This is a genomic window from Pseudomonas sp. 6D_7.1_Bac1, assembly GCF_025465945.1.
Taxonomy (GTDB): Bacteria; Pseudomonadota; Gammaproteobacteria; order Pseudomonadales; family Pseudomonadaceae; genus Aquipseudomonas.
This window is the reverse complement of sequence record NZ_JANLNW010000044.1, coordinates 56,330-112,908: the sequence shown is the minus strand read 5'-3', so window position 1 is coordinate 112,908 and position 56,579 is coordinate 56,330. Positions and strand designations below refer to the sequence as shown.

Genomic DNA, 56,579 nt, shown 5'->3' with positions numbered 1-56,579 from the left:
GGCATCCGATCGCGGTGCTGTGCATCAACCTGAATATTTCACTGTTTGAAAACGCCAAGGCGGCGCTGGATCTGTTTCTCTCACCGAGCAAGCTGATCCCGCAACCCGATGCGCTGTTTCGCGACGACTGGCAGGAGCGCATCAACACCTTCCTGCATAACTGGCTGCGGGAGCGGCAACTGGGCCTGAATGTGCTGACCCGTGAGCACAAACGCGAGCTGGTGCTCGCGCTGCACGCCGAAGGCGCCTTCAAAGGCAAGAGCGCCTCCAACTATGTGGCCAACGTGCTGAATATGGGGCGGGCGACGGTGTACAAGCATTTGAAAGAGCTCAAAGGCTGAATCCTGAGAGGTGTATTGGCTGACAGGACCTCATCGCGAGCAGGCTCGCTCCCACAATGGTCCTGTGTCCGCTGGACTATGTGGGAGCGAGCCTGCTCGCGATGGCGATCGATCAATCGCCGTAGATATCCGACTTGAAGTACTTGGCTTCAATCTTCTGGTATTCGCCGCTGGCGCGAATGCCATCAATGGCATTGTTCAGCTCGGCAACCAACTCGGTGTTGCCCTTGCGCACCGCAATCCCGGCGCCTTCACCGACGTATTTCGGGTCCTTGAGCTCTGGGCCGACGAAGGCATAACCGGCGCCACGCGGCATCGACAGGAAGTCATTCAGCGGAATGGTATCGGCGAAAATGCCATCCAGACGCCCGGCGGCCAGGTCCATGTAGATCTCTTCATTGTTGCCGTAACGCATCACCTTGATGCCCTTGGGCTCGAAGACTTCCGTGGCGTAACGGTCCGTGGTGGTTGCCCGTTGCACACCAATGGTCTTGCCCTTGAGGCTTGCGTATTGGTCATCAACCACCGCGCCGTCCTTCATCACCAGCCGCGATGAGGTGAAGTAATACTTATGGGTGAAGTCCACCGACTTTTTGCGATCTTCGTTAATGGTCATGGACGACAGCGCGGCGTCGATTTTCTTCACCTTAAGGGAAGGAATCAGACCGTCGAACTCGCCCTCGACCCATTCGCACTTGACCTTCATCTGCGCGCACAACGCATTGCCGATGTCATAGTCAAAACCGGTGATTTTTCCATCCGAGGTCTTGGAGGCAAACGGCGGATACGCCGCTTCGATACCGATGCGCAGGGTTTTCTCGGCGGCAAACAGACTGCTGCACGCCAACAGGCTCAGGGCCAGACCACCGATCAGGGGGAGCTTCTTCATGTTCGTTTTCTCGCGGGTTGTTGTTGGTTTGGCAAGACAGAAGAAAGTGAAACGGGAAACGCTTTTTTGTACTTATAATTCCATACTGGACTTTTATGTATTTACCGTCAATCGGGCGCGCGCAGTTCTTTCAGCCTCTGGTCGGGAGGTGAATCTGGAGGAAATTTGGTGTGGTCGATGGCCCTATCGCGAGCAGGCTCGCTCCCACAGTTGATCTCCATCAGACACAAACTTTGTGTACGACGAAGATTCACTGTGGGAGCGAGCCTGCTCGCGATGGCGTACTCAAGGGCGCTAGAGAAATTACTTCTTCCAGCGATCCGCCGCCGCGTGATCACTGTCACGCCCTTCCACCCAACGCGGGCCGTCGCGGGTGTTTTCCTTCTTCCAGAACGGTGCGCGAGTTTTCAGGTAGTCCATGACAAAAGCACAGGCGTCGAATGCCGCCTGACGGTGGGCACTCGCGGCACCGACGAAAACGATCGGCTCGCCGGGCTCCAGAGCGCCGATGCGGTGCAGCACTTCCAGCTTGAGCAGCGGCCAGCGCTGCTCAGCCTCAATGGCGATTTTGCCGAGGGCTTTTTCGGTCATGCCCGGGTAGTGTTCAAGAAACATCCCGGCCACATCGAGCCCGTCATTGAAGTCGCGCACATACCCGACAAAACTCACCACCGCGCCAACGCCGACATTCGCCGCATGCATCGCATTGACTTCAGCACCCGGATCGAACGCCGTGGACTGCACGCGAATCGCCATGGATCAGCCTCCGGTCACTGTCGGGAAAAACGCCACTTCATCGCCATCAACGAGCGGTTCGTCGAGCTGGCACAAATCTTCATTGCGCGCGCACATCAGGTTCTGTTCGCTCAGCACCTCGGCGCCCTCGCGTTGCGCCAACAGCAAACGCACATCGTCGACCGTGGCGAAATCGCCTTCGACGCTTAACGAATCAACGCCCAGCGCCTCGCGGTAACGGGCAAAAAACCTCACCGTCAGTTTCATTGATCGGCCACCTGATAATGCCCGCTCTTGCCGCCAAGTTTCTCCAGCAGGCGCACGGTTTCGATGACCATGCCACGGTCCACGGCCTTGCACATGTCGTAGATCGTCAACGCGGCAACACTGGCCGCAGTCAGCGCTTCCATTTCGACGCCGGTCTGTCCGGACAGTTTGCAGCGGGCGACGATGCGCACCGCATCGAGGCCTTCGGCACTGAGCTCGACCTTGACGCTGGTGAGCATCAGCGGATGGCACAGCGGGATCAAATCGGAGGTTTTCTTTGCCGCTTGAATGCCGGCGATGCGCGCCACGGCAAATACATCACCCTTGGGATGGCCCCCGCTGACGATCATCTGCAGGGTTTCAGGGAGCATGCGCACAAGCGCTTCGGCCGTGGCTTCACGGAACGTCACGGCTTTTTCAGTGACGTCGACCATATTGGCGCGACCTTGGGAATCGAGATGAGTCAGCACAGCCTTACTCCTGATCAGGAGCGTCGATTGTAAACCCGCAGGTCAATTTTTCGCGAGTTTGATTATGAGATCACCACAACCTTGTGGGAGCGAGCCTGCTCGCGATAGCGGTCTGGCATTCAGCATGCCATTGACTGACACACCGTCATCGCGAGCAGGCTCGCTCCCACAGAGGGTTATGTTTCGGGCATAAAAAACCGGGTGACCTGGAGGCCACCCGGTTTGGGTGAAGGTTACAGATGCGATTCGGCGTATTCGGCCAGGATCGAACGTGGCACCCCTTGCAGGGTGATGTGTACACCGTTCGGGAAATCCTTGAAGCGTTCAGTCAGGTAGGTCAGCCCGGAGCTGGTCGCGGACAGGTAAGGGGTGTCGATCTGTGCCAGGTTGCCCAGGCACACCACTTTGGAACCTGCGCCGGCACGGGTGATGATGGTTTTCATCTGGTGCGGGGTGAGGTTCTGGCATTCGTCGATCAGGATCAGGCTCTGCTGGAAGCTGCGGCCCCGGATGTAGTTGAGGGATTTGAACTGCAACGGCACTTTGCTGAGGATGTAGTCGACGCTGCCATGGGTGCTTTCGTCATCCATGTGCAAGGCTTCGAGGTTGTCGGTGATGGCGCCCAGCCAAGGCTCCATTTTTTCCGCCTCGGTACCCGGCAGGAAACCGATCTCCTGGTCCAGGCCCTGCACGCTACGGGTCGCGATAATGCGCCGATAGCGCTTGCTGACCATGGTCTGCTCGATTGCCGCCGCCAGTGCCAGAATGGTTTTACCCGAGCCCGCAGCACCCGACAGGTTGACCAGGTGAATGTCCGGATCGAGCAAGGCGAACAGCGCCAGGCTCTGATAGATGTCACGCGGTTTCAGGCCCCAGGCTTCCTGGTGCAACAGGGGCTCCTGATGCAGGTCGAGGATCAACAGTTTGTCGACATGGATCTCCTTGATCCAGCCAACAAACCCCTGTTCGTCGATGATGAACTCGTTGATATGTACAGCCGGCAGGTTGTCGATCAACTGCACCTGGTGCCAGGTGCGGCCGTGGTCCTGACGGGTTTCGACCTTGCTGACACGGTCCCAGAACGAGCCGGTCATGTTGTGATAACCGTTGGGCAGCAACGACACGTCGTCAACCAACTGGTCAGTGCTGTAGTCCTCGGCCGCGATCCCGCAAGCCCGGGCCTTGAGGCGCATGTTGATGTCTTTGGTCACCAGCACCACACGCAGATCCTTGTCATGCGTGTGCAGGTCGATCAACTGGTTGATGATGATGTTGTCGTTCAGGTGTTCGGGCAGAATGATGTTCGGCTCGGTGCGCTTGCTCATCAGAATCGACAGCAAACCCTTGGGCCCGCTCTTTCCGCGCTGGATCGGTACACCCAGCTCAACGTCTTCGGGAGAGGCGTCGCCCAGCGTCTTGTCGATCAGGCGAATGGCCTGACGGCATTCGGCCGCAACACTGTGAGGGCCGCTCTTGAGCTTGTCCAACTCCTCAAGGACGGTCATCGGGATGGCAACGTGGTGTTCTTCGAAGTTCAGAAGCGCGTTTGGATCGTGGATCAATACGTTGGTATCGAGTACATAAAGGATTGGCTGGTTGGAGGGGCTACGTCCGTGATCATCCATACTCGGTCACCTGTGTGGGAGCCAGTCGACGCAATACCATGACAGTGTTGCGCCTCGAAGTGGCCACCGAATTCACCTGCCGTACTCAGAACTGCACGACTCAGGTGAACTGCACACAAACGGGGTCTTGGAAGACGCCACCTGTGTTGCAGGTTTCGGCGGTCTGTCTTCGTAATACTCCAAAACCTGTGACAGAAAAAAGCACTTTGACGCTTTTTTGAAGTTTATTTTTCAGAGTGACGAAAAGCCCTTGGCGCGCCGCCCCGGCACCGTTAAAGTCGGAAGTCCGCCTGCATCGAAATCCCTCGTCAAATCACCCCTGCCCCAATGTTTACGGCTTTTTTTTGGGGAAAGGACGCGTTTTCAGCGAAAAGCGTCCTGACAATCTTCCCAGCCGATCCCGCTTTGCGCGGTTTGCGTCAACAGCCAGGGCATTGCCGTTTTAACCGCGTCCTGTTTGACGTTGAAGTTGATCACCCCGTGGCGCCACAACAGCATCAATGTCAGCACCCGCTGCGCGCTCTGCTCGGCCGTGAGCTGGCGACTGCTGTCCGCAGGGTCGATGTCCCACAGCGCAACCTGCAACCCCTGAGTCTTGAAGAAGCTTGCGGCATCAGCACGACGCTGGCCATTGGGCGGGCGGAACAACGGCACGAAGCTCGAAGGCAGTTTGTTCTTCACCAGTTCGACACTGCGCGTGACTGAATACTGCCAATCCTGCCAATGGCTGTGGGAGCGGAACTCCCAGCCCTGCACGCCAATGCATTGCTTTGAGTACAACGCTTGCAACTCGGCCACCGAATGTTGTGCCAGACGGTTCTGAATGTCGCTGCCCAACACAAAGAAGGTCCCGCTCAGGTTCGACTTGCGCAGGTACTCGGTCAGCCACGCGGTGTGGTCCGGTGCGACGTTGGCTGCACTGTCGAAGCTCAGCACAAACAGCCGATCGCTCAGCTCATCGCCGTTGCGCTCGTAGTCACCGAACAGTTCGACTTCGCTGCTGGTCTGCGGAAACAGCGCGGCCTTGCGCAGTTGTTCGTTCAGATAGCGCTCGTGAAAACGCCGGCTCGGCTCGGCCCAGCGGGTGTAATACGAGTCTTCGCCGAGCTCGAACTTGGCGGCCTGCTGGCGCAGGGTGTCCATGTCCTCGACCAGAAAACAGAAGGACGCATCCTGATCACAGCTCTGCTGGGCGAAGTTGTAGTTGGTGAGCAGGCGCTGCCACATGCGCGCGCGCAGTGTGTTGATCGAATCGAGGTTGATCATGCGCAAGCCCAGGCGCTGCTTTAAAGCACCTTCGTCCAGCGATTCACTGGCGAGCAAGGCTCGGGCGAAGGTGAGGATTTCCGCGCGTGAAGCGACATCGAACAGCGTCGGGCTGCCGAGTTGTTCTGGCCAGGTGCTGCGATCCAGCGTGGCGAGGTCGTTGGACGCGGCAAAAGCCCCAACGCTGAACAACCAGGCACAAAACAGTAAAGCGATACGCAAAGGGATGTCTCCATAACAAAACCCGCGCGGCACTATAGCTGATCTGATGGCCCTTCCTGCTCAATGTGGCGAGGGAGCTTGCTCCCGCTGGGGTGCGAAGCAGCCCTAAACCTGCAACCGCGTTCTTCCAGGTAATGCACATACGCCCGCCTGGCGACCGCTTCGCGCTCGAGCGGGAGCAAGCTCCCTCGCCACAAAGACCTCTTCCTGCCGCAAGATCCAGTTCCGCCGTCGATCACCTATGACCTTGATAGGTGGAGTCAAACCGTCCGACCCCCTAGAATCCCCGCACGATTAAAGGAGACGACTTCATGCTGATGGTGATTTCCCCCGCCAAGACCCTCGATTACGAAACACCGCCGGCCACCCAGCGCTTCACCCAACCGCAGTACCTGGACCACTCCCAGGAGCTGATCCTGCAACTGCGCGAGTTGAGCCCGGCACAGATCAGCGAGTTGATGCACGTTTCCGACAAGATCGGCGGCCTCAATGCCGCGCGCTTTGGCAGCTGGACCCCGGCGTTCACGCAAGCCAACGCCAAGCAGGCGCTGCTGGCGTTCAAGGGTGACGTGTACACCGGCATGAATGCCCAGACCTTCAGCGAAGCCGATTTCGACTACGCCCAGCAACACTTGCGCATGCTCTCGGGCCTCTACGGCCTGCTGCGCCCGCTGGACCTGATGCAACCGTATCGGCTGGAGATGGGCACCAAACTGGCCAACGCCCGTGGCAAGGACCTGTACGCCTTCTGGGGCACGCAAATCAGCGAATGGCTGAACGAAGCCCTGGCCGAGCAAGGCGATGACGTGCTGCTCAACCTGGCTTCCAACGAGTACTTCTCGGCGGTCAAACGCAGCGCCTTGAACGCCCGGATCATCAACACCGAGTTCAAGGACCTGAAGAACGGCCAGTACAAGATCATCAGCTTCTACGCGAAGAAAGCCCGCGGGATGATGAGCCGTTTCGTGATCCAGGAACGCATCAACGACCCGGCTGCGCTCAAGCAGTTTGACGTGCAGGGTTACCGCTACAGCGCCGAACAGTCGAAACCCGACAACCTGGTTTTCCTGCGTGACCACGCCCCCGAATAAAGCATCACGATGGCGCGCGGCATTGATCAATGGCCTTGAGAACATCGTGGTGGTTGAAACCAGGGACGCCATGATGATCGCCAAACCAAGAAGCCTCCGTCCAGCCGGCTGCGCCCCCTATCCGCAGTGGGTTGGGTGGGGGCTTTTTTAGCTGGATCTGCTTCTTCTGCGCACCGGCACTATAGGGGCATCGGCGGCAGCGCTTGACTGTTCATTTGCAGCAAATCCAACAGCCAGTAAGCGCATCGCCAGAGCACTCGGTTGGCGCGACGAAGAGTCCGAAGTGTCAAACATCGGCACTTGAGCAGGCGCTGAAGGACGCAGTGTCAATCGATCAACGATGGGTGCAGGCGGACCTTCAACCACCGCAACCCTTATGTGGGTCAGTTGCTGGTACTGCATTTGCGTCTGGGCCTCTGACACCCTCATCAGCCGCGCATAAGTCACGGCTACACTGCCTACTGCACTCAGGGCCGGGTTTCGAGAATATGAAGCCATTCTGCCGCCTATCTGTATCACGTAGGCCACCCCCTGCCGTCGAGCAGCAAGCACCTCTGGCGACCCGACCGGACTATTGAAGGCCTCCGACATCGGCCCCATGATGAGACTGGTCACGCCCTCTCCCACCGAATAGTTCAACAAACCCGACATCGCCTCGCCCGTGTGATACAACACCCCACCGGAAGGTGGATTGGTATCTGTTCGAGCCGCAGCAAACACATGGGCCTGGTGGGTGTTGGTAAAGGCTCTGTTGCCTCCAGCCCCCAACTGTTCAAGCGCAATTGGGATTTCACTCCGGTAAGCCAGCGTCGCTGGGTCCGGGCTGTCTGCGAAATAATTACGGATCGGCTGCATCCCGTATGCTTGAAGGTAGTGAACGACGCCGACTTCGGCAAGGTCGTAATAAACCGAATCTTCGCTGTTTTGATTCGGACTGGTCTCCAGCCCATCAACATCACGATAAAACAACGGATTGTTGCGCATGGCCCGGTATCGGTTCGGGCCGTCGATGGCGCCCCCCGGGTCAGGGTTGATCCAGCGCTGCAACCACCCGGCGTAATACCTTAATCCGTAATAGTGGAGCCCGGTCGCATCGCGCTCCTTGCCCGAATAGCGAAGGGTTTTATAGCTGTCTACATCCTCACTCCAGGCCGTCTCACCATAGGAATAAAAGACTTCCTGGCTGATCACGCTGCCGTCGTCGGCAAGCTCAACGGTGCAGGAATCCTGATGGTCGACAAGGCTGTAGCGGTATTGATCGTTGGCAATGCCGCCCGGCGGTACTGACACCCAATGCAGTACCCGCACGGTATTGAGTCCGGTCTGGAGGGTCATGACCTCCAGCGTTTCTCCAGTCCCCTGGTTGATGCGCGATTCCAGTCCTGGTAGATAGCGCACCTCGTAAACGACGGTGCGGGCATTGGTGTGCAGCGAGCGAACCTTGCGAACACGCTGACCGTGTCCGTCGTAGACATAGACCTCGCAATCACGCTCGACGGGGAACACGGACTGCAACTGATTGCGCCAGTCCCATGTCATGCCTGCGGCGGCACTTAACTCAAGCAAGTTCCCATTGGCATCAAAGGCTGCCGCAATCTGTTCCTGCGTCGGTGGTTGGCCGTTCGGACGAAAAGGCAGACAACGGTTGCTGTACAGCGCAGCCGTCATCTCCAGCCCAGGGCTTCGGGCACCGACATGAGTGCGCTTGAGCAGGTTACCGCCAGCATCGTATTCGTACCTCTGCTGATAATTGCCTACCGCTGCGGGATCATTCTGCGCAGGTACGAGCGGTCCTTTGTTGGGTGCACTCACCTCCCAGCCGAATGCCTGTATCAGTTGATAAAGACTGTCATACCCATACCGCCGGACGGGGTCGATGCGCTGATTGGCAAAGTAACGCACCGGCATTGCCGCATCGGTAATGCTCAACACATTGCCCATCCGGTCATAGTCATGGATCAACCATTGCAGCAGCTTGCCGTTGCGATCCTTGCGCTCCATCAGTCGACCGTCTTCGGGTCGATAGCGCAGGGTCGTGATCACGTCATTACCGGCCACCTGCCGCTCGATGTTGCCGGCAGCGTTGTACTCGATAGCACTGACAACGGTGTGCCACTCGCTTTCGCCGTTCAGTTTCAAACAGCTTTCGCGCACGCGACCGTCAAGGGTGTAACGGTGCTGTTGACGATTGCCTTTGGCATCGCGTTGCTCGCGCCAATCGTCAAGGGAGTCGAAACGCCACAGGGTTTCATAGGACTGCGACTCCAACAGCGGCTCACGGTCCTCAGGCAGTAATGGCCAGTCAGGTTGAACCGGATCAACCGCAAAACGTCGGGCCTGCCGGATGCAGTGACCGCGAATATCGAACTCAGTGGAAAAAAGCGTTCCGGCCGGGTCGTCGTGACGGATCAATTGACCGCACTGATTGCGCTCAATATTCGCGTCATCCGCTCCAGCGTATTCGAAGCGCTCAGCACACGTGTCTTGTTCAAGCACGGCCAACGGTCGCAACAGACGATCGTATAGAGTCTCCTGCCGAGTGCCGCGACCGTCCCAGCTCCGCAACAACTCATCAGCCAGACCGAACAGCTGTAAACGCATCCCGGCGTCGACACTGACCGTTTTCAATGCCTTGGCAGAAAGCGAGTAAACCGTCGTGAGATTGGCCGGTGTCCGGGGATCATCCTTGTGCAGGGCCCAGAGCCGCGGATCCCACTGTTCGATGGCGCGCCCAGCCGTATCGAACACGCTACGACTGATCCGCGCTTGCGCCGTTGCAGTGTCTTCACCACGATAATAATCCACCGTGCGTACAGACAAACCTCGCGGATCACTGACCACGAGCCGGGGCGTCTTGTAATGCATGCCGATTGTCCGAGCCTGCATGGCGCAACCTCATCCTAGTTTGTCCACAGGGTGTAACCCATTCCCGGCAATAACAGCTACTGTCAGAAGTTACAGTGCCGATCAACGGTATCCATTGCATTGCGCCGATGTCCAGAAGTGCAGGCCTTCGGTAGGATGGTAACCATGCACTCTCGGAGGGTTTGAAGCATGTTCATCGGCGTCCTGCTGGTCATCACCTGGCTGATCCTGTTGCTGCGCTATCCGGCCAAAGCCTTGCCGGTATCGCTGGCGGCGGCCATCGGGCTGGGGCTGGTGGCCACGTGGGTCATGTGGCTGGACAACCGCGAGATCAAGCAACTGGCGCGGCTGGAGTTACGCATCACCTACGCACCGGAACACTGCCCGGCCGATCGCCCGCTGCTACTGAAGCTCAATAACGGCAATGATGTACCGCTGACCGAATTACGCTGGCGGATCGCGGCCTATGCGCCGGGCGATACCGTCAACCTGGCGGACAATCAATACGCCGCGCCGCGCTACCGAGGCCCCGGCGAATTGCAGGCCGGCGCCGATTGGGAAGACTGCTTGCCGATGCCACCGCTGCGTCCTGGCTATCGCCCACAAACCCTGGAGTTTCGCGCCGAGCGTTTGCAGGGTAGTTTCTCTGACTGATCCTTCACTTCCCCCCTCTTCTTGCACAAGGACCGCGCCATGCCCATCGCGTTGATCACCGGTTGTTCCAGCGGTATCGGCCGCGCCCTGGCCGACGCTTTCAAAGGCGCCGGTTTCGAGGTCTGGGCCACGGCGCGCAAGGCTGAGGATGTGGCGATACTCGCGGCGGCCGGGTTCACCGCGGTGCAACTGGACGTCAATGACGGGCCGGCGCTGGAACACTTGGGCGAGCGGATCAACCAGCAGCACGGCGGTCTCGACGTACTGATCAACAACGCCGGTTACGGTGCCATGGGGCCGCTGCTCGACGGCGGTGTAGAAGCCATGCAACGCCAGTTCGAAACCAACGTGTTCGCCATCGTCGGCGTCACCCGTGCGATGTTTGCGGTATTGCGTCGCAGCAAAGGCCTGGTGGTGAACATCGGCAGCGTCTCCGGTGTGTTGGTCACGCCGTTCGCCGGTGCCTATTGCGCCTCGAAAGCCGCGGTGCATGCCTTGAGCGACGCGTTGCGCATGGAACTGGCGCCGTTTGGTATTCGGGTGATGGAAGTCCAGCCCGGCGCCATCGCCTCCAGTTTCGCCAGGAACGCCGGCGTTGAAGCCGAACTGCTGATCACCGAGCAGTCGCCCTGGTGGCCGCTGCGCGAAGGCATTCGCGCCCGGGCCAAGGCCTCTCAGGACAACCCGACCCCGGCGAGCCAGTTTGCCGGCGATCTGCTCAAGGCCGTGCAGCACAGCAAACCGCCGCGCTTGCTGCGTCTGGGCAATGGCAGCCGGGCGTTACCGCTGCTGGCGGGGTTGCTGCCCAAGGGCTTGCTGGAAAGCGGGTTGATGAAGCGGTTTGGCCTGACTGGCCACCTTTAAACATTCAGCACAACGGCACTTCTGCCACGCGTCCATTTCAAGGAATGAACATGACCGATTACACCCCCTACTTCAACGAAGTAACCCAGACCCTCATCGACATCGAGCAATGGTTTTCCGGCACCGCCGACAGAGACGTACTGACACAGTTACTGGCGCGCTTCTCGCCGCAGATTTCGATGATCGTACCCAACGGCAATGCGCTGGATTTTCCGGCGTTGAGTGAGCTGTTCGACAAACTCGGTGGCGCTCGTCCAGGATTACGAATCAGCCTGAGCGAACTGCGTGGGATCGACCAACACGCAGGCGGCGCCACCGTCAGCTATCGCGAACTGCAATCCGATGCGAGCGGCGTGTTGAACGATCGGCGTGCGACGGCGGTGATTGAAAAGCTGCCGTCTGGTGCGTTGCAGTGGCGGCATTTGCATGAGACGTATTGCCAAGGTTGAATGAGATCGCTCCCACTCAAGAGTGGGAGCGATCAAAAGGACGTTTATGTCGCGTAGGTTTTTGAAGGACAATGGCCCGCGCTTCTGAGGACGGTTCCGACACGTTTTGACGGTTGCGCTGGGGGATGGGGGACGGATAACCTTTTCGGGTCGCTGCCAATTCAGCGATCGGGTGTGGTAGCCCGGATTTCTCATAGACCCAGAACGCCTCAGGGCGTTTTTTTATGCTGGCTGCTTTATGGCGGCTGTGCATGGGAGGCTTCGGCCTGCCGGGTTCCTATGACCGGTCTACCACCCTGTGTACAGTCGCCTCCTTAATTTGCGTGGTAGCTAATGAGGAGGGACTTCACCCATAGGAGCATGACCATGTTCAAAGCCACTCCAAATCCCCCTGATACCGAAAGCACTTCCCCCTACGCCTCTCTCGACTCGAAAGAACTCCACGCCGCCGCGCACCGTGCGCTCGACCATTACCTGGTACTGCCCGAGACCAAGGCAATGTTGGCCGACCGACGTCCCGGCTGCATTTTCGTCATTGCCCCCGACGTCGACAGCGAAACCCTGCTGGCGCACGCCTGCGAGACGCTCGCCTCGGTGAATGTCATGGCCAGCGATCTGGCGTTTGAGCTTGAAGGGCCCAAGCGCAATACCGCGCTGGGGATTCAGCAGATGATCTCGCTGGCCGAGTTGGCGGTGAATCGGGCGCTGGATCACCTTGATCCACCGGATTCTGCGCAGTAACCAATCCGGCGTCAGTCATTGTGGCGAGGGGGCTTGCCCTAATGCCTGTCAGTCAAGCGCAATCCATGTGGGAGCGAGCCTGCTCGCGATAGCGGAGGATCAGTCAATGTTGATGTTGAATGTGATGCCGTCATCGCGAGCAGGCTCGCTCCCACAGTTGACCTCCTTCGTGCACATATCGTGTGTTCGCTGAAGATCTAGTGTGGGAGCGAGCTTGCTCGCGAAGCAGGCGACTCGGTCTAGCAGTTACTCCCCGCCCGCCTGCTTCACCACCACCGTGCACGTAATCCCCGCCGCCAGCAGCACACCGTCCGGCACTTCATCAATGTGAATCCGCACCGGCACCCGTTGGGCCAAACGCACCCAGTTGAAGGTCGGATTCACGTCGGCGATCAGCTCGCGGCTTTCCGGGTTGTCGCGGTCGTAGATGCCGCGCGAAATACTTTCAACATGCCCCTTGAGCACTTCACCGCTCATCAATTGCATGTCGGCCTTATCGCCGACCTTCACATGAGGCAGTTTGGTTTCTTCGAAGAAGCCGTAGACCCAGAACGAGTTCAGGTCGACCACGGCCATTTTCGCTTCGCCGATGCGCGCATAGTCGCCGCGATGGACGTTGAGGTTGGTGACATAACCGTCCACCGCCGCCAGCACTTTGGTGCGTTTGAGGTTCAACTCTGCCGCTTCCAGCTGAGCCTGGGCGTGTTGGTAATCGGCCAGTGCCGAGTCGGCGATGTTGCTGGCGTCGTCGCGGTTTTCCTTGGAGATCACCAGGTTGTCGAGATCGGCGCGGCGATGCGCGTTGACCTTGCGCATCTCCCAGGTGGCCTTGCGTGACGCCACCAGTGACTGCGCCTGTTTCACCGCGATCTGGTAGTGCTCGGGATCGATCTGCATCAGCAGGTCGCCCTTTTTCACCAACTGGTTGTCACGCACCGGGACGTCGATCACTTCGCCGGTGACGTCGGCGGCGACGTTGATGATGTCGGCGCGCACCCGGCCATCGCGAGTCCACGGGGTGTCCATGTAATGCACCCAGAGGGTCCGGCCGATCCACAGCGCGAGGGCCAGTACCAACAAGGTCGCGAGCAGACTGAAGAGCTTTTTCATCGAATCGGTCTCAAGGGTAAACAGTCAGCGCGAGGGCGCCGAACAAACAGGTAAAGAGGCTCAGGCGCAGCAGTGCCGGGTGCCAGAAGAAGCGGTACAGATCGAACCCGGAGAGAAACCGGTCCAGCGCCCAGGCCACTGCCGCAGCGATGAAAAACATCAGGGTCATGGTCGGCATGTACACGCCGTGGAAGGCGATTTCACGAGGCATGGTCAGGTCCTTGAGGGGCAGCGAGCGCCGCCAGCGGCGATTGCGGGTCGAGCAACGATGTGCGGATGAAATGCAGGTAGCTCTTCACCCGACGCAAGGCCGAGGTGTCGAAGTGCGGGGCGAACGGTTCGTCGGTGGCCTGGACGCGGCTGATGGCGTGGTCGACGGCGACCAGACTGCGCTCCAGATTGCTCTGGCTCGGTTGCAGAAACAGCCGCACCAGCGAGCGCCCCATGACCCGGATTGCCTGGCGCCACGGTTGGGTTTCGGCATAGGCGGGATGTACCGGAAGGATCGCCTGTTCCTTACGCAACTCGATGATCGCGTGGCCGACTTCCAGCACCACGAACATCCAGCGCAGCAGATCGCGTTGCACCTGCGGTTGCCCGGCGGCCAGGCCATACGCCTGATGCACCAGATCGCGGGTGCTGCTTTCAAAACTTGAAGCCAACCCCTTGAGTTTGCCGCTGATGGCGAACACCACTTGCCCGCGCAAGTCCTGCTCCAGACGTCGCCATAACCAGCGGCTGTTGGGCGGCAAGATGATCGCCCCGGCCGCCGCACAGACCAGCATGCCCATGACCATGGCGATGTAGTCATTGATGAAGGTGTAAGGGTTGTAGACGGTCAGGTTGTCCGGCACGGAACCGGTGCTGAAAAAAATCAACAAGCCCAGGCCGACACCGGCGTAATGCGGCCGTGACGTGAGGAACGAACCGAGCACGATTACCGGTGCGAGCATCACGCAAAGCAACGGGAAACCGTCGATCCACGGGAAGATGAAAAACATCTCGACGAAACCGATCAGCGCCCCGAGCAACGTCCCGCAGGCCATCTGGAACGCCATGCGTTTGGGGTTCGGGGTGGCCGCCGACAGGCCGACCGTGGCGGCAGCGATCAAGGTCATGGTCGCACCGCTTGGCCACGCGGTGGCGACCCAATAACTGCCCAGCACGATCAGAATGAACGACGCCCGAATGCCCGCAGCGGCCGAGGCCAGCCAGTTGGTTTTCGGGGTGTAGGGTTCATCCCATTGCTCACGTTCGTGACGGTGCTCGGCCAGTGAAGCGTGGGTCTGTGCATAACTGTGCAGCTCGTCGACGAAGCGATAGAGCAACTCGTACGCGGTGTGAAAATCCAGTTGCTCGGCGTCGCTCGGCTCGCCCTCCTGAAAGATCGCCCGCAAGCTGCGCACACGTGCTGGCAGCCCTTCTTTATAGGCCGCCAATTGCGCCGCCAGACGCGCCGCATCGGCATGGGTCAGCGCACGCCCCGAGAAGCCATCAAGCAATTCGGCCAGGTCCTGCAACCCCGGTTTGATCGCCGCCACCACATGATCGGCGCCACTGCTGCGCAAGCGTTCGAGCAATTGGTGCAAGGCATTGAAACGGGTGGTGATACCCATGAACTCGCTGTTCAGCCGACTGAGCCGACCGTTGCGTCGACGCATGTGCGGGTCTTCGAACACAGTGACGCTGCGCAAGCCCTCGAGGCCGACAGCTTCGGCGATGAAACGTACGTTGCCGGCTTCGAAAGCGTCGCGTTGGCTGCGCCCGCGCAGGCCGTCGGTGACGAACAGCGCGAACACTCCGAAGCGTTGATACAAGGCGTTGCGCATCGCCGCGCTGGCGGTTTGCGGGAGGATCGCGGCGCTGACCAGGGTCGAGCAGAGAATCCCCAGGGAGATTTCCAGCACCCGCCAGACCGCCGCCATGAAGGCGCCGTCCGCGTGTGCCAGCGCCGGCAAACCGACCATCGCGGCGGTGTAACCGGCGAGCACAAAACCATAGGCGCGAAAGTTACGATAACGCGCTGCGCCCGCCGTGCAGATGCCGACCCAGATCGCCAGCGAGCCGAGGAACAGCTCGGTGTTCTGCGCGAACAAGGCAATCAGCGCGACCATCACCGCCGAGCCAGCCAACGTGCCAAGGAAGCGATAGAAACTCTTGGCGAACACTTGACCGCTCTGCGGTTGCATGACGATGAACACGGTGATCATTGCCGTGCGTGGTTGCGGCAGTTCCAGGCGCATGGCCAGCCAGAGGGTCAGGAACGCGGCGATCAATACCTTGAAGATGTAGACCCAGGTCACGCCGTCACTGCGTGCCCAGTCGAAAAAACCCCGGCGCCACTCAAGGGAATACAGCCAGCGCAGCGGTGCAGGCAAGGGAGTCATGAAATCCTGCTCAGTGAAATTCAGTCAAGTCTCGGAACTTGTGGGAGCGAGCCTGCTCGCGAAGGCAGTGTGTCAGGCGACATGGATGCTGACTGATACTCCCTCTTCGCGAGCAAGCTCGCTCCCACAGGGTTTGCGTTCAATTCACGATGCTCTTCAGAAGGGCCGGGGTTTTCGGCGCTTCAGTCTGTTGGGCATTCGGCACGTCGTTACCCGCGCCAAGCCCGCCACCGAGGGCGGTGACCAGTTCGGCATGGGCACTCAAGCGTGCAGCCTGAACCTGTTGTTGCACTTGCTGCTGCTTGAACAACAGGCTCTGGGCGTTGAGCACGTTGAGGTAGTCGGTGAGTCCGCGCTGGTAGGCGATCATCGCGATGTCGTAGGTTTTCTGCGCTGCGGCCACCGACTCGGCGGCGAAGGTTTGCTGCTTGTCCATAGACTCGCGGCGGATCAACTGGTCGGAGATACTTTTGAGCGCATTGACCAGGGTCTGGTTGTACTTGGCCACGGCGATGTCATAGCCGGCCGAGGCTTCACCCAGCTCCGAGCGCAAACGCCCACCGTCGAAGATCGGCAAGGAGATCGCCGGTCCGACGTTGTAGTTGAGCTTCTTGCCGGTGAGGAACTCCAGCGCTCCACCGCCGGTGGCCATGTAACCGAGGCTGCCGACCAGATCGACGTTGGGGTAGAACCCGGCGTACGCCACCTCGATACCGCGCGCCTGGGCTGCCACTTGCCAGCGACTGGCGACCACATCCGGCCGTTGGCCGAGCAACTGCGCGGGCAACGCCGAAGGCAGTTTCAGTGCGGCGCCCAAAGACAGCGTCGGGCGCTGCAAACGTGCGCCCTCCCCCGGCCCCTTGCCGGCCAGTGCGGCGAGTTGGTTGCGGCTCAGGGCGATTTCTTCGTCCAGCGCGTCCAGTTGCCGGTGGGTTTCCGGTAACGGGGTTTGTGCCTGGCTGACTTCGAAATGGGTGCCGATGCCACCGTCCAGACGCTTTTGCGCGAGGTCGAGAATCTGCTGTTGCTGCTTGAGGGTCGCGGTCACGATGTCCCGCTGCGCGTAATGCAGCGACAACTGGATGTAGGCGCGGACCACGTTGTTCTGCAGTTCGAGCTGCGCCATGCGCGCTTCGGCGGCGCTCATGTGGGCCATGTCGACGGCGCGCTCGGTGGCGTTGCTTTCACGGCCCCAAAGGTCGAGGGCATAGCTGAAACCGAGGGCGGCGTTGTTGTCCCAGGTGGTGGTGTTGGCCAGCTCCCCAGGACCGTAGAACTGATCGGTGGGCCAGTTGTGGCGCTTGAGGGTGGATTGGCCATTGACCTGCAATGACTCGGCGGACTCGGCAACACCGGCCATGGCTCGGGCCTGGCGCACACGGGCGGCAGCCATGGCCATGCTCGGGCTGCCTTGCACGGCGAGGTCGATCCAGTGATTGAGTTGCGGGTCACCATAGGCCTGCCACCACTGCGCGGTGGGCCAATAAGCGTCCTTGGCGGCGCTTTGAATGGCCTCGTCGGTGGCCAATGTGTTGGCGTCGAATGCCTTGCCCTGTGGGGCAATACCTCCGGTTCCGATGCAGCCGCTGATTGCTAACGATAAAGCCCAAACACTGAGAGTCTTCAACTCTCTGCTGATGCGACGCGGCACTGCTGCAAATTCCTGGAATAGGGGGAGATACGAGATTCTGTGGACACTGACTTATCTGTGGGAGCGAGCCTGCTCGCGATGCAAACAACTCGGTGCGTCAGGTACACCGCGCCGATACCATCGCGAGCAGGCTCGCTCCCACACACCAGTAACGGCGCAATTCTAGGGGCGGCCCTGTGCGGCGATAAGCCGGGATTCCTGTGAATCTTTGTTACCGTTGGCGAGATAATCCCTTGGTCGGGGTCACAGCGTTCCGCAACTTCGTGTCACAATTTGTCATCGCACCCGAGAGCACCCCATGGACACTTTGCAAAACATGCGCGCCTTCAGCTGTGTCGCCGAAGCCGGCAGTTTCACTGCCGCTGCCGTGCAGCTGGATACCACGACGGCCAACGTCTCGCGCGCGGTCTCCAACCTGGAAGCCCATCTGCAAACCCGTTTGCTCAACCGCACCACCCGTCGCATCGCCCTGACCGAGGCCGGCAAACGTTATTTGCTGCGCTGCGAGCAGATCCTCGCCTATGTCGAGGAAGCCGAAGCCGAGGCCAGCGACGCCCATGCGCGCCCGGCCGGGCAACTGAAGGTGCACACCATGACCGGGATCGGTCAGCACTTCGTGATCGATGCCATCGCCCGCTATCGCAAATTCCATCCGGACGTGACCTTCGACCTGACCATGGCCAACCGTGTGCCGGACTTGCTGGACGAGGGCTACGACGTGTCCATCGTGCTCGCCAGCGAATTGCCGGATTCGGGTTTCGTCTCGCAACGGCTGGGCATCACCTACAGCATCGTCTGCGCGTCGCCCGCTTACGTGAAAGCCAACGGCTGCGCGCAGAAGCCCAGCGACCTGCTGAACCACGCCTGCCTGCGCCTCGTCAGCCCGGTGATTCCGCTGGAGAAATGGCTGTTCGACGGCCCGGAAGGCCAGGAAATGGTCACCATCAACAGTTCACCGTTTCTGGTGAACTCCGCCGACGCCATGAAAACCGCGATCACCAGCGGCATGGGTGTCGGCGTGCTGCCGGTCTACGCCGCCATCGAAGGCCTGCGCAACGGCAGCCTGGTGCGGGTCATGCCCAACTACCGCTCGCAAGAGCTGAACCTGTACGCCATCTACCCGTCACGCCAGTACCTGGATGCGAAGATCAAGACCTGGGTCGAATATTTGCGCGGGTCGCTGCCGGAGATATTGGCGGCGCATCAGGCGGAACTGACAGCGTATGAATTGAGTGGGAGTCTGGGTGGGGTGGGGTTGGCGAATTGATTGTAAGGATTGACGCGATCCAGTGTGGCGAGGGAGCTTGCTCCCGCTCGAGTGCGCAGCGCTCGCAATCGCGTCAATGAGCTAGAAGGCAGACGACTGCTTCGCAGCCGAGCGGGAGCAAGCTCCCTCGCCACAGGATTTGTGTTCGCCCAAAACTTGGTGGTCCTCGCAAAACCCTAACCGAGAATGTTAGCGTGCCTGGCATTCTCCTCCGCCTGACGAGCCTTCCTGCGATGAAAAAGACCGTACTTGCCTTCAGCCGTGTCTCGCCCGAAATGGTCGAATCCCTGCAACACGACTTCGATGTGATCGTGCCCAATCCCAAGCAGGGCGACATCAATGCGCAGTTCAACGAAGCCCTGCCCCACGTCCACGGTTTGATTGGCGTCGGTCGCAAGCTCGGTCGGGCCCAATTGGAGAACGCCAGCAAACTGGAAGTGGTGTCCAGCGTCTCGGTCGGCTACGACAACTACGACCTTGCCTATTTCAACGAACGCGGGATCATGCTCACCAACACCCCGGACGTGCTGACCGAAAGCACCGCCGACCTGGCCTTTGCCTTGCTGATGAGCAGCGCCCGACGCGTCGCCGAGCTGGATGCCTGGACCAAGGCCGGGCAATGGCAGGCCACTGTCGGCGCGCCGCTGTTTGGTTGCGATGTGCATGGTAAAACCCTGGGCATCGTCGGCATGGGCAACATCGGTGCGGCCATCGCCCGTCGTGGTCGTCTGGGTTTCAACATGCCGATTCTGTACAGCGGCAACAGCCGCAAGGCCCACCTTGAACAGGAGCTCGGCGCACAGTTTCGCAGCCTTGATCAGTTGCTGGCCGAAGCCGATTTCGTCTGCCTTGTAGTGCCGCTCAGCGACAAGACCCGCCACCTGATCAGCCATCGCGAACTGGCGTTGATGAAACCGAGCGCGATTCTGGTGAATATTTCCCGTGGCCCGGTGATCGATGAACCGGCGTTGGTCGACGCCTTGCAGAACCAGCGGATTCGCGGAGCGGGGCTGGACGTCTACGAGAAGGAACCCCTGGCCGAGTCGCCGCTGTTCCAGCTCAAGAACGCCGTGACCTTGCCGCACATCGGTTCGGCCACCCATGAAACCCGCGAAGCCATGGCCTACCGCGCCTTGGCCAACTTGCGCAGCGCCCTGTTGGGTGAGCGGCCGCAGGATCTGGTCAATCCACAGGTGTGGAAAGGCTGATCGAATGAGCAGGCACTCCACCGGGGTGTGCCTGCTCCTTTCCTGTCCTCATAAGTAAAACAAGCCACTCCTGATATTTTTTATCTAAACATTCAACACCCGCAAACAGCACGCCATTTATATAAACAACAAACCTCGCAATACAATTCGCAATGCAGTCTCCAGCCCCGTGCAACTTCCACGCTATAAACTCGAACGCACACACTGCCCTCGGCAGACAATGGAACTGGAGAACACGCAACATGACTCATTTCACCACGGCTTCGCTGATAAGGCGCAGCAAGCTTTGCATGGTTTTAATGGCCGGAATATTCGGCCTGCTGGTTGTATTCAGCAATGTGACCGACTACTCATCCAACTATGAATTCGTCGGACACATCCTGAGCATGGACACGACCAGGCCCAACAACGAACTGCACTATCGCGCCATCACTTCACCCATGCTGCACCATCGCATCTATTGGATGATCATTACGCTTGAAACAACTTACACCGCCTGTTGCTTATTGGGCGCCTTTCAGCTTTATAAAAAACTGAATGCCCCCCGCAAGGAGTTTCACGAAGCCAAGAAATACGCGATTGTCGGTTTGACGATGGGGATATTCGTTTATTACTTCTGCCTACAAGTGGTGGGCAATGAATGGTTTGACATGGATACCTCCACGCAGTGGAATGCCATGACCTGGACCCGAAACGTTATCGATTACATGATGACGGCGCTGATCTTTCTGGTCCTTAAAATCGACCATTGATCAACGCCATACGCTTGAACCTGATCACGCCAGCTTGCCACTTCCTGCCGCCACCAGCGCCTTGGGTTTGCGAAACACCAACACGTTACCCAGCATCACCAGCACCAGCCCGGCCAACGCGGGCGCGGTCCATTGGTAGCCTTCGGCGAAGGCCGACACGTTCAATGCCACCACCGGGAACAGCACGGTGCAATACGCCGCGCGTTCAGGGCCCATGCGCCCGACCAGGGTCAGGTAAGCGGTGAAACCAATGACCGAGCCGGGAATCGCCAGATACAACAACGAGCCGATGTAACGGGTGTTCCATTCAACGTCGAAAGGAATGCCTTTGACCAGACAGTACGTCGACAGCATCGCAGCGCCATAGGCCATGCCCCAGGCGTTGGTGGTCAGCGGCTTGAGGCCGGCTTTCTGTTGCAGACTCGAGAGCATGTTACCGGCCGAGAAACACAGCGTGCCAAGCAGCGCCAGACCAAGGCCCAGCAAGGTTTTCGGGCTGGCGGTATGGCCCACCAGTTCCGGCCAGAACAACAAGCCCAGCCCGCACAGGCCCAGCGCGCCGCCCATCAGCACATTGCGCGCAATTTTCTGGCCGAAGAACACCCGCGAGTTCAACGCATTCCACAGCGTGGCGGTGGAGAACACCACCGCGACCAGACCGCTGGGGATCCACTGACTGGCGCTGAGAAAGCACATGAAATTGATGCTGAACAGGCACAACCCCTGGGCCAGGCAGATCAGGTGCCCGCGCCGGTTCATTACTTGCAGGCGGCGGCTGAGCAACAGCATGACAAACAGCACCACGGCCGCCAGGCCAAAGCGATAGACGATCGACACCGGAATCGCCACCACCCCCAGTTGCAGTTTCAAGGCGATCCAGGTGGTGCCCCAGATCAGCACGGTCAGCACGTATAACGAGAGGTTCATAGCGGCAACTCCTGAAGATGGCTTTCAGTCTGTGCCCGAGGGCCACCTGTGCGCTTGCATAAACTTGCGCTTTTGTCGGCCCATGGGCTGGCAGCGTCGAGGCGACGGAGTAGGATGCAAGGCGTTGGAGAGAACCGATCATGCCCGCACTGGAAACCCTGCAAGTCTTTCAAGCCCTCAACCGCTCGCCCAATGCTCGACTGGAGCATAGCGCCGAGCTCGGTGACGGCATGGCTGCAGCCCTGTGGAGCAATCATCACGACGCCCAGAATTATGAAGCGCCGAGCCATCACACCCTGTCCTGCTATATCGCAGGCGGTACCGGCACCTTTCGCCGCGACCAACCTGATACCAAGGGAGGCCCGGACAAGTTGTGCATTTTGCCGGCCGAACATCAGTCGGGCTGGGTGATCAACGGCGACATTCGCCTGGCCCACGTGTATTTCAGCCCGGAACGATTCGCCCTCGGCTGCGTCACCTTGCTGGATCGCGAACCTCGGGAGCTGCAGCTGCGCGAAGCGACCTTTCTCGACGACCCACAACAGGCTCGACGTTTTCGGCAGTTGATCACCTTCAATTGGGATGAGCCCGGCGAACGTCTGCTCACCAGCAGCCTGGCCCACGAAATGCTCAGCCACACCTTGCTCAGCCAGGTCGGCCTGCGTCAGGGCTTGCGCCTCAAGGGTGGGCTGGCCGCGCATCAACGCCGGCAACTGGTCGAGTACATCGACAGCCAGTTGGCCGAGCCGATCAGCCTGGGTCAGTTGGCCGGTATGTGCGCGTTGTCGGAGTACCACTTTGCGCGGATGTTTCGCGAAAGCTTCGGCCTGCCGCCGCATCAATACCTGCTGGCCCGCCGCCTGACGCATGCACGGCATTTGCTGCGCAGCACCTCGCAACCGCTCGGTGAGATTGCGCTGGCCTGCGGTTTTGCCAGCGCCAGCCATTTTACCAACCGCTTTCGTCAGGCCATGAGGGGCACGCCCGGCGAATACCGTCAGGCGTTTTTGCGTTAACGTCTGCTACGGAACCAGGGTGGTAACCGAGAAGGTGTTGGCGTGAAACAACGGATCAGGCTTGGGCTCAGTCTTGCTCGGTGCGGGCTGGGTAAAGTCCATCGCCAGCAGGTAGATCTTTTTGCGCAGCGGATCGAACGCCATGTTGTAGGCCATCGGCAAGGTGCTGACGCTGGCCTGCGCCAGATAGTGATCGGCATCGAGCTGCTTGACGATGCTCAGGCTGGCATCGACTCCACTGGGAATCAGCAACTGTCGGTTGTCCGCGTCATAGGCCAGGGCGTTGACGTCACGGGTGATCGGCAGACGGGCCTTCAATGCGCCGCTCTGAAGATCGGCGACGACCAGTTGCGGTTTGTCGCCTCGGCAAGCAATGAACAAACGCCCGCGTTCGGCATCCTGCGCCAGGGCACTGGGCCGCGTGCAGCCTTCGAACTGCCAGGTATCGAGGACTTCAAAACTGCTTGCCGAGAACCGTGCGACCTTGCCTTCATCGCGCATCGGCAGGAAGAAGCTGCCATCGTCCTTGACCAGTAACGGGTCGATTTTCTTCACGTCCAGCTCATGCGCGGCGCTGATGCGTTCCTGTTTCGGATCGAACACAAACAAGGTTGAACGATCGGCACGCCGGCCGCTGACGATGATCACCTGACCCGTGCGCGGTTCATACACCGCGCTGTTGAGGTTGCTCTGGGCCACCGGGATACGCTTGAGCAGTTTGAGTGTGGATAACTCGACCACGCCCAGGCTGCCGTCGGTGTTGAGTACAAATACCCGGTTCAATGTCGGCACGAACACCACGCCGTTGGCGCCCTCTGAGCCGTCGATGGTTTTCAGCAGACGTTGTTGGTCGACATCGAACACGCTCAGGCCGTTTTCCCGACGGGCCAGAAACAGATAAGGCCGTGTCGGGTCGAGAGCGACAAAGCCCCAGCTGTCTCCGGAGCCGGGCAAGGTCACCTGCTGCTCGCGATGGTAAACCCGAGCATCCGGTGCGGGCTCGGCAAACGCCGCGCCGCTGAATACCAGCGCAAAAATTGCAATCTTCAAGGTTTTCATCAGAACTCCAGGGTGCTGGACAACGACACCTGACGCGAATCACCCATCGACACAAAGAACCGGCTGACGGCCGAGGTGTAGTAAGTGCGGTCGAAGAGGTTTTTCACGTTGAGCTGGAACTTGACCTTCTGCCCGTCGAGTTTGGTGTCATAGGTGGCGAAGGCGTCGGCCACGGTGTAGCTCGGCAGGTCGAAGTCGTTCACCGCGTTGCCGGCCCGCTCGCCGACATAACGGGCGCCTGCGCCCACCCGCAACTGGTCACCACCGACGATGCTGCCAAAGTCATAAACCGCCGACAGCGAGCCACTGTTCTTCGCCACGTTTTGCAGTTGCTTGCCTTTGTAGACCGGGTCTTCGGTGACCTCGGCGTCGGTGTAGGCGTAGCTGCCGATCATGCTCCAGCGATCGCTCAACTGGCCGGTCAGGTCCATTTCCAGGCCACGGGAGCGCACTTCACCGGCCGCGCTGTAGGTGGTGACCAGCGGGTTCTCGGAGTTGGCCACCAGTACGTTGCGTTTCTTGATATCGAACAGCGCGATGTTGCCGGTCACGCGGCCCGGGATATCCAGCTTGGCCCCCAGCTCCCAGGACTTGGCTTCTTCCGGTGCAATGCCGCCATCGAGAACGATCGTGCTACCGCTCAATGGCGCGATGGTCGAGTTCGGTTTGAAGGACTCGGTGTAGCTGCCGTAGAACGACAGTTCATCGGTGTAGCGATACACCAGACCGGCGCGCGGCACCCACTTCTGGCCGTTGCTGTCGGTGTTGGCCTTGAACGGGCGGCCCTTGCCGGCGTACTGGTCGTACTCTTGGAAGCGTCCGCCAGCCACCAGAATCCACTGGTCATTCAGGTGGATCGAGTCCTGCAAAAATATCGAATCGCTGCGCAGCAAATCGGTTTGATCGCTGTCCGGAGCGCTGACCGTGGTGCCCGCGACTTCACGGCCGTAGACCGGGTCCAGATAACTGAAGGACGGGAACTGGCTCTTCTGACGGATCAGGTCGGCGCGGTAGATCTTGCGGTATTCGTCATCCACACCGAACACCAGATCGTGTTGCATGCCGGCCACATCGACCTTGCCTTCGAGGCTGGCGGTGGTGAAACGGTCGGTGGTCAGGGCGCCCTGGGTGCCGTCCATGCTGCGGGTCAGTGTGCCTTTATGGGTGTCGATGGCGGTGATGCGAACCTGGCTGGCGTCGTAGGTTTCGCGGTTCCAGCTGTAACCGAAGTGGGCTTTCCAGTTGTCATTGAGTTCGTGGTCGGCTTCGAAATGGTACAGGTCCGAACGGCCTTCCATGTTGTTGAACGGCTCGTCGAGACGTCGATCGCTGGGGATGTCCAGTGGATGATTGGTGCGCGGGTCGATGGCCGTGCCCCGGTCGAATGGTGTCAGGAATTCACGGTGCTCGTAGGCAAACAGCAGCTTGGTGCTTTCGCCATACCAGGCCAGGGAGGGTGCAATCAGGGTCTGGCGATTGGTGCCGAAATTGCGCCAGTAATCCTCGTCTTCGTGGTCCAGCACCATGCGGTAGGCCAGCCCCGAATCCCCCAGGGCACCGGTGCTGTCGAGACTGCCGCCGCTGCCATTCTTGCCGCTGCCATAGGTTGAACCGCGCAAGGTCACGGCATTGTATTGCTGTAACTCAGGCTTCTTGCTGACCAGGTTCACCACCCCGCCCGGGTCCTGAATCCCGTAGAGCAAGGACGCCGGCCCCTTGAGCACTTCGACCCGGTCCACCGAGGCATTCATGGCTCGGCCCTGCACGAGTGGCATGCCGTCGCGCATGATTGAGCCGTTGCGGTTGTCGCCGAAACCGCGAGTCATTACCGAATCCTGAGTACTGCCCAGGGTGTTGCCCTGGGTGATGCCGCTGACGTTGGCCAGCGCATCGTCCAGATTGCGCGGCACTTGATCGCGCAGCACCTGGGCCGGGACGACGTTGATGGTCTGGGGGATTTCCTGGAGCGAGGCCGAGGAACGTACCACTGAGGTGGTGGACGGCGGCTGATAGCTCATCGGCTGCTGCACCACCGAGGTGATGGTGGTCGCACCGAGGCTCAAGGTGCCTTCGGTGGGCTGTGGCTCAAGCGCCAGGGTGTGGGAGTCGCTCTGGCGGAAAGTGAAACCGGATTTGCTCAACAAGCGCTGCATGGCTTGTTCGGCGCTCATCTCGCCATTGATGGCCGGCGCGTCGAGACCGAAAGGCGCCTCATCGGTGTAAACCACACTGATGCCGGTGACCCGGCTGAAGTCGCTCAGGGCCTGGGGCAAGGGTTTGGCCGCGATGCTGAACGTGAACAGCGCGCTGTGTTGCTCGCTGGACTGCGCGGCGCACGCCACGCTCAGCGGTAACAAGGCCAACGCCGACACGGCCAGCGCAGAAGCACCAATCCACTGTTTAACCGAACCGCCTGCCACCAATGTTGCCCTGGACTTCATTGCTCATGACCTGTGTAGAAAAGCTACGGATGCGAATGAATCGCACTTTCACCACTACACGGATGTCACTCGGGTTTACCTCACACGAAAAATGAAAATAGTTTCAACGCCCCTTCCACAGCTGCCATCACGCGGTCCGTAGCAGCTGCCGAGCCTGCGAGGCTGCGTTCGAGGACGCAGTCCTCGCAAATCCTGCGTGTGCGGTTTACCTGAAAGAACGCGCTGCCTGATGTCACGACTGCTTCGCAGCCGAACGCAGCCTCGCAGGCTCGACAGCTGCTACGAGTAAGGGCCATGCCTGACAGGTATGACCGCCAACAGCCCTATTTCACCTTCACGATGCGACCGGCACTGCGCGCCGAACCAACGGGTTTGCCTTGCTGATCCATGCGGTGCAGGTAGTCGATCAGGCTATCCAGGTCCGTCACTTGCAAATCCCTACGGTTGGTTCCCTGCTTGAAAAGGCTGAAACGATCGCCACCGTCGGCCAGAAATCCGTTCATCACCAGCCGATAAGTGTGCTCGGGCTGCAGCGGTTTACCGTTAAGGCGAACACTGCCGGGGATCACCCGACTGTTCAGCGGACGTGTGGAATCCCAGCGATAGCTGAAGCCTTTGGAGACTTGCAGCACATTCACGCCGCCTTCTGCCTTCCATTGTTGATTGAGCAATTGTTCGAGTTGCCGTCCGTTCAGGTCGAAGGCGATCAGGGTGTTGTTGAACGGTTGCACCGTTGCCAGCTGCCCATAGTTCAGGCGTTTTTGACCTGGCTCCAGGGCAAAGTCACCTCGAATGCCGCCGTTGTTCATGAAAGCGATTTGTGCGCCATGTGCAGCGCCAGTCGCCAGTTGAGCATCAGCGATCAAGTCGCCCAACGGCGTCTCTCCCGCCGCATCGGCACGTCGAGTGATCGGTGAAACCGCAATGGCGCCGACGGGTTTGAGCAGCACGTTATTGCTGCGCGCTTCGACTTCCCGCTGCAAAGCGAGCATCTGCGGATCGGCGGGATACTGCGCCGGATCGGCCAGCAAATTGACCGCTTGAATACGCGTGACCCGATGCTGACCGGGGGTCACGTCAAGCGTCAGGTGGGTCATCAGATGCCCATAGGAACTGCCCTGGGTCACCAGCAGAGAGCCGACCTTGCACAGATAACCCTGATGGGAATGCCCGGTGATCAACACATCGACCGCCGGATCAAGACGCTTGGCCACATTAACGATATCGCCGCTCAGTTGGCTGCAGTCCTGTTTGTCATAAGGTTCGGGGGTTGAGCCGCCCTGGTGCACCACCGCAACAATCGCATTGACGCCCTGGCGGTTGAGCTCCGGGATCAGCCGGTTGATCGACTCGGCTTCGTCCTCGGCACGCAAACCCTGCATGCCCTTGGCACTGACCACGGACGCAACATCGCGCAGCACCGCACCGACAAAAGCGATCTTCTGGCCTTTCACCTCTTCGATACGGTACGGCGGCAACAGGGTTTTACCGGTGTCGGTGTCGATCAGGTTCGCCGCCAGGTACGGGAAACCACTGCCGGGATAGTGGGCGCGAAACTGGCAGGCCTTGGTCGGACGAATAGATTCGCAGCCCCCATTGAGCTGACGCAGGAACTCCGCCTTGCCGTTGTCCAGCTCATGATTGCCGATGGCGCTGAGTTTCATGTTCATGTACCGCAGCGCTTCGAGCGTCGGTTCGTCAGCCCACATCGCCGACAGCGGCGGACTGCCGCCCACCAGGTCGCCGGCACCGATGAACAGTAACTGCGGATCGTCCTTGCGCAGTTGCGTCAGCATCCCGCCGAGGGTCGCAATGCCCCCGGCCTTGAGCGTGCGTGCCCCGTCAGCGGCGGTGCTGTCACGAACCGAATACGGGTTGGCCTGCAAGTAACCGTGCAGGTCGTTGATCGCCACGATGTTCACGGCAACCGGTTGTGCTGGTGGCTGAACATGCGAGCAACCGCCCAGCGCGACGATGGCCAGGGCCACTGCACTGAGCAGCCTTGGCAGGGAGAGACGTGACATAGGTTCATCCTTGTTCGGTATCAGCGCAAAATGATCATCCGCCCCAGCAAATTATGCTGCTCGAACCCCAACACCCCTTGCAGGGAGTCAAGCACCGCTTGCGGATCTTTGCTTGGAAAGCTGCCACTGATCCGCCGTGCGGCCAGGTCGTCGTTAAGCACGATGATGCGTCCGGGGTAATGCCGGCCGAGGTCCTTCACCACGTCGGCCAAAGGTAACTTGTAGTAATTGAGCCAACCCTGACGCCAGGCCAGTTGTGCTTCGCTGTCGACGGCGTGGAGTTTTTCCGCAGCGCCGGTGCCATAAGCCACTTGCTGACCGGCTGTCAGCACCTGCTGCTCGGCGCCCTTGGTCGGCGTTACACCGACGCGTCCCGACAGCACCGTCACCTGCACGCCTGCTTGCTGTACTCGCACTTCGAATTGCGTGCCGAGCACCCGCGCCTGGCCCTTTTCAGCGTCGACCACAAAAGGCTCGCCGGTATGGGTCACGTTGAAGAAAGCGGCGCCGCGACGCAGCTGAACGCGCCGTTCACCGTGGCTGAAATCCACGGCAATGGCGCTGTCGGCATCGAGGGTGACTTGGGAGTGGTCGGCCAGGGTCACGCTACGCACTTCGCCCGGCGCCGAGACGTAGTCGGCGCCGAAATCATCGAGCCAACGCGATGGTTGCCAACCGGCGCCTATTGAAACCATCAGCAGCAAGCAGGCTGCCATGGCCAAACCGCCCGACCAACGCCGCACGCTGGAACGCCTGGAGCGGCTCATCGCATTGAGGTAACCCTGCAAGGCAAGCGCCTCTTCCTCAGCCAGGGTACGGGCAGGCACTTCGCTCATTTCCCAGACCACCTGTGCCAGGGAATAGGCTTGGGCATGTGCCGGATCGGCCTGTAACCAACGGCTGAACGTCGCGTGATCGCCACTGCTCGGCTGATCGTGCAACAGGCTCAACCAGGCCAGCGCGGCCTGCTCCTGAGCGGGCGTCGGAGTGACGCGAGCGGTGTGATTCACGGTGCTGTCCCTGGCCTGCGCGATGGGGTCTCTCGCAGACTGGCCTTGCAGGCTTCGAGGGCGCGCATCATATGTTTTTCCACGGCACTTTGGGAAAGCCCCATGGCCTTGGCGATTTCGGCGTACTTGCGTCCGTGAATGCGGTTGAGCAAAAAAATCTGCCGGGTACGTTCGGGCAAACGGCGCAACGCCGCCTCGACATGACGCAGGTCATTGCCGGCTTCCAGCGCCGCTTGCGGCTCTACACTCAGGTTGTGCTGTTGCTCGGGCAGCCAGCCTTCGTTGAGTCGTACCCGCGCGCCTTCGCTGCGCAGATGGTCGATGGCAATGTTCCCGGCGCAGCGCAGCAGGTAAGTGCTGAGCTCTTCAACGTGCACCAGCGGTCGACGCCAGAAACGCAAAAACAAATCCTGCACCAGGTCGGCAGCCGTCGCCCGACAGCCCACTCGCCGACTGACCAACGCTTCCATTTGCGAACGCTGGGACAAAAACACCTGCAAAAAATACGCGCGACCGCCCGGGCTATCGGTACCGTCAGCGTTCTGGGGTTCAGGGGGCGTGGTGATCATCAAAGGTCGACTCGACGTGGTCCGTACCCTGCACAGGGTCAACGTGCGCCAATATTAATGATAAATATTCTCATATGCAAAAGACTCCGATCAGAGAACGTTACTCAGTCGGTCGGCATTGATTGCCGGAGACAGGGACTCACCACTACAATGCGAACAATTCTTGTTCTCTAACGCCTCTGAATGCTGTCGGAGTGGTCGCGTTGCAACCATCCAATACCGTCGAAGTTCTCTATCACGCCCATCACAACTGGCTCACGGGTTGGTTGCGGCGCAGGCTCGGCTGCCCGCACAGCGCCGCCGACCTGGCGCAAGACACCTTCATCCGGGTTCTGAGCGCACGGGAAACACCGCAGATCATCGAGCCGCGGGCGTTCCTCACGACCATCGCCAAACGGGTGTTGTTCAACCATTACCGTCGTCAGGACCTGGAACGCGCTTACCTTGAGGCGTTGGCACAACTGCCGGAAATGGCTGCGCCGTCGGAAGAAGACAAAGCGATCATCTTGCAAACCCTGATGGAGCTCGACCAGTTGCTCAACGGCCTGCCGCGCCCGGTCAAGCGCGCCTTTCTGCTGGCCCAGGTCGATGGCCTCAGCTATGGCGAGATCGCCCGGGAGCTGAGTATTTCCATCGCCACGGTCAAACGTCATTTGAACAAAGCCGCCCTGCGCTGCTACTTCGCCCTGTGAGCATCGCCATGAACCCAGCCCTGAACAGCCCAGCGGATTTCTCTTCGCAGGTGGCCGAGCAAGCCGTGCATTGGCTGATCGAAATGCAGGAAGGCCCGCTCAGTCCGCGCCAGCAACACGCCTGGCAACACTGGTTGAACGCCCACAGCGAACATCAACGAGCCTGGGAACATATCCAGCGGGTCAACCAGCGATTGCGCGGTTTGTCGTCGCCGCTGGTTCATTCGACCCTCAACGCACCGAAGTCCGGCAGCCGCCGTCAGGCACTCAAACTGTTGCTGATTCTTGGCGCCGGCTCGGCCGCTACCTGGGGTTTGCGTGAGCACAATCCGCTGACACCGCTACTGGCCGACTACCGCAGCCCGATCGGTCAACGCCGTAAATTGCAGCTCAGTGATGGCAGCCAGTTGCAGCTCAACACCAACAGCTCGGTCGATGTGCGCATCGATGGTCAGCAACGGCTGATTCACCTGCTTGAAGGTGAAATCCTGCTGACCAGCGCCAAGGACCCTCGACCGCTGCAACTGCTGACCGCTCAGGGCATTCTTCTCCCGCATGCTGCGCGCTTGAATGTGCGGCAGTTCAGCGAGCGCACTCAGGTGGCGGTGTTGGATGGCCGCGTCGAGCTGGTGTCCAACAGCGGTTCAACGTTGCTGATGGAGAAAAACCAGCAACTGAGTTTCAACGGCCGCAACTGGGACTCACCCCGGGCGCTGGACGCGAACAGCGGCGCCTGGGTCGACGGCATGCTGGTGGCCGCTCACATGCGCCTGGCGGATTTTCTCGCTGAACTGGGCCGCTATCGCCGTGGCCAACTCAACTGCGATGCGCAGGTCGCCGACCTGTTGATTTCTGGCAGCTATCCGATTGACGACAGCGAGCGAATTCTCGACCTGCTGGAAATCAGCCTGCCGGTCAAAGTGAAACACTTTACCCGGTATTGGGTGACCGTCCAGGCACGGGCGTGACCCAGGCAGCGCACCGCTCAAATATTTTCATTTTCAGTGAGCCGTTTTTCAGATCTGGCGTGACAGAGAAGGAAAGCCCCCCTTGATTCGCACCTTCTCAGGACTCTCTTCATGCCCACCCGTCTCACGCCCCTTGCCCGCTCGCTGCGTCAACTACTGTTGGGCGCCAGCCTGAGCTTCGGTGTCTTGCCTCTGGCCGTTGCCGCCGAAGCCAAGCTCTACCACATCGCCCCGGCCTCTTTGGAAAGTGCGCTGAACCAGTTTGGTCGTGAAGCGGGCGTGCTGATCTCGTTTGGCTCGCAGACCACCAGCGGCGTGCAAAGCCGTGGCCTGGAAGGCAGCTACAGCACCGAAGCCGGCTTGAAGGCATTGCTCGAAGGCACTGGCCTGCAAGCACGGGCCGAAGGTGACAACGCGTTCAGCCTGCAACCAGTCGATGCCAACACAGCACCCGCCGCGCTGGTGCTGGGCACGTCCAGCGTGGTCGGCGACTGGCTGGGCGATGCCGCACAAATCAACGTGTTCGAACATCCGGGCGCCCGCGATGTGGTCCGTCGTGAAGCCTTCGAACGCCAGGGCGCGACCCAGGCCCGTGACGTGCTGAACCGCGTCCCCGGTGTCAACGCTCCGGAAAACAACGGCACCGGCAGCCATGACATGGCGCTGAACTTCGGCATTCGTGGCCTCAACCCACGCCTGGCCTCGCGCTCGACCGTGTTGATGGACGGCATCCCGGTGCCGTTCGCTCCCTACGGGCAGCCGCAATTGTCGTTCGCCCCGATCAGCATGGGCAACATGGACGCCGTGGATGTGGTGCGCGGTGGCGGCGCGGTGCGCTACGGTCCGCAGAACGTTGGCGGCATCGTCAACTTCGTGACTCGGGCGATCCCCGATGAGCCGACCGTCAAAGGTGGCTTGCAGACTGAAACCAGCCCCTCCTCCAGCCAGGACGGTTTCAAGACCACCGGTAACCTGCTGGCCGGTGGCACCGCCGACAACGGTTTGGGCGGGGCGATCCTGTATTCCGGCACCCGTGGTGGCGACTGGCGCGAACACAGCGACAGCGAAATCGACGACCTGATTCTCAAGGGTAAATACCAGCTCGACGAGGCCAACAGCTTCAACGCCATGGCCCAGTATTACGAAGGCACGGCCGACATGCCCGGCGGCCTGAACGTCGCCGACTACAAGGCCGACCCGTATCAGTCGACCCGCCCGTACGATCAGTTCTGGGGCCGTCGGACGATGTTCAACGTCGGCTATCGCTATCAGGAAGACCGCCGCGAATTCACCGTCAACAGCTTCTTCACCAAGACCCTGCGCAGCGGCTATCTGGATCAGGGCAGCTTCCTCTCGCTTTCTCCGCGCGAGTACTGGGTACGTGGTGTGGAAACCCGTTTCGCCCAGGGCTTCGACCTCGGCCAGAGCAGCCACGAAGTCGGCGTCGGCTACCGCTATCTCAACGAAGCCGGCCACGAATTGCGCTACCGCACACCGATCAGCGCCAACCAGCAACTGCCCAGCACTGACAGCCGCAATGACCGCGACACCCGTGGCGGTACCGAGGCCAATGCATTTTTCGTTGATGACCGGATCGACATCGGCAAGTGGACCATCACTCCGGGCATCCGCTACGAGATGATCGAGTCGCAACAGACCAACAACCTGACCAACGTCAACTACAAAGGCAACTACAACACCGCGCTGCCAGCGTTGAACGTGCTCTATCACCTGACCGACAGCTGGAACCTCTATGCCAACACCGAAGGCTCATTCGGCAGCGTGCAATACAGCCAGATGCCCAATCGTGTGACCAGCGGTGAAGTCAAACCGGAGAAAGCCCGGACCTGGGAACTCGGTACTCGTTATGACAACGGCAACCTGCGCGCCGAAATTGGCGCGTTCCTGATCAACTTCGACAACCAGTACGAAAGCAACCAGACCAACGACTCGGTGATTGCTCGCGGCGAGACGCGGCATCAGGGGATCGAGACCAGCGTCAACTACGCGCTGGAAGGTTTGAACCCGGCGCTGGCCGGCTTCGATGTCTACGCCACCTACGCGTTCGTCGACGCGATCATCCGCGAAGACGGGCCGAACAAGGGCAATCGCGTACCGTTCTCCTCACGACACAAGGGCACGCTCGGCGTCGGTTACACCGAAGGTCCGTGGAAGCTCAACCTGGACAGCAGCTACCAGAGCGACCAGTTCGCCGACAACGCCAACACCTCCAGGGAAAATGCCGCTGGCAACGTCGGCACCATCCCGGGCTACATGCTGTTCAGCAGCCGCGCCGCCTATGACTTCGGTCCACAGCTGTCGGATTTGACCGTCGCCGTCGGGGTGAAGAACCTGTTCAACCACCAATACTTCACCCGCTCGTTTGACGACAACAATAAGGGCAAGTACGTGGGCGAACCGCGAACGGTGTATCTGCAGACGTCGGTGGCGTTCTAATAACTGCCCACGGCCCTAGCGTGGCGAGGGAGCTTGCTCCCGCTGGGGCGCGCAGCGGCCCCAAAATCATCCAATGAGCTGTGTCAGGTGAAGCTGGGTAGCAGGTTTTACGACTGCTTCGCAGCCGAGCGGGAGCAAGCTCCCTCGCCACGGGATATCAATACCCCCAAACAAAACGGGCCTGCAAATGCAGGCCCGTTTTCATTGGGGTGGTAAGAGTGTTTCAGGCATCAGCTATTGAGCGCGGCCTGTTCGTTTTCAAGAAATTCTTCTTCAAGCAGCGCATCGGCATGGGCACCAGAACTGATCGGTGTCACGCTGGCGCGTTTACCGCGCAATTTGCCGAACAGGTGTTCCAGCGCGTGTTCAAGCTTGGCGGCCGCCCCGTCGATGGCCAGTTCCAGTGTCGCGGCTTTATGAGTAACGGAAACCGGTTGATGGCCTTTTGGCCGCGCTTCAAGCTGGCAGCGCATGTCGTGTGGTCCGGGTTTATCGCCGTTCTCGTCCCGCAGGTGGACTTCGACCCGTGTCAGGTCTTCTTCGTAACGTTCGAGCGTGCTCTCAATGGTAGTACGTACCCACTCCTCCAGTCGGATGCTGCTTTGAATATGGTTATCGCTATTGACTTGGATTTGCATAGTTCATCCCTTATTTCAGCTAGCTCGCGAGAGGTCCGGTGCAGTGTTTGAAACCTGGGTGACCGTGACCTCTTGGTTACAGAGTTGGGCAGACCGAGAAACAATTCAACCCCTAAAAAAAGATAAATATTCATACGCAAAAAAAGTCGGACAACGGGCAAAAGCGCTGTTAATGTCGGGAGTTGGGTCGCCCTGCAATGCAGCAACAAATCCTCACAATTGCCCCTCGCCCAACGGGTGCATCCCGCGAAAAATCTCCGCCTCTTCCACCAGCCAGTCATGCACCGCGCGCACGCCGGGATGGCTCAGTGCACCCGGTGAATACAGCAACACATAGCGTTTGTAATTGGGCACCGCGACGCCAAACGGCACGATCAGCGTCCCACGCTCCAGCTCATCGTTGAGCAAGGTCCGCCGGGCGATGGCTACACCCATCCCGGCAATCGCTGCCTCGATGGTCAGGTGGTTGCGGTTGAAGGTATGCCCACGCCGCACGTCCGCGCCGTCGAAGCCGATGGCGTTCAGGTAAAACTCCCATTCCGCGTATTCATAACTGCCGCGCCAGGCGGTGATGTCATGCAACAACGGAAAATGCACCAGATCCGCCGGCCCATGCAGCGGTGGTCGTCCCCGCAACAGGCTCGGTGCGCAGACCGGGAAAATCTGCTCATCGAGCAAAGCTGTGGATAACAATCCCGGGTAACTCCCGTCGTTCAGGTCGATGGCCAGGTCGAAGTCGCCTTCGTGCAGCGCCACGCTGCTGTCCTCGGCCACCAGCCGCAACTGGATATCCGGAAAGCGCTGCTGCAAACGCGGCAGGCGCGGGGTCAGCCATTTGCCGAGAAACGAGGGGATCGAGCGCAAGCGCAGGATGCCGCTGATCATCCCCGCATCCAGCCGGCGCAATTCCGCGTCGATGCTGCCATAGGCTTCGTTGACCGTAATCGCCAGGCGCTGGCCTTCGGCACTCAATTCGACACCCCGGGCGCGGCGGTGAAACAGGCGAAAACCCAAGCGCTCTTCCAACTGGCGGATTTGCTGGCTCACGGCGCCGGGCGTGATGTGCAGTTCTTCGGCACAGCGGGTGAACGACAAGTGGCGTGCCGCACAGGAAAACACATGCAGCCAGACATAGGTCTGGGCATGAAATTGACGACTCATCGTTTAGTCCTACTAAAGCCTGTCTTAGGAAGTTTCGTTGGTCAGGGCTGACCGAGGTAGGCAGTATCGCCGACATTGCGCTTGTCCTACAAAAAATGGCAGCGATTCCTACTCCATTACTTGTAAGGCTTTAGCATGGCTATCAGTGTTTTCGATCTCTTCAAAGTTGGCATCGGTCCGTCCAGCTCCCACACCGTCGGCCCGATGCGCGCCGCCGCGACCTTCGCCCAATCGCTGGTTGACCAGGGGTTGCTGGGGCAAGTCCGGCGTGTGGAAGTCCGTCTCTATGGCTCGCTTTCCGCCACCGGCGTCGGCCACGCCACCGACCGTGCCTGCGTGATGGGTTTGATGGGCGAGTGGCCCGACAGCATCGACCCCACCAGCATCGGTCCACGTATCCAGCAGTTGCGTGAACGTGGCGAACTGCTGCTGGCCGGTCGCCAGAACATTGCCTTCGATTGGCAGCGCGACTTGCTGCTGCTCAACGAAAGCCTGCCCTACCACCCCAATGCCATGTCACTGACAGCCTTTGGCGAAAACGGCCAACTGTGGGAACAAACTTACTACTCGGTTGGCGGCGGTTTCATCGTCGAAGCAGCCGAAGCCGAGTCAGGCGTGCCGGCAATCAGCGACGTGGTGTTGCCGTACGATTTTTCCAGCGCCGCCGAACTCCTGTCCTTGTGCAACCAGCACGGCCTGCGGGTTTCCGAGCTGATGATGGCCAACGAACGGGCCTGGCGCAGCGACGCGGAAATCCGCAAAGGCCTGCTGCACATCTGGTCGGTGATGCGTGAGTGCGTCGAACAAGGTTTGCGCCACGAAGGTGTACTGCCGGGAGGTCTGGATGTGCCGCGCCGTGCAGCGAAACTGCACCGCAGCCTGCTGGAAATCGGCAAGCCGAACGTGATCAGTTCGACCCTCTCGGCAATGGAATGGGTCAACCTGTTCGCCCTCGCCGTAAACGAAGAAAACGCTGCCGGTGGGCGCATGGTCACCGCACCGACCAACGGCGCAGCGGGGATCATCCCGGCAGTGCTGCATTACTACATGAAGTTCAACCCCGAGGCCTCGGACGACGATGTCGTCGCGTTCTTCCTCGCCGCGGCGTCGGTGGGCATCCTCTGCAAGAAAAACGCCTCGATCTCCGGCGCCGAAGTCGGTTGCCAGGGCGAAGTCGGTTCCGCGTGCGCCATGGCCGCTGCCGGCCTCGCCGACGTATTGGGCGCGACGCCCGAGCAGCTGGAAAACGCCGCCGAAATCGGCCTGGAACACAACCTCGGCCTGACCTGCGACCCGGTCGGCGGGCTGGTTCAGGTGCCGTGCATCGAGCGCAACGCGATTGCCGCCGTGAAGGCGATCAACGCCACGCAAATGGCCCTGCGCGGCGACGGCAAACACTTCATCTCGCTGGACCGGGTGATCCGCACCATGCGCGATACCGGCGCCGACATGCACGACAAATACAAAGAGACTTCACGGGGTGGCCTGGCTGTCAGCTGGGTGGAGTGCTGAGGCGCATTCCCTGACCGCCCCCGGCAGACCGTTTGAAACGGTCTGCCTGACGTGAGCCCGAGTAAAAATAATAACGAGGCGATACCGATGACCGATGTACGTACACCTGCTGCCGATAATCCCGCTGTAGAACTCAAGCGCGAAACCGCTACGGTCACCAAAGGCTGGAGCAAACACGACACCACCTGGATGCTCGGCCTTTACGGCACGGCGATTGGCGCGGGCACGCTGTTCCTGCCGATCAATGCTGGCGTTGGCGGTTTCTGGCCATTGCTGGTGCTGGCGCTGCTGGCCTTTCCAATGACCTTCTTCGCCCACCGTGGCCTGACTCGCTTTGTGTTGTCAGGACGTTCCGGGGACATCACCGAAGTGGTGGAAGAACACTTCGGCATCGGCGCCGGCAAGCTGATCACCCTGCTGTACTTCTTTGCGATCTTCCCGATTCTGCTGGTGTACAGCGTGGCGCTGACCAACACCCTCAGCAGCTTCATGGAGCATCAATTGCACATCGCGCCGCCACCGCGCGCGGTGCTGTCGCTGGCGCTGATTCTGGGTCTGATGGCGATCGTGCGTTGCGGCCAAGGCGTGATCGTCAAATGCATGAGCGTGCTGGTTTACCCGTTTGTTGCGGCGTTGCTGTTGCTCGGAGTGAGCCTGATCCCGAACTGGAACGGCGCGTTCTTCGCCTCGGCCAGTGAAGGCATGCCGCTGCCGCTGTTCTTCAAAACCCTGTGGCTGGCGATCCCGGTGATGGTGTTCTCGTTCAACCATTCGCCGATCATCTCCGCCTTCGCCGTCGATCAGAAACAGCGTTACGGTGCCCAGGCCGAGCCAAAAAGCAGCGGCATCCTCGCCCTCGCCCACAGCATGATGGTGGTGACGGTGATGTTCTTCTGCTTCAGCTGCGTGCTGGCCCTGTCGCCGGCTGACCTTGCGGCAGCGAAAGCGCAGAACATTTCGATCCTGTCGTACCTGGCCAACCACTTCCAGACCCCGGTGATCGCTTATGCCGCGCCGTTGATTGCACTGGTGGCGATCACCAAATCCTTCCTCGGCCACTACATCGGCGCCAGCGAAGGCTTTCAGGGCCTGATCGTGAAAAGCCTGCGCGGCCGTGGCCGGGTGATGTCGGCGAGCTGGCTGAACCGCGCCACCGCGCTGTTCATGATCCTCAGCTGCTGGGCCGTGGCGACCTTCAACCCGAGCATCCTGGGCATGATCGAAACCCTCGGTGGGCCGGTGATCGCTTGTTTGCTGTTCCTGATGCCGATGTACGCGATCCGCCGTGTGCCGTCGCTGCGCCAGTATTCGGGGCAAGCCTCGAACGTGTTCGTGGTGTTGATTGGCTTGATCGCACTGTCAGCGATCATCTACTCCGTCATGCCCTGAAACGGACCAGGAATGAAAAAGGCGAGCCACCGAGTGCTCGCCTTTTTATTGCCTGTTTATTGACCCGGAACAGGACCGGCATGTCCCTTGCTTCGTCAGTATTGAGGAATAGGGATGTTGTTGAAACCTCAGCGAACGGCCTGCCGGTGGTCAGGAAAAGCGAACCAACCCTGATCACGATCGGTCAATAACTGCACGATCCAATCAAGCGGTGACGCATTATGGATAACCCCTTTCAACTGATTACCGACGCTTTTGCACCGGATTATCAGATCAACCTGAGCATTCAGGGGCTCGACGGCAGCATCATGCTGACCCTTTCCAACGCCGGCCGAATCGTCGCCAAACGGATGATCAGCGCCGAACAACGCAATGACCCACAACGCCTGAAACGGCTGGTGCAAAGCATTCAGTTCGGCATGGCCATCCAACAGGGCCACAGCGCCGTGGCGATCCTCGAAGCCATGACCAACGGCGACAACCTCAAGCTGCCACCGTCGTCACGCAAGGGTCAACCGCCCCTGCCGACAAGGCTTTAAAGCTCGCCCTTCTCGACTTCCGGATGTTCGCCGGAGCCCGCACCCGTCTTGCGTTGCGGGTGTTCGATTTTCACCGAGGGGAATTGCGAGGAGGCATAGCGCACCACCAGAATCGAAAACGCCAGCAGCAGAATCCCGCCGCACAGGTAGATGATCCCGATGTCCGGCGGGTTGTGGTGCGACACGTTGGAGATCAGCAGGCGCGTCAACGCAGTGATCGCCACGTAAATCAGAAACCGCACCGGCATGTGGTTGGTCTTGAAGTAAATCCCGACCATCGCCCCCAACTCGAGGTAGATGAACAGCAGCAGGATGTCATCGATCTTGATGTTCCCCGCCTCGATCATCTGCAAAAACTCCATCACCGCCGCCCAGGCAGTGACCGCACCAATGGCGAACAGCGCCATGTAATGGAACGTCTCGACGAACAGATTGCCCAGCGACTCGGCCAGCTCATGGACGTTCTGGCGAAGTTTTTCAGCCCAATTGATATTCACGGTAGTTCTTCCTTAGGTCGGCTCGGCCGATGATGCGGGTTCGACGTGACGGTAGTTCTGCATGCAGAAAAAAGGCCAGCGGCAGGGAGTGAGATGGTAATCGGGTTCAGCTGGACACTTCTGCAGAAACGATCGGTGTTGCTGACAAACACTGAAACCCGTCTACATTAAAAAGCCACTACCCAAAGCACCTGGATTCGCTTATTCTTTTGGCTGTATATAAATACAGTAGTCGAAAAAGACAACTATCGTGAAGGCATGTGAGGTGGTGAATGGCCGTCGAAGTGGTATACCGCAGCAGCCGAGATCTGGAGCGCTTGTTCATGGATAAAGCCGAAGCTGACCGTCATGACAAAATGCTCGAACTGGCCGAACTGCTGGCTGAAGTGTTGCAAAAAGCGGTTCCGTCCCTGACCGAGCAACAGGTGGAAGAAGCCGGGATCTACATGGCGAAAAATCGCGATGTGTTCGCCAAGGCATTCAAGAGCCAACCGGACGCCCTGTCCGAATTGCTCAACGTACCTGCTGAAGCTGTTGAACCCGCTGAGCCTACCGAATCAGCCGAGCCTGCCAAGCCGGTCAAATCCGCTAAGCCCGCCAAGTAAACAACGCCCGAATTGAATAGGCCCTGAGTCACTGACTCAGGGCCTTTTTCATGCCTGGATTTCAACCGTCTGGCTGTTCCAATGCCTCGACCAACACCTTGAAAAAGCGTGCCGCCTCACCGCCGGTCACCACCCGGTGATCGAAGGTCAGCGACAGCGGCAGTATCGGATGCACCACCACCTTGCCCTCCACCGCTACCGGCTCATCGCGAATGGCGCCTGCGGCAAGAATTGCCACTTGCGGCGGTACCACCACCGGGTTGGCGTAGCGCCCGAACAAGGTGCCGAAGTTCGACAAGGTCAGGGTCGCGCCCATCATTTCCTTGGCCGGGATCGAACGCGCCTGCACGTCGGCGCGCAAGCGGGTCACGCCCTCTTTCAAATCGGCTGACGAGCGATTGCCGACATCACGCAGCACCGGCACGAACAAGCCATCCGGGGTGTCGACGGCAATGCCCAAATCCAGGGTGTCGTAGTGTTTGATCGACAAGGTCTTGCCATCAAACCCGCTGTTAAGCACCGGCTCCACGGCACACGCGGCCGCCATGGCTTTGGCCAGGCGGATCAACGGCTCACGCGCACGGCCCCAGCGATGCAGATCGGCATCGGCGAAAATCGTCACCGGCACCACTTCCGCGTGGGACCTGGCCATGTTCAGCGCCATGCTGCGGCGCACCCCGCGCAGTTTCTCTCCACCAAATTTGTCGAGCTCGGTCTGCGAGGCACTTTCAACATCGCAGCGGGTGATAAGCCCATCGGGGCCGGACCCGCTCAACCCACTCAAGTCGACGCCCAATTGCCGGGCCAGTTGCCGCACCGCCGGGGTGGCGCGGGCGCTCATGTGTTCTCGGGTCGAGGGCGCGGCACCGACAAAAAACTGATCGTCCTGACTGCTACCGCCGCCTTCAAGCCGTCCCACCACCGTGCCGGCATCCGCCTCGCCTTCATACCCCAGCAAGGGTTCGCCGACGTGCAGGATGTCACCTTCAGCACCGTAGGTTTTCGCCACCACACCGTCGTAGGGCGCGGGAATATCCACCAGGGCCTTGGCGGTTTCCACCGAGACCAGCAGTTGATCGGCCTTCACCGTATCGCCAACCTTGACGTGCCATTCGACGATTTCCGCTTCTTGCAGCCCTTCGCCCAGATCGGGCAGTTTGAAATATTTCATCGCAGCCTCCCGGGCCTCAGGCGTCTCTTTAGAAGTGGTGCAGCAGCACGCTGTCGCAGGCGTGAAGGATGTCTTCGACATTCGGCATGTACAGCAGTTCTTGCCGATACAGCGGTGGCGGAATGTCCGGCGCGGTGACCCGCAGAATCGGCGCCTGCATCTCCAGCAACGCACGTTCGTAGAGGCTGGCGGCGATTTCCGCGCCGACACCGCAGGTGCGTGGCGCTTCATGAACGATCACGCAACGACCCGTCTTGCGCACCGAGGCTTCCAGCGTGTCGAGGTCCAGCGGTTTGATGCAGGCGACATCAATCACCTCGGCCGAAATCCCCTGCTCGGCCAGTGCAGTGGCGGCCTGCAAAGTTTCCATGACGCTGGCCCCCCAACTGATCAGGGTGATATCGCTGCCTTCACGCAAGGTGAAACACGTATCGAGCGGCAGACGCTTGCCATCGTCGATCAACGGTTGCGGGTTCATCCGGTAGAGCCGCGTCGGTTCGAGGAACAGCACCGGGTCCGGGTCATCGATGGCCGCCAGTAACAGGCCATAAGCCCGCGCCGGCGATGAAGGAATCAACACCCGCAGCCCCGGGATATGCGCAAACAGCGCCTCGGTGCTTTCACTGTGATGTTCCGGCGCGCGAATTCCCGCGCCCATCGGCGTGCGCAGCACCATCGGGCAGGTGATCCGCCCGCGTGTGCGGTTGCGCATGCGGCTGGCGTGGGACACCAGGTGCTCCATGGTGGCGTAGATGAAGCCCATGAACTGGATTTCCAGCACCGGTTTCAAACCTTGGGCGGCCATGCCAATCACCAGGCCGCCGAGCATGGTTTCGGCCAGCGGGGTATCGATCACCCGCTTGAAACCAAAACTGTCGCGCAATCCTTGAGTAGCGCGAAATACGCCACCGTTCACGCCGACGTCTTCACCGAGCACAATGACGTTTTCGTCTTCTCTCATGGCCCGGTGCAACGCCAGGTTGACCGCCTCCAGTAGCGTAACTTTGCCGTTACTCATGGCCGGGGCCTCCTGCACGTCGCGCCGCCCGTTCGAGCAGCCACTCACGCTGCTCGGCCAGAGCGGCCGGCCACTTTGCATAAACGTGATCGATCACCGATTCGGGTGACTGATGGCCGGCCACGTCGAAGTTATCCACAGCGCCCTGCACCTGAGCCTGACACTCGGCGATCAGCGCCTGCTCGCGCCCCTCGTCCCACACGCCCTGCCCGGCCAGAAAACGTTGCAAGCGCTTGACCGGCTCTTCAAGCCAGGCCTGCTTGACCTCATCAGCCGGGCGATAACGGGTCGCGTCGTCTGCGGTGGTGTGATCGCCCAGTCGATAACTCACGCACTCCAGCAATACCGGGCCTTTACCGTGACGCGCTCGTTCAAGGGCAATTTGCACCCGGTCGTAAACCGCGAGTATGTCGTTACCGTCGACCTGCTCGCCATGAAAGCCAGCACCCATCGCCTTCTGCGCCAGGGTCGGCGCCGCGCACTGAATCCGCCGTGGCACCGAGATCGCCCATTGGTTGTTGTTGATCACGAACACCACCGGCAACTGCCAGGCACCCGCAACGTTCAAGGCTTCCAGAAAGTCGCCCTTGCTGGTGGCGCCATCGCCGCAGGTGGTCACGGCAACCCGGTGCTCCCCGCGAATCTTGAACGCACTGGCGACGCCGCACGCGTGCAGCGCCTGGGTGGCGATCGGCACGCAGATCGGGAAGTCCTCGACCGCCGAGGGTTCGGCAAAGTCGCCGCCGCGCTCATCGCCGCCCCAGTACAGCAAAATCTCTTCCATGCGCACCCCGCGCATCAATTGCACGGCGGTGTCGCGGTAATACGGGATTAGCACGTCTTCAGGATGCATCAGGCTCCCGACCGCCACGCCAATCGCTTCCTGGCCGAGGGTGGGCGCGTAAGTCCCGATGCGCCCGGTGCGTTGCAAGGCGACGGCTTTTTGATCGAAGAGACGGGTCAGGACCATTTGCCGGTAGAGGCGGGTCAGCAGATTGAAATCGTCGGCCCAGGCGGGAAGTTCACTCAATGCCTGACCGTCGGGGGATAAATAGCGGGTGTAGAGAAGGTCGACCTTGTTATGGGGCATGACGCAGCTCCTTGCACGCGAGGGGTATGCGTGTTGCTGTTGCGCTCGGCGCTTGTGGCGCGGGCTTCTCGAGCCAGTCGGCCGGGGTAAGGCCGCAGCTCTTAGCGATAAAGCAAACGCTCCGCCAACTCGTCCGCAACCCGCGCCGGCGAGCGTTTTTCGGCTTGAGCGTGGGCGAACACTTCGGTCAGTCGACTGCTGATTTTCGAGAGGTGAGCGGTGATCGTCGACAGCTCTTCGCCGTGGTGTTTCAGGGCGACGTAAATCAACCCACCGGAATTGATCACGTAGTCCGGCGCATACAGAATCCCGCGATTTTCCAGCTGATCGGCAACGAACAGATTGGTCAGCTGGTTATTGGCCGAACCCGCCACCGCGGCGCAACGCAACTGCGCAACGCTGTGGCTGTTGAGTACCGCGCCCAGCCCGCAAGGCGCGAGGATGTCGCACGGGGTGCTGAGCAGCGAATCGTTGGCAATCGGATGGGCACCCAATTGCTCCATGGCCAGTTGCACCTTGCCGGCGTCGATGTCACTGACCAGCAATTCGGCCCCGGCGGCATGCAGTTGCTCGGCGAGGGAATAACCGACATTGCCCAACCCCTGGATCGCCACCCGCAGGCCTTCGAGGTTGTCGCTGCCCAACCGGGCCATGGCGGTGGAACGAATACCGGCGAACACCCCCATGGCGGCATGCGGCGCCGGATCGCCGGCGGCAGTGGTGCTGGTGACATGCTGGGTGGTCTGGGCAATGCAGTCCATGTCAGCGACCGAGGTGCCGCTGTCGATGGCGGTTATATAGCGACCGTCGAGCTGTTCGACAACGCGTCCGAAGGCCTCGAACAAGGCCGCGCGGTTTTCTACGTGAGGCGGGCGAATGATCACCGCCACCCCACCACCCTGCGCCAACCCGGCCAAAGCGGCCTTGTAACTCATGCCTTGCGCCAGGCGCACAGCATCCATCACGGCGCTTTCATCGTCGGGATAGGCAAGGTAACGGCAGCCACCGAGGGCGGGGCCCAAACGGCTGCAATGAATGGCAATCACCGCCTTCAATCCGGTCACCGGGTCAACGCTCAGGTGCAGCGATTCAAGGCGAGTGCTTTGCATGAGAGCGAACATCGTCGAGCTCCCGAATCACTTCTTGTAGTCGCCAGTATAGGCTTGCGGCTGAAAATTGCTGAAGCGCACCGGAATAAACAGGAAAGCTTTGAACACTTTAAGACATAACCTGCAACACCATGTGTAGAGCACTGGACGAATGCCTGAGACGGGGCTAAAACGAGGCATTCGCCGGAGATTTTGATGAACCCGCGCCAAGCTTTTTTCGCCTGTCTGCAACGCTCGCCACCGGCGCTCCTCGAAGCGGCGCTGTGGATCGCTGCCGAACACGATCCGCAGGTGAAACCCGACGTGCTGCTGGAACAGTTCAAGGACCTGCAACACCGGGTCAGTGCAGGCTTGCCGATGTTGCCGGTCAGCGAGTTGGGCCAACCGTTGTTGCGACGACTCAATGACATGGGCTATCAACATGACGAATCCACCCCGCTGCGCCCGCAGGCGGCGTTGCTCAACAAGGTGCTGGAACGCCGGCGCGGCCAACCGCTGGCACTGGGGCTGATTGCGCTGGAGTTGGCTCGACGCCTGGAGATTCCCATGGTCGGGGTCAACTTCCCCGGACATTTCCTGTTGCGAGTACCGGGCGCCGACCACTTGCTCGACCCCTGTGGCGGTCGGCGCTTGTACCCCAACGATTGCCGCGAACTGCTGCAACGCCAGTACGGCCCGAACATGCAGCTCAACGCCGAGCATCTGCTCACGAGCGAACCGATCCACATGCTCCAGCGGCTGTCGCGCAACTTGCGTCAGCTGCATTTGACCAACGACGACAACATCGACGCGCTGATCGATGCCGAGCGGGTGCTGGAGCTCGGCAATGCCAGCGCCAGCGACTACCTGGCCCGCGCCAGCCTCTATCAGCGTCTGGACTGCCCCAACGCCGAGCGTTTCGACCTGGAGCATGCGTTGTTGCTCAGTGACGATCCGATCCAGCGAATCCGCCTGACCGAGCGGCTGGGCCACCTGCCGCCCAACAACGTGGTGCACTGACAGCACAATGGATTACCAGCCTTGGCAGCCGGGATCGCTGGTATAGTTTTGCCATACCCGCGAACCGAGCCGTACATGACCTCATTCCCAGCTCCGATTCTCATCACGGGCGCCAGCCAGCGCGTCGGCCTGCATTGTGCCCAGCGGCTGCTGGAAGACGGTCACCGCGTGATCATCAGTTACCGCAGCGAACGCCCAGGCGTGCAAACCCTGCGTGACCTTGGCGCGACAGCCCTGTATGCCGACTTCTCCAGCGAGGCCGGGATCCTGGCGTTCATCACCGAACTGAAAGCCCATACCCAGAGCTTGCGGGCGATTGTACATAACGCTTCCGCATGGCTGGCCGAAACGCCTGACACCGAAGTGGCTGCATTCACCCAGATGTTCAGCGTGCACATGCTTGCGCCCTATCTGATCAACCTGCATTGTGCTGACTTGCTGGAGCGCTCAAGCCCTGCTGACATTGTGCATATCAGCGACGATGTCACGCGCAAGGGCAGCAGCAAGCACATCGCCTACTGCGCCAGTAAAGCCGGGCTCGACAGCCTGACCCTGTCCTTCGCCGCAAAATACGCACCGACAATCAAGGTCAACGGTATCGCGCCGGCCCTGCTACTGTTTAACCCCGACGACGACGCGGCGTACCGCGCCAGGGCCCTGGCCAAATCCGCGCTGGGTATCGAACCCGGCAGTGAGGTTATCTACCAGAGCCTGCGCTATTTGCTGGAAAACCCTTACGTCACCGGCACGACCCTGACTGTCAACGGCGGGCGGCACCTCAAGTAAGCCGCCCCCGCGAGGATGTTCCATGACCTTATCCCTGTCCCAGAGCTACCGCGAGATCCTGATCGGCGTCGGTGAAGACCCCGATCGCGAAGGTTTGCAAGACACCCCGATGCGTGCCGCCAAGGCCATGCAGTACCTGTGTCATGGTTACGAGCAGAGCGTCGACGAGATCGTCAACGGCGCGCTGTTCGACTCTGACAACGATGAAATGGTGATCGTCGACAACATTGAGCTCTACTCGCTCTGTGAACATCACATACTGCCCTTCATCGGCAAGGCCCATGTGGCTTATATTCCTACCGGCAAGGTGCTGGGCCTGTCGAAGATCGCGCGAATCGTCGACATGTTCGCCCGGCGTTTGCAGATCCAGGAAAACCTCACCCGGGAAATCGCCGAGGCGGTACAACGCGTGACGCAGGCCGCCGGTGTTGCGGTAGTGATCGAGGCCCAGCACATGTGCATGATGATGCGCGGCGTCGAAAAACAGAATTCGACCATGAACACCTCGGTGATGCTCGGCGCCTTCCGCGATTCGAGCAACACCCGCCAGGAGTTCCTGCAATTGATTGGACGGAGCAAGTAGCAATGCCACAACTTCAACCAGGAATGGCCCGTATCCGGGTCAAGGACCTGTGTCTGCGGACCTTCATCGGAATCAATGAGGACGAAATCCTCAACAAGCAGGATGTGCTGATCAACCTGACCATCCTCTATGCCGCGCAAGACGCCGTGCGCGACAACGACATCGACCACGCGCTCAATTACCGCACCATCACCAAGGCGATCATCGCCCACGTGGAGGGCAACCGGTTCGCCCTGCTCGAACGCCTGACCCAGGAGTTACTCGACCTGATCATGGCCAACCAGAGCGTGCTCTACGCCGAAGTCGAAGTCGACAAACCCCACGCCCTGCGTTTCGCCGAGTCGGTATCGATTACCCTCGCCGCGAGCCGCTGACCGTGCCTGGCACATAATCCGCCAGGCTTTTATTATCCGCGCCACGATTTGATTGCACCGAGCCCATCATGACCGAACAACAACGCCTGGAACTTGAAGCCGCCGCTTTCCGCCGACTGGTCGCGCACCTGGACAGCCGCAAGGATGTGCAGAACATCGACCTGATGAACCTCTCGGGTTTCTGCCGCAACTGCCTGTCCAAGTGGTACAAGGCCGCCGCCGACGAACGTCAGATCGAGGTCAGCCTCGATGACGCCCGCGAAGTGGTTTACGGCATGCCATACGCCGAGTGGAAAGCCCAATACCAGCAAGAAGCCAACGCCGACCAGCAAGCGGCGTTCGCCAAAGGAAAAACCCATGACTGACCTGAACACCCTGCGCGCCAGCCTCAAGAGCGGCGAACATACCTTCGCCCAGACCCTGGCGTTCATCGCCGCTGGCTACGATTACCAGCCACAGGCGTTCAACAACGGTGGCGTAGAGAACGCCGCCGGACAGAACGAAGGCTCGTGCAAGACCCTCGGCCTGGCGCTACTGGAAGGCTTGAGCGCTGAAGAAGCGTTACTGGCGTTTGGTGAGCATTACCGCGCGGTGGTTGCTACGCCGGACGGCAGCGATCATGGCAATATCCGCGCGTTGATTGCCCATGGTTTGGCCGGTGTGAAGTTCGAAGCACAGCCACTGACTCGCCGCTGATTCCCAGATTGAATGCAACACCCTGTGGGAGCGAGCCTGCTCGCGATAGCGGTATGTCAGCCGCCACAAGTGCTGAATGTAAGGCCGCCATCGCGAGCAGGCTCGCTCCCACAATGAACGGCGTTGCCTGTGAAATCGCGGGCAAAAAAAAACCGGCCAAGGCCGGTTTTTTCATTTCAACGAGTTCAGAACTTGGCGTTCTGCAGGTCGTCCAGGTAACGCTCTGCGTCCAGTGCGGCCATGCAGCCGGCGCCGGCCGAGGTGATCGCCTGACGGTAAACGTGGTCAGCCACGTCGCCGGCAGCGAAGATCCCTTCGAGGCTGGTCGCCGTCGCGTTGCCTTCACGGCCGCCCTGCACCACCAGATAACCGTCTTTCAAGGTCAGCTGGCCTTCAAACAACGAAGTGTTCGGGGTGTGGCCGATGGCGATGAACACGCCGTCGACTTTCAGCTCGTCGAAGCTGCCGTCGTTGTTCTTCAAGCGTGCACCGGTCACACCCATGTTGTCGCCCAGCACTTCGTCCAGAGTCGAGTTCAGCTTGAGGACGATCTTGCCTTCGGCAACCCGCGCGTGCAGCTTGTCGATCAGGATTTTCTCGGCGCGGAAGGTTTCGCGACGGTGAATCAGGGTCACCTTGCTGGCGATATTGGCCAGGTACAACGCCTCTTCAACAGCGGTGTTACCACCTCCGACCACGGCCACTTCACGGTTGCGGTAGAAGAAACCATCGCAGGTTGCGCAGGCCGACACGCCTTTGCCCATGAAGGTTTCTTCCGACGGCAGGCCCAGGTAACGGGCACTGGCGCCGGTCGCGATGATCAGCGCGTCGCAGGTGTACGTGGCGCTGTCGCCCGTCAGGGTGTATGGCTTGGCAGCGAAGTCGACGGCGTTGATGTGGTCGAAAACGATTTCGGTCTCAAAGCGCTCGGCGTGCTCTTTCATCCGCTCCATCAGTGCCGGGCCGGTCAGGCCATGCACGTCACCTGGCCAGTTGTCGACTTCGGTGGTGGTGGTCAGTTGACCGCCAGCCTGCATGCCAGTGATCAGCAACGGCTTGAGGTTAGCGCGGGCCGCATAGACCGCAGCGCTGTAACCGGCAGGGCCGGAACCGAGAATAATCACTCGCGAATGACGTACATCAGACATGACTCACTCCTATCGACCGGCCGGTACTACCTGGCGCGGAATGCCGGATTGACCGGCTGGAATAAAAAAGGACTGTGCAAGCACTTGGGGAAGTGCCGTAGTTGGACAGCCCTGAAAAATAATGGGTGCAGCGTATCGAGGAGGCGAAGATTAAGGAAATACGGTTTAACAATCCAGCTCATAGGCGGTCTCTATCCCCATGAGGCTGATTTAAAGGCGCCTTTGTTACAGTTAATGTCGATGCCGTTACCGCGCTTTCGCCTGTGTGGCAAAGCCGGTAAGGTCGGCGCGTTTTCTCATTGCTCGGAGCACGCTATGCCCGCCCCCGTTCTGTCCGGCCCGCAATACCTGCGCGAAGGCCTGAAGCTGGTCTTGAGTCCCGGCCTGCGTTTGTTCGTGCTGTTGCCGCTGGCCATCAACCTGGTGCTGTTCGTCGGATTGATTTACCTGGCCAGCCATCAGTTCAGCCTGTGGGTCGACACCCTGATGCCTTCACTGCCCAGCTGGCTGAGTTTTCTCAGCTATGTGCTCTGGCCACTGTTCGTCATTCTGGTGGTGTTGATGGTGTTCTTCACCTTCACCCTGTTCGCCAACGTGATCGCCGCGCCTTTCAACAGTTTTCTCGCGGAAAAAGTCGAGGTGGTGGTGCGCGGCACTGACGACTTCCCGACCTTCAGCTGGGGTGAACTGATCGCCATGATCCCGCGTACATTCGCCCGGGAAATGCTCAAACTCGGCTACTTCCTGCCCAGAACCCTCGCGCTGCTCATCCTTTCGTTCATCCCGGTGGTCAACCTGATCGCTGCGCCGCTGTGGCTGCTGTTCGGCATATGGATGATGGCGATCCAGTACATCGACTACCCGGCGGACAACCACAAAATGAGCTGGCAGGACATGCTCGCCTGGCTGCGCGAGAAGCGCTGGCAGAGCATGAGCTTCGGCGGCATCGTCTATCTGGCACTGCTGATTCCGGTGGTGAACATCCTGATGATGTCGGCCGCCGTGGCGGGCGCGACGTTGTTTTGGGTGCGCGAGCGTGGTGCGGAAAACCTGGTGGCCAAGCCGGCCTGATTGCGTCACAAATCCATCATCGCGCTGACACAATGGCGACATGGCCTCAGCCGACACTGAGGTCATGACGACAGCTCTGCATATCACTCTGATCACCGAAACCTTCCCTCCGGAAATCAACGGCGTGGCCAATACCCTTGGCCGCTTGTGCGATGGCCTGCGCGCGCGTGGTCATCTGGTAGAACTGGTGCGACCGCGCCAGGGCAGCGATCAAACCCGCCTCAGTGACGATGAGCTGCTGCTCTGCCGCGGCTGGCCGCTGCCGGGTTATCCGGGGCTGCAATGGGGTCAGTCGTCGATGCACAAATTGCTGCGGCGCTGGAAGCGTCATCGCCCGGACGTGCTCTACATTGCCACCGAAGGGCCGTTGGGTTTATCGGCCTTGCGAGCGGCGCGGCGGCTGGGTATTTCGGTGGTGAGCGGTTTTCACACCAACTTCCAGCAGTATTCCAACCAGTACGGTCTAGGGCTGTTGACCCGGTTACTGACGCATTACCTGCGCTGGTTCCATAACCGCTCCAAGCTGACCCTGGTGCCCAGTGCCAGCCAGCGCATGGAGCTGGAGCGTCGGCACTTCGAGCGCCTGGCGCTGCTGTCCCGTGGCGTTGACAGTCAGCTGTTTCACCCGGCCAAACGGCTTGGTTCGCTGCGTGAAAGCTGGGGTCTGGAGAGCGACGATGTCGCGGTGATTCACGTCGGCCGGCTCGCCCAGGAAAAAAACATGGGTCTGCTCAAGCGATGCTTCCAGACCCTGCAGGCAACTTATCCACAGCGACGGATAAAGCTGATCGTGGTCGGTGATGGCCCGCAGCGTGCGATGCTGGAACAGGAGCTGCCCGAGGCCATCTTCTGCGGCTCACAGCGCGGCGAAGCGTTGGCTTGTCACTATGCGTCCGGGGATCTGTTTCTGTTTCCGAGCCTCACCGAAACCTTCGGCAACGTGGTACTGGAAGCACTGGCCTCCGGGTTGGGTGTGGTCGCCTACGATCAGGCAGCCGCCGCTCAGCATATTCGCCATGGTTACAACGGCGTACTGGCAATGCCAGGGGACGAAGAAGCATTTTGCGATGCCGCCAGCTGGCTGCTGGAAGAGGCAGAAACCTTGCGCTGCATGCGACTCAACGCGCGTCAGCACGCCAGCCGGCAGGGTTGGGGGGCAATCATCGAGCAGTTTGAAGGGCAGTTGCGCGGGGCTTGCGAGGTACAAACAGGGGCACAGCCTTTGCTGGCCATGCCCCCTTTGATCAAACCAGCGTCATCAACGCCTCACGACTGAACGGCAGGATGTCCTGCTCGCGACCTTCGCGCACTTTCAGCGCCCAGTCCGGGTCGACCAGCAAGGCGCGACCTACGGCCACCAGGTCGAACTCGTCGTTGTTCAAGCGCTCGAGCAGTTTCTCCAGACTGGCCGGCTGCGCGACTTTGTCAGTGTTGACCATGAACTGCAGGAACTCGCCGTCCAGCCCCACACTGCCCACGGTGATGGTCGGCTTGCCCGTCAGCTTGCGGGTCCAGCCAGCCAGGTTCAGCTCGGAACCGTCGAACTCCGGCTCCCAGAAACGCCGCGTCGAGCAGTGGAAGATATCCACGCCAGCATCGGACAGCGGCTGGAGAAACTCACCCAACGCCTCCGGGGTTTGCACCAGACGCGCAGTGTAGTCCTGCTGCTTCCACTGGGAGAAACGGAAGATGATCGGGTAGTTCGGACCGACCGCCGCACGCACGGCCTGGATCAGTTCAATGGCAAAGCGCGAACGGTTGGCCAGGCTGCCGCCGTATTCGTCGGTGCGCTGGTTGCTGCCTTCCCAGAAGAACTGGTCGACCAGATAGCCGTGGGCACCGTGGATCTCCACGCCGTCCATGCCGATGCTCTGTGCATCCTTCGCGGCCTGAGCGAAGGCTGCGATGACGTCCTGGATGTCCTGTTTAGTCATGCCGTGAACCACGACCTGGTCGTCCTTGAGTTTTTCCGACGGCCCGTAGCCCGGCACGCTGGCGTCCGGTTCAGTGCCGATGCGCCGGACGCTGCCGACGTGCCACAACTGCGGAACGATCTTGCCGCCTTCGGCGTGCACCGCCTCAACGACTTTTTCCCAGCCGGCCAACGCCGCTTCGCCGTAAAAATGCGGGACGTTCGGGTAACCGTTGGAGGCCTTGTGGCCCACCGTGGTGCCCTCGGTGATGATCAGACCCACACCTGCGGCGGCGCGACGGCGGTAGTACTCGATGACTTTCGAATTCGGCACGCCGCCCGGGGAAAACGAACGGGTCATCGGCGCCATGACTACACGGGTCGGCAACTCCAGGGCGCCGAGGTTGAACGGTTTGAACAAGGCTTTGACGGGCATGCGGTACTCCACAGAGACGCGAGGTTTATGACGGCGATAATATGGAGTAGGTAGCGCTTTGAATAGCACTATTGATTGCAGTGATTAAGGGTTAAAAGACAGAAACAAGAGGGGGCAGGAGCCGGTTTGCCAGATCCTGCCAGTGACGTAATCAGACCAGGGCTTTTTCGATCGCCTGAACGATAGTCGGATCATCTGGCGCAGTACGTGGCGAGAAACGCGCCAATACTCGGCCATCTTTACCCAGAAGGAATTTCTCGAAGTTCCAGGTAATGTCACCCGGGAATTCCGCGCCCTCACCCGCCAACAACCGGTACAACTGATGGCGATCGTGACCGTTGACTTCCAGCTTGCTGGACAGCGGGAAGGTCACGCCGTAGTTGAGGCTGCAGAATTCCTTGATCTCGTTTTCAGTGCCTGGCTCTTGTCCGGCAAATTGATTGCACGGCAAACCCAGCACGCTGAAGCCCTTGGCCTTGTATTGCTGGTAGAGGTTTTCCAGAGCAGCGTACTGTGGGGTCAAACCACACTTGGAGGCGACGTTGACCACCAGCACGACGTGCCCTTTGAAGGGCGCCAGAGGTAACTCCTGGCCATCCAAAGTTTTCAATGTAAGGTCGTGAAAAGCACTCATGACGAACTCCAAATTTCCCGTGTTCTTCTCGAAACAGCCACTTGGTGATGTCGCCAAGGACAGCCGCGGACTAAAAAGGCGCCCCTCGGGCGCCTCTCCAGTTCTGTGAGCTTAGCGCAGAAAATCAGTGGTGATGGCCACCTTCGCCATGGACGTGACCATGAGCGATTTCTTCCTGGCTGGCATCACGGATGTCAACGATTTTGACCTGGAAGGTCAAACGCTGGCCTGCCAACGGGTGGTTGCCGTCAACGGTCACGTCGTCGCCGTCCAGATCACGGATGGTGACGATTTGCATCTGGCCGTCTGGCGCGGAAGCGTGGAACTGCATGCCCACTTCCAGTTCGTCGACGCCTTCGAACATGCTGCGGCTCAGGGTGCTGACCAGTTCGGCAGAGTATTCGCCATAGGCCTCTTCAGGTTCTACGGAGACTTTCAGTTCTTCACCGACTGCTTTACCTTCCAGGGCTTTTTCCAGGCCCGGGATGATGTTACCTGCGCCTTGCAGGTAAACCAGCGGTGCGCCGCCGGCAGAGCTGTCGATGACCTCACCAGCGTCGTTGGTCAGGGTATAGTCAATGGAGACAGCCTTATTGGCGGCGATCAGCATGGGGCGAGACCTTTTGCATAAGAATGAAGAATGGACAAGTTTAGCGAAGCAAACGCCCGAAAGCGAACGGAACCCGGACGGACGGGTTGCTTGGACAGCGTCGACGATAAAAGGCTTCCATCAGGACGAGGATGGACACTGGGTTGTCGAGCTTTCCTGCGGCCATACCCAGCATCTGCGCCACCAGCCACCGTGGCAATCACGGGCCTGGGTGCTGGACCCAGCCAAACGCATTGAAAAAATAGGCCAGCCCTTTGATTGCGGTTGGTGCGCTCAAGGCTCGGTTAGCGATAACCTTGACGTCTGATTTCGGCAGACAGCCAGATATAGGCCGTCGCCATTGCCATGCACCTCCAGAGAATCCGCATGCAAACTTTTTTTATCGCACCCACCGATTTTGGTGTGGGTCTGACCTCCATCAGCCTCGGGCTGGTACGTACCCTTGAGCGGGCCGGGCTGAAAGTCGGCTTCTTCAAGCCGATTGCCCAGCCGCACCCTGGCGACACCGGTCCTGAACGCTCCACCGAACTGATTGCCCGCACCCACGGCCTGAAGCCACCGCAGCCGCTGGGCCTGGCCCACGTCGAGCGGATGCTCGGCGACGGCCAACTGGATGAGCTGCTGGAAGAAATCATTACCCTGTACCAGCAAGCCGCCATCGGCAAAGACGTGCTGATCGTTGAAGGCATGGTCCCGACCCGCAGCGCCAGCTACGCCGCACGGGTCAACCTGCACCTGGCGAAAAGCCTGGATGCCGAAGTGATTCTGGTCTCGGCACCGGAAAACGAAGTGCTCACCGAACTGTCCGGTCGGGTCGAGTTGCAGGCGCAATTGTTCGGCGGCCCGAAGGATCCGAAAGTGCTCGGTGTGATCCTCAACAAGGTCAAAACCGAAGAAAGCATGGAGGCCTTCGCCGCCCGCTTGAAGGAACACTCACCGTTGTTGCGCAGCGGTGACTTCCGCCTGTTGGGCTGCATTCCGTTCCAGCCAGAACTGAACGCACCACGCACCCGCGACGTGGCCGATTTGATGGGCGCTCAAGTGCTCAACGCCGGCGACTACGAAACCCGGCGCATGAGCAAGATCATCATTTGCGCCCGCACCATGCGCAACACGGTGGAACTGCTCAAACCCGGCGTGCTGGTAGTGACCCCCGGTGATCGCGACGACATCATCCTTGCTGTCAGCCTCGCGGCGATCAATGGCGTACCGTTGGCCGGGCTGCTGCTGACCAGCGGCACCCTGCCCGACCCACGGATCATGGACCTCTGCCGAGGCGCCTTGCAGGCTGGCCTGCCCGTGCTGTCGGTGAGCACCGGCTCCTACGACACCGCCAACCAGTTGAACGGATTGAACAAGGAAATCCCGATCGACGACCGCGAGCGTGCGGAGATCATCACCGACTTCGTCGCCAGCCACCTCGACGCCAACTGGCTGCACCAGCGCTGCGGCACGCCGCGTGAAATGCGCCTGTCGCCGGCAGTGTTCCGCTATCAATTGATCCAGCGCGCCCAGGCGGCCAACAAACGCATCGTCCTGCCCGAAGGCAGCGAACCGCTGACCGTGCAGGCGGCCGCGATCTGCCAGGCGCGTGGCATCGCTCGTTGCGTGTTGCTGGCCAAACCTGAGGACGTGCAAGCGGTCGCTCGCGCCCAAGGCATCGAGTTGCCTGAAGGCCTGGAAATTCTCGACCCGGACCTGATCCGTCAGCGTTATGTCGAGCCGATGGTCGCGCTGCGCAAGACCAAAAGTCTCAACGCCCCGATGGCCGAGCAGCAACTGGAAGACACCGTGGTGATCGGCACCATGATGCTGGCGCTGGATGAAGTCGACGGGCTGGTGTCCGGGGTCATCCATTCCACCGCCAATACCATTCGCCCAGCCCTGCAACTGATCAAGACCGCACCCGGCTGCACGCTGGTGTCGTCGGTGTTTTTCATGCTGTTCCCGGAGGAAGTGCTGGTCTACGGCGACTGCATCATGAACCCGCACCCGAGCGCCAGCGAGCTGGCCGAAATCGCCCTGCAAAGCGCCGACTCTGCCGCGGCCTTCGGAATCACGCCACGGGTGGCGATGCTCAGCTATTCCAGCGGCGAGTCCGCCAGCGGCGAAGAAGTCGAGAAAGTCCGCGAGGCCACCTTGCTCGCCCATGAAGCGCAAAACGCGCTGCTGATCGACGGGCCGTTGCAGTACGACGCTGCGGCCAACGAAGACGTGGCTCGGCAACTGGCACCTAACAGTCAGGTGGCCGGTCGGGCCACGGTGTTCATTTTCCCTGATCTGAACACCGGCAACACCACCCACAAAGCCGTGCAGCGCAGTGCCGACTGCGTCAGCCTCGGACCGATGCTGCAAGGCCTGCGCAAACCAGTCAATGATTTGCCGCGCGGCGCTCAGGTCGACGACATCGTCTACACCATCGCCCTGACTGCGATTCAAGCCGCCAACCGACCTTTGGATATTTAAATGCTGGATTTTCTACCTGCGCCTCTGCGGGGCGTGATCGCCTCGCTGTTGTTGGCGTTGAACACCCTTCTGTTGTGCTCGTTTCTGTTCTGCGTGGCGATCTTCAAGGTGTTGCCAT

55 protein-coding genes and 1 pseudogene (2 of these 56 running past the window's edge) are annotated in these 56,579 nt (G+C 60.1%); 28 read left to right on the top strand and 28 right to left on the bottom strand.

Translation table 11 applies throughout. The features are described 5' to 3' along the window. Positions 1-341 carry the 3' portion of a transcriptional regulator gene (locus NTD87_RS10760; protein ID WP_262113844.1) on the top strand. It extends 286 nt beyond the left edge of the window, so only the last 341 of its 627 coding nucleotides appear in the window; its start codon lies beyond the left edge, outside the window; it ends in the stop codon at positions 339-341. Between the two features lie 112 nt (positions 342-453). Here the strand turns inward: NTD87_RS10760 and NTD87_RS10755 are convergent, their stop codons facing one another. The 6 genes from NTD87_RS10755 to NTD87_RS10730 form a co-directional block, all read right to left on the bottom strand. Further along, on the bottom strand, positions 454-1,230 hold the full coding sequence (locus tag NTD87_RS10755) for an ABC transporter substrate-binding protein (RefSeq protein WP_262113843.1): 777 nt from the start codon (positions 1,228-1,230) through the stop codon (positions 454-456). 303 nt (positions 1,231-1,533) lie between these two features. Further along, on the bottom strand, positions 1,534-1,986 hold the full coding sequence (moaE, locus tag NTD87_RS10750; protein WP_262113842.1) for a molybdopterin synthase catalytic subunit MoaE: 453 nt from the start codon (positions 1,984-1,986) through the stop codon (positions 1,534-1,536). A 3-nt stretch (positions 1,987-1,989) separates the two neighbouring features. After that, on the bottom strand, positions 1,990-2,232 hold the full coding sequence (locus NTD87_RS10745; protein ID WP_262113841.1) for a MoaD/ThiS family protein: 243 nt from the start codon (positions 2,230-2,232) through the stop codon (positions 1,990-1,992). Next, on the bottom strand, positions 2,229-2,702 hold the full coding sequence (gene moaC, locus NTD87_RS10740) for a cyclic pyranopterin monophosphate synthase MoaC (RefSeq protein WP_054593900.1): 474 nt from the start codon (positions 2,700-2,702) through the stop codon (positions 2,229-2,231). Before moaC ends, NTD87_RS10745 begins: the two co-directional genes overlap by 4 nt. Positions 2,703-2,935: 233 nt before the next feature. Further along, complete coding sequence (locus NTD87_RS10735; protein ID WP_262113838.1) at positions 2,936-4,327, bottom strand: PhoH family protein; 1,392 nt, start codon at positions 4,325-4,327, stop codon at positions 2,936-2,938. A gap of 363 nt (positions 4,328-4,690) precedes the next feature. Beyond that, on the bottom strand, positions 4,691-5,815 hold the full coding sequence (locus NTD87_RS10730) for a polysaccharide deacetylase family protein (protein WP_262113836.1): 1,125 nt from the start codon (positions 5,813-5,815) through the stop codon (positions 4,691-4,693). Positions 5,816-6,126: 311 nt separating this feature from the next. On the opposite strand from NTD87_RS10730, the gene yaaA reads away from it, so the two are divergent. Continuing rightward, positions 6,127-6,906 (top strand): peroxide stress protein YaaA, encoded by a 780-nt coding sequence (gene yaaA / locus NTD87_RS10725; protein ID WP_262113834.1) that lies wholly within the window; start codon positions 6,127-6,129, stop codon positions 6,904-6,906. 147 nt (positions 6,907-7,053) lie between these two features. Here yaaA and NTD87_RS10720 read toward each other — a convergent pair whose 3' ends face one another. Continuing rightward, positions 7,054-9,771: an RHS repeat-associated core domain-containing protein gene (locus tag NTD87_RS10720; RefSeq protein ID WP_262113833.1), complete on the bottom strand. Its 2,718-nt coding sequence runs from the start codon at positions 9,769-9,771 to the stop codon at positions 7,054-7,056. Positions 9,772-9,960: 189 nt separating this feature from the next. Here NTD87_RS10720 and NTD87_RS10715 point away from each other — a divergent pair, with 189 nt between their 5' ends. The 4 genes from NTD87_RS10715 (at position 9,961) to NTD87_RS10700 (ending at position 12,479) form a co-directional block, all read left to right on the top strand. Next, on the top strand, positions 9,961-10,425 hold the full coding sequence (locus NTD87_RS10715; RefSeq protein WP_262113832.1) for a multidrug transporter: 465 nt from the start codon (positions 9,961-9,963) through the stop codon (positions 10,423-10,425). Positions 10,426-10,464: 39 nt separating this feature from the next. Next, a complete protein-coding gene (locus tag NTD87_RS10710) occupies positions 10,465-11,289 on the top strand; it encodes an SDR family oxidoreductase (protein ID WP_262113826.1) in 825 nt (274 codons plus the stop codon). A 50-nt stretch (positions 11,290-11,339) separates the two neighbouring features. Then, complete coding sequence (locus tag NTD87_RS10705) at positions 11,340-11,738, top strand: DUF4440 domain-containing protein (protein WP_262113825.1); 399 nt, start codon at positions 11,340-11,342, stop codon at positions 11,736-11,738. A 366-nt stretch (positions 11,739-12,104) separates the two neighbouring features. Beyond that, the gene (locus tag NTD87_RS10700; protein WP_262113823.1) at positions 12,105-12,479 is read left to right on the top strand and encodes a DUF6124 family protein; all 375 of its coding nucleotides are present in this window, start codon (positions 12,105-12,107) and stop codon (positions 12,477-12,479) included. A 246-nt stretch (positions 12,480-12,725) separates the two neighbouring features. Here the strand turns inward: NTD87_RS10700 and NTD87_RS10695 are convergent, their stop codons facing one another. The 4 genes from NTD87_RS10695 to NTD87_RS10680 form a co-directional block, all read right to left on the bottom strand. Next, entirely contained in the window at positions 12,726-13,589 is an 864-nt protein-coding gene (locus NTD87_RS10695) for an HlyD family secretion protein (protein ID WP_262113821.1), read from the bottom strand. Positions 13,590-13,599: 10 nt separating this feature from the next. Then, complete coding sequence (locus tag NTD87_RS10690; RefSeq protein ID WP_019691945.1) at positions 13,600-13,800, bottom strand: DUF1656 domain-containing protein; 201 nt, start codon at positions 13,798-13,800, stop codon at positions 13,600-13,602. Continuing rightward, entirely contained in the window at positions 13,790-15,976 is a 2,187-nt protein-coding gene (locus tag NTD87_RS10685) for an FUSC family protein (RefSeq protein ID WP_262113820.1), read from the bottom strand. Before NTD87_RS10685 ends, NTD87_RS10690 begins: the two co-directional genes overlap by 11 nt. Before the next feature lie 139 nt (positions 15,977-16,115). Beyond that, positions 16,116-17,627, bottom strand: a complete 1,512-nt coding sequence (locus NTD87_RS10680) for an efflux transporter outer membrane subunit (protein WP_262113818.1) — start codon at positions 17,625-17,627, stop codon at positions 16,116-16,118. Between the two features lie 298 nt (positions 17,628-17,925). Here NTD87_RS10680 and NTD87_RS10675 point away from each other — a divergent pair, with 298 nt between their 5' ends. The 3 genes from NTD87_RS10675 to NTD87_RS10665 all read left to right on the top strand — a co-directional run bounded on the left by NTD87_RS10675 (position 17,926) and on the right by NTD87_RS10665 (position 20,854). Continuing rightward, on the top strand, positions 17,926-18,894 hold the full coding sequence (locus NTD87_RS10675; protein ID WP_262113816.1) for a LysR family transcriptional regulator: 969 nt from the start codon (positions 17,926-17,928) through the stop codon (positions 18,892-18,894). Between the two features lie 233 nt (positions 18,895-19,127). After that, positions 19,128-20,102 carry a 2-hydroxyacid dehydrogenase gene (locus NTD87_RS10670; protein WP_262113815.1) on the top strand — a complete coding sequence of 325 codons (975 nt, stop codon included), beginning with the start codon at positions 19,128-19,130 and terminating at the stop codon, positions 20,100-20,102. 242 nt (positions 20,103-20,344) lie between these two features. After that, complete coding sequence (locus tag NTD87_RS10665; protein ID WP_262113813.1) at positions 20,345-20,854, top strand: DUF2165 family protein; 510 nt, start codon at positions 20,345-20,347, stop codon at positions 20,852-20,854. Positions 20,855-20,878: 24 nt separating this feature from the next. Here NTD87_RS10665 and NTD87_RS10660 read toward each other — a convergent pair whose 3' ends face one another. Next, positions 20,879-21,781: a DMT family transporter gene (locus tag NTD87_RS10660; protein ID WP_262113811.1), complete on the bottom strand. Its 903-nt coding sequence runs from the start codon at positions 21,779-21,781 to the stop codon at positions 20,879-20,881. A gap of 140 nt (positions 21,782-21,921) precedes the next feature. On the opposite strand from NTD87_RS10660, the gene NTD87_RS10655 reads away from it, so the two are divergent. Beyond that, complete coding sequence (locus NTD87_RS10655) at positions 21,922-22,797, top strand: helix-turn-helix domain-containing protein (RefSeq protein WP_262113810.1); 876 nt, start codon at positions 21,922-21,924, stop codon at positions 22,795-22,797. A 6-nt stretch (positions 22,798-22,803) separates the two neighbouring features. On the opposite strand, the gene NTD87_RS10650 is transcribed toward NTD87_RS10655, so the two are convergent. The 5 genes from NTD87_RS10650 to NTD87_RS10630 form a co-directional block, all read right to left on the bottom strand. Then, on the bottom strand, positions 22,804-23,856 hold the full coding sequence (locus NTD87_RS10650) for a hypothetical protein (protein WP_262113809.1): 1,053 nt from the start codon (positions 23,854-23,856) through the stop codon (positions 22,804-22,806). Further along, complete coding sequence (locus tag NTD87_RS10645) at positions 23,856-26,297, bottom strand: TonB-dependent siderophore receptor (RefSeq protein ID WP_262113808.1); 2,442 nt, start codon at positions 26,295-26,297, stop codon at positions 23,856-23,858. Before NTD87_RS10645 ends, NTD87_RS10650 begins: the two co-directional genes overlap by 1 nt. A 323-nt stretch (positions 26,298-26,620) precedes the next feature. Next, positions 26,621-28,321 (bottom strand): bifunctional metallophosphatase/5'-nucleotidase, encoded by a 1,701-nt coding sequence (locus NTD87_RS10640; protein ID WP_262113807.1) that lies wholly within the window; start codon positions 28,319-28,321, stop codon positions 26,621-26,623. Between the two features lie 20 nt (positions 28,322-28,341). Then, positions 28,342-29,331, bottom strand: a complete 990-nt coding sequence (locus NTD87_RS10635; RefSeq protein ID WP_262113806.1) for a FecR family protein — start codon at positions 29,329-29,331, stop codon at positions 28,342-28,344. Next, a complete protein-coding gene (locus NTD87_RS10630; protein WP_262113805.1) occupies positions 29,328-29,903 on the bottom strand; it encodes an RNA polymerase sigma factor in 576 nt (191 codons plus the stop codon). Before NTD87_RS10630 ends, NTD87_RS10635 begins: the two co-directional genes overlap by 4 nt. A gap of 200 nt (positions 29,904-30,103) precedes the next feature. Here NTD87_RS10630 and NTD87_RS10625 point away from each other — a divergent pair, with 200 nt between their 5' ends. The 3 genes from NTD87_RS10625 to fecA all read left to right on the top strand — a co-directional run bounded on the left by NTD87_RS10625 (position 30,104) and on the right by fecA (position 34,017). Beyond that, positions 30,104-30,592: a sigma-70 family RNA polymerase sigma factor gene (locus NTD87_RS10625; RefSeq protein ID WP_262113803.1), complete on the top strand. Its 489-nt coding sequence runs from the start codon at positions 30,104-30,106 to the stop codon at positions 30,590-30,592. 8 nt (positions 30,593-30,600) lie between these two features. Beyond that, positions 30,601-31,560, top strand: coding sequence for a FecR domain-containing protein (locus NTD87_RS10620; RefSeq protein ID WP_262113802.1), 960 nt, complete (start codon positions 30,601-30,603; stop codon positions 31,558-31,560). Between the two features lie 111 nt (positions 31,561-31,671). After that, positions 31,672-34,017: a TonB-dependent Fe(3+) dicitrate receptor FecA gene (gene fecA / locus NTD87_RS10615; protein WP_262113801.1), complete on the top strand. Its 2,346-nt coding sequence runs from the start codon at positions 31,672-31,674 to the stop codon at positions 34,015-34,017. Positions 34,018-34,247: 230 nt separating this feature from the next. Here the strand turns inward: fecA and NTD87_RS10610 are convergent, their stop codons facing one another. Together NTD87_RS10610 and NTD87_RS10605 are read right to left on the bottom strand one after the other, a co-directional pair. Next, on the bottom strand, positions 34,248-34,655 hold the full coding sequence (locus NTD87_RS10610) for an HPF/RaiA family ribosome-associated protein (protein WP_123424318.1): 408 nt from the start codon (positions 34,653-34,655) through the stop codon (positions 34,248-34,250). 213 nt (positions 34,656-34,868) lie between these two features. Further along, on the bottom strand, positions 34,869-35,816 hold the full coding sequence (locus NTD87_RS10605; RefSeq protein ID WP_123424317.1) for a LysR substrate-binding domain-containing protein: 948 nt from the start codon (positions 35,814-35,816) through the stop codon (positions 34,869-34,871). 135 nt (positions 35,817-35,951) lie between these two features. Between NTD87_RS10605 and NTD87_RS10600 the strand changes: the two genes are divergently transcribed. The 3 genes from NTD87_RS10600 (at position 35,952) to NTD87_RS10590 (ending at position 39,256) form a co-directional block, all read left to right on the top strand. After that, positions 35,952-37,328, top strand: a complete 1,377-nt coding sequence (locus NTD87_RS10600) for an L-serine ammonia-lyase (RefSeq protein WP_262113798.1) — start codon at positions 35,952-35,954, stop codon at positions 37,326-37,328. Between the two features lie 87 nt (positions 37,329-37,415). Then, the gene (locus NTD87_RS10595) at positions 37,416-38,717 is read left to right on the top strand and encodes an HAAAP family serine/threonine permease (protein ID WP_262113796.1); all 1,302 of its coding nucleotides are present in this window, start codon (positions 37,416-37,418) and stop codon (positions 38,715-38,717) included. 221 nt (positions 38,718-38,938) lie between these two features. After that, positions 38,939-39,256, top strand: a complete 318-nt coding sequence (locus NTD87_RS10590) for a DUF3509 domain-containing protein (RefSeq protein WP_262113794.1) — start codon at positions 38,939-38,941, stop codon at positions 39,254-39,256. Here the strand turns inward: NTD87_RS10590 and NTD87_RS10585 are convergent. Continuing rightward, positions 39,253-39,753 (bottom strand): phosphate-starvation-inducible protein PsiE, encoded by a 501-nt coding sequence (locus tag NTD87_RS10585; protein WP_262113792.1) that lies wholly within the window; start codon positions 39,751-39,753, stop codon positions 39,253-39,255. The genes NTD87_RS10590 and NTD87_RS10585 overlap by 4 nt on opposite strands. A 272-nt stretch (positions 39,754-40,025) precedes the next feature. On the opposite strand from NTD87_RS10585, the pseudogene NTD87_RS10580 reads away from it, so the two are divergent. Beyond that, a pseudogene (locus tag NTD87_RS10580) lies at positions 40,026-40,265 on the top strand (YebG family protein); the annotation flags it as partial. A 154-nt stretch (positions 40,266-40,419) separates the two neighbouring features. Here NTD87_RS10580 and NTD87_RS10575 read toward each other — a convergent pair. The 4 genes from NTD87_RS10575 to NTD87_RS10560 form a co-directional block, all read right to left on the bottom strand. Then, positions 40,420-41,529, bottom strand: coding sequence for a dihydrolipoamide acetyltransferase family protein (locus NTD87_RS10575; protein WP_262113789.1), 1,110 nt, complete (start codon positions 41,527-41,529; stop codon positions 40,420-40,422). Between the two features lie 28 nt (positions 41,530-41,557). Then, positions 41,558-42,547, bottom strand: a complete 990-nt coding sequence (locus NTD87_RS10570) for an alpha-ketoacid dehydrogenase subunit beta (protein WP_262113787.1) — start codon at positions 42,545-42,547, stop codon at positions 41,558-41,560. Further along, the gene (gene pdhA / locus NTD87_RS10565; RefSeq protein ID WP_262113786.1) at positions 42,540-43,637 is read right to left on the bottom strand and encodes a pyruvate dehydrogenase (acetyl-transferring) E1 component subunit alpha; all 1,098 of its coding nucleotides are present in this window, start codon (positions 43,635-43,637) and stop codon (positions 42,540-42,542) included. The genes NTD87_RS10570 and pdhA overlap by 8 nt, the downstream gene beginning before the upstream one ends. A 101-nt stretch (positions 43,638-43,738) precedes the next feature. Beyond that, the gene (locus NTD87_RS10560; protein ID WP_262113785.1) at positions 43,739-44,758 is read right to left on the bottom strand and encodes a Glu/Leu/Phe/Val dehydrogenase family protein; all 1,020 of its coding nucleotides are present in this window, start codon (positions 44,756-44,758) and stop codon (positions 43,739-43,741) included. A 183-nt stretch (positions 44,759-44,941) separates the two neighbouring features. On the opposite strand from NTD87_RS10560, the gene NTD87_RS10555 reads away from it, so the two are divergent. The 6 genes from NTD87_RS10555 (at position 44,942) to NTD87_RS10530 (ending at position 48,184) form a co-directional block, all read left to right on the top strand. Beyond that, on the top strand, positions 44,942-45,745 hold the full coding sequence (locus NTD87_RS10555) for a SirB1 family protein (protein WP_262113784.1): 804 nt from the start codon (positions 44,942-44,944) through the stop codon (positions 45,743-45,745). A gap of 75 nt (positions 45,746-45,820) precedes the next feature. Beyond that, complete coding sequence (gene folM, locus NTD87_RS10550; RefSeq protein WP_262113782.1) at positions 45,821-46,531, top strand: dihydromonapterin reductase; 711 nt, start codon at positions 45,821-45,823, stop codon at positions 46,529-46,531. Between the two features lie 22 nt (positions 46,532-46,553). Next, on the top strand, positions 46,554-47,114 hold the full coding sequence (gene folE, locus NTD87_RS10545) for a GTP cyclohydrolase I FolE (RefSeq protein ID WP_262113780.1): 561 nt from the start codon (positions 46,554-46,556) through the stop codon (positions 47,112-47,114). A 2-nt stretch (positions 47,115-47,116) separates the two neighbouring features. Further along, positions 47,117-47,488 (top strand): dihydroneopterin triphosphate 2'-epimerase, encoded by a 372-nt coding sequence (gene folX / locus NTD87_RS10540; protein ID WP_262113778.1) that lies wholly within the window; start codon positions 47,117-47,119, stop codon positions 47,486-47,488. Positions 47,489-47,556: 68 nt separating this feature from the next. After that, positions 47,557-47,853: a DUF1244 domain-containing protein gene (locus NTD87_RS10535; protein ID WP_262113777.1), complete on the top strand. Its 297-nt coding sequence runs from the start codon at positions 47,557-47,559 to the stop codon at positions 47,851-47,853. Further along, on the top strand, positions 47,846-48,184 hold the full coding sequence (locus NTD87_RS10530; RefSeq protein WP_262113775.1) for a HopJ type III effector protein: 339 nt from the start codon (positions 47,846-47,848) through the stop codon (positions 48,182-48,184). Before NTD87_RS10535 ends, NTD87_RS10530 begins: the two co-directional genes overlap by 8 nt. Positions 48,185-48,369: 185 nt before the next feature. Here NTD87_RS10530 and trxB read toward each other — a convergent pair whose 3' ends face one another. Continuing rightward, positions 48,370-49,332, bottom strand: coding sequence for a thioredoxin-disulfide reductase (gene trxB, locus NTD87_RS10525; protein WP_145022184.1), 963 nt, complete (start codon positions 49,330-49,332; stop codon positions 48,370-48,372). 315 nt (positions 49,333-49,647) lie between these two features. Between trxB and cysZ the strand changes: the two genes are divergently transcribed. Then, positions 49,648-50,403: a sulfate transporter CysZ gene (gene cysZ, locus NTD87_RS10520; RefSeq protein WP_262113774.1), complete on the top strand. Its 756-nt coding sequence runs from the start codon at positions 49,648-49,650 to the stop codon at positions 50,401-50,403. Between the two features lie 40 nt (positions 50,404-50,443). Then, positions 50,444-51,679 (top strand): glycosyltransferase family 4 protein, encoded by a 1,236-nt coding sequence (locus NTD87_RS10515; RefSeq protein ID WP_410017481.1) that lies wholly within the window; start codon positions 50,444-50,446, stop codon positions 51,677-51,679. Here the strand turns inward: NTD87_RS10515 and NTD87_RS10510 are convergent. The 3 genes from NTD87_RS10510 to NTD87_RS10500 form a co-directional block, all read right to left on the bottom strand. Continuing rightward, a complete protein-coding gene (locus NTD87_RS10510) occupies positions 51,648-52,751 on the bottom strand; it encodes an NADH:flavin oxidoreductase (protein WP_262113772.1) in 1,104 nt (367 codons plus the stop codon). The genes NTD87_RS10515 and NTD87_RS10510 overlap by 32 nt on opposite strands. 151 nt (positions 52,752-52,902) lie before the next feature. Further along, positions 52,903-53,385 (bottom strand): glutathione peroxidase, encoded by a 483-nt coding sequence (locus NTD87_RS10505; RefSeq protein WP_262113770.1) that lies wholly within the window; start codon positions 53,383-53,385, stop codon positions 52,903-52,905. A 124-nt stretch (positions 53,386-53,509) separates the two neighbouring features. Further along, on the bottom strand, positions 53,510-53,995 hold the full coding sequence (locus tag NTD87_RS10500; RefSeq protein ID WP_262113769.1) for a peptidylprolyl isomerase: 486 nt from the start codon (positions 53,993-53,995) through the stop codon (positions 53,510-53,512). Here NTD87_RS10500 and NTD87_RS10495 point away from each other — a divergent pair. The 3 genes in view from NTD87_RS10495 to NTD87_RS10485 are tightly spaced (at most 59 nt apart) and all read left to right on the top strand, a layout consistent with a single transcriptional unit that may run on beyond the window. Continuing rightward, positions 53,964-54,302 (top strand): DUF3565 domain-containing protein, encoded by a 339-nt coding sequence (locus NTD87_RS10495; RefSeq protein ID WP_262113767.1) that lies wholly within the window; start codon positions 53,964-53,966, stop codon positions 54,300-54,302. The two genes, NTD87_RS10500 and NTD87_RS10495, sit on opposite strands and share 32 nt — an antisense overlap. A gap of 59 nt (positions 54,303-54,361) precedes the next feature. Then, positions 54,362-56,461, top strand: coding sequence for a phosphate acetyltransferase (gene pta / locus NTD87_RS10490; protein WP_262113765.1), 2,100 nt, complete (start codon positions 54,362-54,364; stop codon positions 56,459-56,461). Further along, positions 56,462-56,579, top strand: the 5' end (the start) of a protein-coding gene (locus NTD87_RS10485) for an acyltransferase (protein ID WP_262113763.1). Its footprint extends 785 nt past the window's final position; 118 of the gene's 903 nt are visible here — the first part of the coding sequence; it begins with the start codon at positions 56,462-56,464; its stop codon lies off the right edge, out of view.

Bases quoted from the DNA above. Each gene is read 5' to 3' on its own strand.
- NTD87_RS10755 (WP_262113843.1), bottom strand. From the start codon at position 1,230: ATGAAGAAGCTCCCCCTGATCGGTGGTCTGGCCCTGAGCCTGTTGGCG.
- moaE (WP_262113842.1), bottom strand. From the start codon at position 1,986: ATGGCGATTCGCGTGCAGTCCACGGCGTTCGATCCGGGTGCTGAAGTC.
- NTD87_RS10745 (WP_262113841.1), bottom strand. From the start codon at position 2,232: ATGAAACTGACGGTGAGGTTTTTTGCCCGTTACCGCGAGGCGCTGGGC.
- NTD87_RS10735 (WP_262113838.1), bottom strand. From the start codon at position 4,327: ATGGATGATCACGGACGTAGCCCCTCCAACCAGCCAATCCTTTATGTA.
- yaaA (WP_262113834.1), top strand. From the start codon at position 6,127: ATGCTGATGGTGATTTCCCCCGCCAAGACCCTCGATTACGAAACACCG.
- NTD87_RS10720 (WP_262113833.1), bottom strand. From the start codon at position 9,771: ATGCATTACAAGACGCCCCGGCTCGTGGTCAGTGATCCGCGAGGTTTG.
- NTD87_RS10715 (WP_262113832.1), top strand. From the start codon at position 9,961: ATGTTCATCGGCGTCCTGCTGGTCATCACCTGGCTGATCCTGTTGCTG.
- NTD87_RS10710 (WP_262113826.1), top strand. From the start codon at position 10,465: ATGCCCATCGCGTTGATCACCGGTTGTTCCAGCGGTATCGGCCGCGCC.
- NTD87_RS10705 (WP_262113825.1), top strand. From the start codon at position 11,340: ATGACCGATTACACCCCCTACTTCAACGAAGTAACCCAGACCCTCATC.
- NTD87_RS10700 (WP_262113823.1), top strand. From the start codon at position 12,105: ATGTTCAAAGCCACTCCAAATCCCCCTGATACCGAAAGCACTTCCCCC.
- NTD87_RS10695 (WP_262113821.1), bottom strand. From the start codon at position 13,589: ATGAAAAAGCTCTTCAGTCTGCTCGCGACCTTGTTGGTACTGGCCCTC.
- NTD87_RS10690 (WP_019691945.1), bottom strand. From the start codon at position 13,800: ATGCCTCGTGAAATCGCCTTCCACGGCGTGTACATGCCGACCATGACC.
- NTD87_RS10685 (WP_262113820.1), bottom strand. From the start codon at position 15,976: ATGACTCCCTTGCCTGCACCGCTGCGCTGGCTGTATTCCCTTGAGTGG.
- NTD87_RS10675 (WP_262113816.1), top strand. From the start codon at position 17,926: ATGGACACTTTGCAAAACATGCGCGCCTTCAGCTGTGTCGCCGAAGCC.
- NTD87_RS10670 (WP_262113815.1), top strand. From the start codon at position 19,128: ATGAAAAAGACCGTACTTGCCTTCAGCCGTGTCTCGCCCGAAATGGTC.
- NTD87_RS10665 (WP_262113813.1), top strand. From the start codon at position 20,345: ATGACTCATTTCACCACGGCTTCGCTGATAAGGCGCAGCAAGCTTTGC.
- NTD87_RS10660 (WP_262113811.1), bottom strand. From the start codon at position 21,781: ATGAACCTCTCGTTATACGTGCTGACCGTGCTGATCTGGGGCACCACC.
- NTD87_RS10655 (WP_262113810.1), top strand. From the start codon at position 21,922: ATGCCCGCACTGGAAACCCTGCAAGTCTTTCAAGCCCTCAACCGCTCG.
- NTD87_RS10650 (WP_262113809.1), bottom strand. From the start codon at position 23,856: ATGAAAACCTTGAAGATTGCAATTTTTGCGCTGGTATTCAGCGGCGCG.
- NTD87_RS10645 (WP_262113808.1), bottom strand. From the start codon at position 26,297: ATGAAGTCCAGGGCAACATTGGTGGCAGGCGGTTCGGTTAAACAGTGG.
- NTD87_RS10640 (WP_262113807.1), bottom strand. From the start codon at position 28,321: ATGTCACGTCTCTCCCTGCCAAGGCTGCTCAGTGCAGTGGCCCTGGCC.
- NTD87_RS10620 (WP_262113802.1), top strand. From the start codon at position 30,601: ATGAACCCAGCCCTGAACAGCCCAGCGGATTTCTCTTCGCAGGTGGCC.
- fecA (WP_262113801.1), top strand. From the start codon at position 31,672: ATGCCCACCCGTCTCACGCCCCTTGCCCGCTCGCTGCGTCAACTACTG.
- NTD87_RS10610 (WP_123424318.1), bottom strand. From the start codon at position 34,655: ATGCAAATCCAAGTCAATAGCGATAACCATATTCAAAGCAGCATCCGA.
- NTD87_RS10605 (WP_123424317.1), bottom strand. From the start codon at position 35,816: ATGAGTCGTCAATTTCATGCCCAGACCTATGTCTGGCTGCATGTGTTT.
- NTD87_RS10600 (WP_262113798.1), top strand. From the start codon at position 35,952: ATGGCTATCAGTGTTTTCGATCTCTTCAAAGTTGGCATCGGTCCGTCC.
- NTD87_RS10595 (WP_262113796.1), top strand. From the start codon at position 37,416: ATGACCGATGTACGTACACCTGCTGCCGATAATCCCGCTGTAGAACTC.
- NTD87_RS10590 (WP_262113794.1), top strand. From the start codon at position 38,939: ATGGATAACCCCTTTCAACTGATTACCGACGCTTTTGCACCGGATTAT.
- NTD87_RS10575 (WP_262113789.1), bottom strand. From the start codon at position 41,529: ATGAAATATTTCAAACTGCCCGATCTGGGCGAAGGGCTGCAAGAAGCG.
- NTD87_RS10570 (WP_262113787.1), bottom strand. From the start codon at position 42,547: ATGAGTAACGGCAAAGTTACGCTACTGGAGGCGGTCAACCTGGCGTTG.
- pdhA (WP_262113786.1), bottom strand. From the start codon at position 43,637: ATGCCCCATAACAAGGTCGACCTTCTCTACACCCGCTATTTATCCCCC.
- NTD87_RS10560 (WP_262113785.1), bottom strand. From the start codon at position 44,758: ATGTTCGCTCTCATGCAAAGCACTCGCCTTGAATCGCTGCACCTGAGC.
- NTD87_RS10555 (WP_262113784.1), top strand. From the start codon at position 44,942: ATGAACCCGCGCCAAGCTTTTTTCGCCTGTCTGCAACGCTCGCCACCG.
- folM (WP_262113782.1), top strand. From the start codon at position 45,821: ATGACCTCATTCCCAGCTCCGATTCTCATCACGGGCGCCAGCCAGCGC.
- folE (WP_262113780.1), top strand. From the start codon at position 46,554: ATGACCTTATCCCTGTCCCAGAGCTACCGCGAGATCCTGATCGGCGTC.
- folX (WP_262113778.1), top strand. From the start codon at position 47,117: ATGCCACAACTTCAACCAGGAATGGCCCGTATCCGGGTCAAGGACCTG.
- NTD87_RS10535 (WP_262113777.1), top strand. From the start codon at position 47,557: ATGACCGAACAACAACGCCTGGAACTTGAAGCCGCCGCTTTCCGCCGA.
- NTD87_RS10530 (WP_262113775.1), top strand. From the start codon at position 47,846: ATGACTGACCTGAACACCCTGCGCGCCAGCCTCAAGAGCGGCGAACAT.
- trxB (WP_145022184.1), bottom strand. From the start codon at position 49,332: ATGTCTGATGTACGTCATTCGCGAGTGATTATTCTCGGTTCCGGCCCT.
- cysZ (WP_262113774.1), top strand. From the start codon at position 49,648: ATGCCCGCCCCCGTTCTGTCCGGCCCGCAATACCTGCGCGAAGGCCTG.
- NTD87_RS10515 (WP_410017481.1), top strand. From the start codon at position 50,444: ATGGCCTCAGCCGACACTGAGGTCATGACGACAGCTCTGCATATCACT.
- NTD87_RS10510 (WP_262113772.1), bottom strand. From the start codon at position 52,751: ATGCCCGTCAAAGCCTTGTTCAAACCGTTCAACCTCGGCGCCCTGGAG.
- NTD87_RS10505 (WP_262113770.1), bottom strand. From the start codon at position 53,385: ATGAGTGCTTTTCACGACCTTACATTGAAAACTTTGGATGGCCAGGAG.
- NTD87_RS10495 (WP_262113767.1), top strand. From the start codon at position 53,964: ATGGAGACAGCCTTATTGGCGGCGATCAGCATGGGGCGAGACCTTTTG.
- NTD87_RS10500 (WP_262113769.1), bottom strand. From the start codon at position 53,995: ATGCTGATCGCCGCCAATAAGGCTGTCTCCATTGACTATACCCTGACC.
- pta (WP_262113765.1), top strand. From the start codon at position 54,362: ATGCAAACTTTTTTTATCGCACCCACCGATTTTGGTGTGGGTCTGACC.